We start from the raw sequence: 43,145 nt of genomic DNA on the forward strand, positions 1-43,145 counted from the left end.
CGTGAATGCCTAAAACCCCGAACAGTCAATGAATTCGGGAATTTTAGCTCGATCGCTCACTGTGGTGGAGATAAAATGGGTCTATTGATTGATACTGAAGGCTTTCAGCTATTTTGAGAAGGTTCTCATGAATAATCCAGGCTAGGGTGAGCATCGCCCACGCACTTTAAGTCAGTGCCATTCGTCGTAAGTCAGTCGTCAACCGTCTGTCCATTCTGCACTGTCCGCAGAGATGTTAACCCCTTCATCCAGGGTGATGCCTTCGAGATGCGCCCCCTCAAAATTGGTATCCGTGAGATTGGCTCGACGCAGGTTAGCCCCCTGTAAGTTCGCTCCGAGTAGATCCGCCCCTTGCAAGTTTACCCGTTGCAGGTTGGCTAATTTGAGATTCGCCCCTTGGAGGTTGGCCCCTTGTAAATCCGAGCCGCGTACGGCCGCTCGTTCGAGAATTGCCCCCCGCAAACTCACCCGTTGCAAATTGACGCCGAGCAAAATCGCCCCGAGCAGGTTCGTCCCCTGGAGGTTGGCCCCCCGCAAGTTGGCTCCCCGGAGAATTGCCCCCCGCAAATCGGCCCCCCGCAGATTCGACCCCCGCAGGATCGATCCGCGAAAATTCGTACCGAGCAAAATCGCTTCTCGCAAATCCGCCCCCCTCAAGTCCGTGCGGCGCAAGTTACCCTGTTGCAAATTCGCACCGTGGAGATCGACACTGCGCAGGTTGACATCTTGCAGGTTTGCTTCGAGTAAATTGACCTGTTGCAGGTTGGCGCGCTGTAGGTTAGCCCCTTGTAAGTTGGCGCCGAGCAGATTGGCCCGTTGCAAGTTAGCATCGCGCAAATCAGCCCGTTGGAGATTAGCGCCGCGCAGATCGACTTCTTGTAAATTCGCCCCGATCAGGTTGGCACCGAAGAAATTGGCTCGGTACAAATTTTCTCGGGGTAAGGCGCAGTTTTGTAAATCCAGAAAACTGAGACATTCTAATAGAATATGGCTATGCCACCCAGTTCTGTGGCTTTTGAGTCTCGACATCCAGGCGCAGAATACCTCTGGGGAAGGCCACTGAATGAGGGAAACCGTTTGCGTGAAGCGAGCGCATAGATTCAACAGGGCCAGTAATGCCTCTTCTGCGTTGCGCGCCAGGCGGCTTTCTTCGGAGTAGGAGGGTCTGGGATCGAGCAGTTCCATGGGCATTCCCCGATCGAGCATAAATTCGATCGTCGCCCCCAGAGTTTGCTGCCATTGGCCGACGCGATCGAAAATTTGCAACTGAATTTCGTTTTCCAGAAAGGCAAAGATATTGCGATCGATGGGGGCGGCCCCGCAAACGCTCGCCCAGTATTTGAGGGCAACTCGAGAGTCCCACCCTTCATCTGGATCGCTGCGGCAACGTTCTAGATTACTGCGAACGCGCTGGACTTCGCGGACGATGCGTCTGGCAACGAGGTATTCTCCAAAGCTGTCGTGGGTAAATTCTAAAGTGGTGTCGTCGGAGAATTCGATGGCATTGTCCTCGTGATTCTGTTTGAAGTAAAATGCTCCGAAAAATCGCTTCAAGCCCGCTTCCGAGTCCGATCGCACCCGCCGCACCAGTCGTTCTAAACCGCGTTTTTGACAATCGCGTTCGAGTTCGCTCCAGGAAATTTGACCGTTTCGATGCCAAATGGCTAGGGCAATTTCTTCGAGCAGGCGGATAAAATCCGCTCGGGAGAAATCGGAGGCAGACCCACGATCGCTCGTCCAATCCCGTTCGTACACCACGTCGAGTAAATCTGCGTAAATGAGATTGAGGTTGAGTTGCTCGCCAAACTCCACTTTGCCTCGGGTAAAACTGAGGGCGACCAAATAATTGAGCAGGGGATTGGCGGTAATGGCGACTAAATTTCCTCGGTTGAGGACTTCGGGAATCTCATCTTCGCTGCGACCTAGGGCCTTGCTATAGCGCTCCCACCACATCTGGCGCAAATCGAGATCGAGTAAACGATCCGGATCGATGTAGATGTGACTGGGTTGGGATTTTTGGGAGGTTGGAACGAAATAGGGGAGAAGATGCAGGATTTGCGCGTCCCTGGGAAACTGACCGCGACTGCCGACGATCGAGAAATCTTGACCGCTGAGTAAAATTTGGAGGCGGGTTCCTCGATAATTCAACCATTCCAGTTTTTGCTCGATTTCTTGCAGGAACTTTTTTTTCGTTTCGAGATCCGAGCGTCCGGAGATTTTCAGTTCGTCAAATCCATCAAAAATAATCAACGTACGCGATTCTCCCCGGTCTGGATCGAGGGGATTTTCCGCCAGAAAGGGATCGTCTCGCACGAAGGCACCGATGGCTTCGATTAAGTCGATTTCCAGGTTCAATTGATGGAGCGGCACTAATAAAACGGGAAACTTGACTTTTCGAGCCTGTTTGGCGGCAAAAATTTGACAGAACGAGGATTTTCCGCTGCCGGGTTGACCGGCGATCGCCCGCAAGGCATCTCGGGGATCGGCTTGATTTAACCAAGCTTCTAACTCTAAATCGAGATCGATGACTCTACGTTCGACGGGGGTTTGGCGACTCCAATCTCCATGGAGTTCGACCTCGGGTTGGTGGGCTTCTTTAATTTCGTAATACGCCCTTAAGGGCACGTACACTTGTTTCAAACCGAGTTCCGACAAAAACATCGGCGCGTAAACTCGTTCTTGCAGCCAACCGCTATAGCGCAACCATCCCCGCTCCCGTTCGATCGCCTTCGCAAACGGCGTATCGAGTTCCTCTTTGAGACAGGTATAATCGCGAGAACGGGCTTGCCATTCTTGAGTTAATGCCCCTAAAAAATGGTTGGGAAAGCGACTCACGATCGCTCGAGACAAACTCTCGTCCACCCCAAAAATTTGCAGCCACTGACAAAAAGGTTCTCGAACTTTTTCTAAGATTGATAGTTCTTTAGGACGGTTAAAAAAGTCAGAATTTAGTCTAAAAACTAGCGTTTCTAAGGAGATATCTAATGTCTGATAAAACGATTCGATCTCATTCGAATCGACGTCTCGTTCGAGGAGTTCTTTCCGCTCTCGAACCATGGCAAAAAGCGTTTTAATTAACGAGCGATAAATGAGCAACCATGAAATTTGACTGATGTCCGATTGCCAAATAACGGCGATCGACTCATCGACGAGCTGAGATTCGGGAGTCTCTCCACCTTCGAGCTTTCCTTCGATTGCCGCCTGACTTAACGCCTGAAAAATGAGTTTAAAGCTAGATTTTAAAGGTCGATTCCAATCGGCTATTGGCTTGGTTACTGCTCGTTGTCTGGAGTTTCTAATCATCGATCGCGGTTGACAATAATTGTTTGGTTTATCGGAAGTTTTATCTCAGTTTTATTTCTGAGATTTTTAGGTGGGAAATTTCAGACTCGAACCCAAGCCTGACAATCGTGCTGAAACCCGATATTTCCTGAGTCTGGGTATGTTTTTCGAGTCAATTGGAAATGATTCTGGGGACTTGGAGAAGTCTAGATTATAATTTGACACAAAGATTCGATCGTGCCAACTGGGGTGCGATCGCCCTTGAAATTTTCCCCTGATGTTGTATCTCAAAAGCGAGTGCCCAATTCGCAATATTGTGGAGAGAACGCGAACGAACTCGGTGCAAAATATACCCTCAAATTTGCCCGCAAATGTACCCTCACCATCCTAATGGCAGCCCCGAACATTTCGATCGGGAAACCCTTGAGAAGACACGAGGGATTGGAAGGGTTCAAACTCGCCGATCTCCAGCCGCTTGGGAGAGTCCTTCCAGGGCAAATGCTTCTAACTCGGCATCGTTGACTTCCCGCGCGATGGTCAAACTGCGCTCGAAAAGTTCGGTAGCTTGAGGTAGATCTCCCAAACCTAGGTAAGCATAACCTAAGAAGGCCAAGACTTCCCCAACCCCTCGTCTATCCCCCGTTTCTTGAAATAAACGTAACGCCTGTGGCAGCGACTCTTCAATCGCCAATCGTTCCTGCTGCGCTTGAAGCTGTTCGATACCGACGCGCAGGAGGGTTTGCGCCTCCTCAAGACGGCGAGTTCTGGCATTTTGGGCTTGAGAGAGTCCGTTCGTCGCCGTGGCAGCCATTGGCTCGTCTTGGAGTTCCTCCGCAATCGCCAAACTGGCCTCAAACGATGCGATCGCCCCCATCAAATCTCCCAATACGAAGGAGGCAAATCCCACGCTCGCCAAGGCATGACCCTCCCCAGAGCGATCGCCGATTTCTCGGGCTAGCTCTAGACTCTGGCGGCTGTAGTCCAGGGCGCGATCGACATTGCCCAGAATATTATGAACGGCTCCGAGGCTGTTGAGATCGGAGACCTCCCATTCTCGATTGCCTTCGGCGCGGGAAATATCGAGCGCCCTTTGGTGATACTCCAGGGCTTGGGGATAATCGTTGAGAAACTCGTAAGCCATGGCGAGGTGGGTGAGCGCCCGTCCCTCTCCCGCGCGATCTCCCCCTTCTACAAACAAGTTGAGGGCTTCTTGAAAGGATGCGATCGCTCCTTGCGCTTGGGCATTTTGGAGTTGCACCATCCCCCGCTCTAGCAGCTGTACCCCTGCATCCTCATTTTCTACCTCCCTCGGGACGATCTGGGCAGATACCAAGGGAACCGAAAATAACATCCCCAATCCCAGCAAAATCGGCGTCACGAGTAATGGCACCGCACCTCGAAATAAAGACTTCCAATGCATGAAATACATACTCGACACTTACTACCGTCATTTATTGTATCGAGTTGAGTTCCCGGCTTTTTTGGGGTGGGAGCGGTTTCGGAGACTTCGGGGGCTTGGGAGCAGGGGAGGTAGAGGAGGCAGGTGGGACAAGGGAGAGGAGAATCATTCAATTCACCATTCCCCGTTCCCCATTCCCTATTCCGATCGAATTCTAACCTTGCAAAAACCGTACCAACTCCTGTAACTTCTCCCAAGCCGCGCCGCTGGCGAGGATTTCCTTTGCCCGTTCGACCCCTTGACGATGTTCTCCCAGGGCGATCGCACCGGCAACCTGAAGTGCGAGGGAGGCGTTGAGTGCCACGGCATCTTGCTGAGCTGCCGTTCCCTTCCCCTGCAAAACGTTCGTCAAAATCTCGACGTTGCGATCGACTTCTCCCCCCCGCAGTGCCTCCGTTGGCGCGCTGGATAACCCGCAATCTTCGGGGTTTAATACGGTTTGCATCACCTTACCCTCCCCCAGAACGGCTAAATCCGTTAAATCCGCTAATCCTCCCTCATCGAGCTTTTCTCGTCCGTGGAGAACGATCGCCTTTTCGATTCCCAACTCTCCCAAAGCACGAGCAATGGTTTCGAGCAGCGCCGGATCGTACACCCCCATCACCTGACATTTCGGGTGCAGGGGGTTGACGAGGGGGCCGAGCAAATTGAAGATGGTGCGCACTTTGAGGGTGCGTCGCAGGGGAACCACAGCTTTCATCGCCGGATGCCAGCCGGGGGCAAACGCAAAGGTAATTCCCACTTCGCCCAGGGCCGCCGTTACCCGCTCTGCAGGAGCTTGCAGATTGACTCCTAAGGCTTCCAAGACATCGGCAGACCCGACTTTACTCGATGCCGATCGATTTCCATGTTTGGCGACGGGAACGCCAGCAGCGGCGGCAACAAACGCAACGGTCGTGGAAATATTAAAGGTGGATGCGCCATCGCCCCCCGTGCCGCAGGTGTCGAGAACGGGATAGGAAAAGCGATCGGTTGCTGGGGCGGAGATTTCCACGGATTGTTCCTGGAGGACGCGCGCCATCCCCACTAACTCATCGGTGGATACGCCTTTCATTTGCTGCGCTGCCAGAATCGCCCCAGAGAGAACGGGGGGAATCGATTCGTCGAGCCAACCTTGCATCAGTTGACTGGCTTGGGTTTGGGAGAGGGATTCCCCGTCGAGCAGTTGTTGCAGTAGACTCGACCAATTGGTTTGGGGGGCAGCCGGTGAGGAACTCATAGTTCAATCGATGAGAGCAAATCTTTAGATTCCGAGGGATGGGGGAAATCTTATCACGATGGATGAGGCTTGGGGAAAAATGGACAACGAACAATGGGTCAGTTGCGATGTTCTTCCTCATCTCCCCATCTTTCCCTCGCCGCGTCCGGAGCGTCTTCCCCATACCCCACACCCCATCCCTAACGAATGCCCATAAAAGAAAACCCCCTTCCCCAGGAGCTGGGGAAGGGTGGTGCTCCTTGCAAGCAACTAGGTAGCCCGCAGCTTGCGCTGCGACCTTCCTTAAATTTATCGAACTTTTAGGGAGATCGAAAGAGACATCTCTGAATTTTTTCGGATTTTCGCGAGGTCGATCGTCTCGTATGCCTTGAAAAATCACCAATACAACCGTGTTAATACGTATAATTTTTTTTTGTTATTTTTCTTAATTACGTATCATTACGGATACATGAAGAAGGGATTGGAACCCGTTCGATTCTCTCGATGTCTTGTGATGCCCCGTTTCAAAAACCAGAACCCGGTTGCTGGAGAAATTCTTGTTCCTCTGGGGTACTTTCCCGTCCGAGAATGGCGTTGCGATGGGGAAAGCGTCCGAATCGTTCGATAACTCTGAGATGGCGATCGGCGTAGTCAATGGTAGAGGCGCTATCGGGGTCATCTGCGAGGGTCTCGAATAAGGCGACCGATCGATGCTGGTGTTCTAAATGTTCGCTATGCTCGAAGGGAAGATAGAGAAACCAGCGCTGCACCGGGAGCAGTTGTTCGTCGAATCGATCGCCAACGGCGCGTTCGGCAGCTTGTAGAGCCATGGCATCGGTGGCGAAGGCGCGAGGCGTTCCACGAAAGATATTGCGCGGAAATTGGTCGAGAAGCAAAATCAGAGCCAAGCAAGAGTTGGGATCTTCTTGCCAGTGCGCCAATACTCCCTCAGCGGCTAAGTTGCAATCGGCATTGAAGCGATCGCGCACCATGGCATCGAAGCGGGCTTTTTTGCGAAACCAAATTTTCCGGGGTTTTCCCCAGTCAGCATCTCCTGGCGTACCGAACCAGAATTCTAAGATGGCAGCCGCTTGAGAGTCGATCGCTTTATCGGAATTTGTGCCTATCATCCTCAACCCTTATCGCGTTTTCAGACGATTTACCGATCGATTTATCAAAAAAAATAAAATCTTAATTAATCTTAAAAAACTCTTAAAAAGTTTTAATTTCACTTTTGCTCCTGAGATTTTACCGACCTTCAAATCGAGTAAGCGGGGCGTCACAAATAAAACCCGATTCAATTACGGGGATTTTTCAGTAAATTTCCAGTCGATCGCGTTTGAGTCTCAAGCAAAAAAAATAGGGATCGCGAGAAAATAAATGATTATTGATGAATATGAGAAAAAATAAGCTTTTTTAGCATCTAAAAACTAACGATAGTTTGCTTGATTTTTAGTTTCAACGATATGATATAGCCACCGAACGTCGGAGTGTAATGAAGACAGAAAAAAAATCTCATCTTAGTTTTTTTCAACTCTTAAATATGAGTGCGGGGTTCTTCGGCATTCAGTTTGGTTGGGGACTGCAATTGGCGAATACGAGTGCGATTTTCGAGCATTTGGGAGCCAGAGCCGATGAAATTCCGATTCTGTGGTTAGCGGCACCGTTGACGGGATTGCTCGTGCAACCCATCATCGGCTATGCGAGCGATCGCACGTGGTGCAAATTGGGTCGGCGACGGCCTTATTTTTTGGTCGGGGCGATCGTGAGTTCGATCGCTCTGATTGCCATGCCCCACTCCTCAACCCTGTGGATGGCAACGGGGTGTCTGTGGATTTTAGATGCCTCCAACAATTTGAGCATGCAGCCGTTTCGCGCCTTGGTGGGAGATTTACTCCCCCCGGAACAGCGAACCCAAGGCTTTGCCCTGCAAGGTTTATTTACCGGTGCGGGAGCAGTTTTGGCTTCGATGTTTCCCTGGCTGCTCGGTCATGTTCTGCGAGTGACCGATGCCACTGCTCGTCCCATTCCCCTGCGCGTGGAAATGGCATTCTATATCGGTGCGGCTATTTTTCTGAGTACGATTATCTGGACGGTATTTACCACCGAAGAAGTGCCCCCAGAACCGACCCAAAAACGGGAACCCCAACCCAGTGCCCAGGAAGGGTGGCGCGCCATCGGTCGCGATATTCTCGAAATGCCAGAAACGATGAAACAGCTTGGCTGGGTGCAGTTTTTCTCCTGGTTGGGAATGTTCTGCGTCTTTCTCTATTTCCCCCCAGCGGTGGCGCACCATATTTTCGGTGCAACCGATCGCCACTCGTTACTCTATGCGGAAGGGATTGAATGGGCAGGGTTGTGCATGGCAACCTATAACGGAGTCTGCGTTATCTTTTCCTTCATCCTGCCCCAACTTGCGAACCTCATCGGCCGCAAGTTCACCCATTCCTTTTGCTTGTTGTGCGGGGCGATGGGCCTGATGTCTTTGTGGTTTGTGAGCGATCGCTATACGCTGTTTATCTCCATGATGGGGGTGGGCATTGCTTGGGCGAGTATGCACGCGCTGCCCTTCGCCATGGTGGTCGATTCCCTGCCCCAAAATCGCCTGGGCAGTTATATGGGAATTTTCAATGCTTTCATCGTCTTGCCCCAAATTACCATCTCGGTGGGATTTGGATGGGTGATGAGTCATGTCCTGGATAACAATCGCTTGCTGGCGGTGGTTCTCGGTGGGGTGGCGATGCTCGTGAGTGCGATGCTCGTCCTGCTGGTGGAAGATGAGGAAGACACCGCAGTCGACCTCCCGGAAGCAGCTGGAACCTTTGGCGGTGGGTAACAAGTTGTAAGTAATAAGTAATAAGTTTGTCGGGTGGGCAGTTTTTCGCGCGGGGATTTCACTTTGAGACTCGCCATCGAACTGCCCACCAATCCGACTGGGTTGTATCGGAAGCGCAAACTGCCATACAGTCAAAATCACTTCATGTCTGCAATCTCCATCTCCGGAAAACCGCCAATCGCCCAAATTACAAGCAAAGATTATTTTTTAAGTTTTTTAAGATTAAAAATTTTTATCAATAGAGGAAATTTACCCCCAAACATGGAGCGATCGAAACCTCGAATTTTCTAGCTCTCCAGGATGTGGTAAAATCAAGGAAACAAGGGCTTATTGTGTCTATTTTTCTCTTCGTCGGCATTTTAAAACCCGAAAAGTACTGAAACTACGTCAAATCTAAAGTTCGATTGCTGAAAACTGACCGCGAAAAAATTCTCTTCGCGACCTAATCTTGTGTGCCAATTTAAGCTGGGTGGCACAAGCAAGCAACTAAAAGTATGTTTTTGTGCGTAAGTCCAACCGACTGGAGATTCTATAGACATTTATAGATGCAAGAACATTAATCCATAGAATATGGAAATATAACACTCCACCTCGCTCTAAAAAAGTTATGGCAGTTGCCACCACACAGAGGACCGTCTCATCTCACAAGAGCATCTACTCTATCCCCAGCTCTCCCAGCTCACACCCACACTCGCCCGTCATTCCGGAACGACACCCGGCACGAAGGACTCGAAGAACTGATTCACATTGTCATTCCCGTCAATTGGCGCAGCTTGTTCCACCCCCAACAGATACAAACGCCGATCGAGAATATAAGCTCGAAACGTCCTCACCACATTTGGCTGACTCAGGCGAATCTCCCGACCGGGGCCGCTGCGATCGCTTAACGGGCGATCGTCCGTCAACTCGGCTTCAAATCCAGCAACCAACGCATCTCGCACCTGAACCAAAAGCTCCGATTCCCTGACATTGACCGAATCGGGATAGTCGCCGTATGCAACCAAAAACCACTCCCCCTCTCCTTCTAAGGTGACCCCCACCAATTCTAGACTCGCCGCCGGGGTGACGAGAATCTCCGGATTGGGAGTTACCATCGGTTGTCCGGGCATCGCCACGGCAAATCGTCCGTCCGCAGAGGTGACTTGCAACCATTCCGAGGTAGAATCATCGATGGTCAGCAAATCCGAATCGCGATCTCGATTCTCGTTGAGGCGTTGAATTTCTCGATCGAATTGTTCTTCTCCATCTTCAAAAAAACTGGGGTCGCCCGGACGATACTGTGCAGCTGTATCCGGGATATTACGGAGAAGAATAGACAAAAACGCTATGCCGACTACAGCCGATCGAATGAGAAGAAACAACATAAAGTTTCGGTAAACTTCCAAATTTAAGTATTTTGACGGTTTCATTTTACCTACTCGGGGCTTCATCATTAATTTTACGTAACGTATGATTTTAAAGGGAACGTTTCTCTACCGCGAAAACCAGACAAAGCGCAAAACCTAACCGCTCGTTCCCAAAATATAAAGTCGTTGTTTTTCTATCTATCGCTAAAATCGGGTGCTAAAAACGGGTGTGGAGAGAGAGTTGCATGCCACGTTAGGTTGCGGTTCGAACCGTCTGGGTTGTCATCCGCTTGTTCTATAGTACTCAGCCCACCTTGAAGTATTTCGTACAGTCATAAGTTTATGGTCGATCTAGTTTTATTTTGGCATCGACGAGATTTACGCATCTCGGACAATGTCGGTTTAGCTGCTGCTGAGGAACTCGGCTCGAGGGTCGTCGGTGTATTTTGCCTCGACCCAGATATCTTGCAACGGGACGATATTGCTCCTGTTCGCATTCAGTACATGCTGGCGTGTTTGCAGCATTTGCGAGAAGCCTACGCCCGTGCCAACAGCCAACTGCTAATTTTGCACGATCGATCTTCTCAAGCCATTCCCGAATTAGCCGCCACCCTGAAAGCCGAGATCGTCGTTTGGAACCGGGATATCGAACCCTACGCCAAAAGTCGAGATCGCAGCGTGGCTGAAGCCCTAAAACAAAATGGTATTGCCGTTCAAACCTATTGGGATCGGCTGCTTCACGCCCCCGGCGAAATTCTCACCGGTTCCCAAAAACCCTACACGGTGTACACCCCATTTTGGAAAAACTGGAGTCGCCAGGAAAAAGCCGATCCGGTACCCACCTTGGAAACCACCCAGGGACTCACGGAAACCGAACTCGAAGCGGCCGAGAAAGTGGGGGCCGGTCACCTACCCACTCCTAAAGAGTTGGGGTTTGTCTGGGATGCCCCCTTACCCCAAGAACCGGGAGAGACCGCTGCGACGGAAGCACTAAACCAGTTTATCGACGGTCCCATTTTCGACTACCAGGAACAGCGTAACTTCCCAGCCGTGGATGGTACCTCCCAATTGAGTGCGGCATTTAAATTCGGCACCATCAGCATGCGTACCGTCTGGGCGAAAACCCTCGAAGCTCTCGAACGCTGTGGCAGCGACGAAGCCCGCGATAGCGTTATCGCGTGGCAACAGGAGTTAGCCTGGCGGGAGTTTTACGAGCACGTGATGTACTTTTTCCCCGAACTGGCAGAAGGTCCTTACCGAGTGCGATGGCAGAATTTCCCTTGGCAGGACGATCGCCATCTCTTTCAAGCTTGGTGTGAGGGACGTACGGGATACCCGATCGTCGATGCGGCCATGCGCCAACTCCACGAAATGGGGTGGATGCACAATCGATGCCGGATGATCGTTGCGAGTTTCTTAACCAAAGACCTGATTATTAACTGGCAGTGGGGAGAAAAATTCTTCATGCAACATCTGATCGATGGAGATCTATCGGCTAATAACGGTGGTTGGCAATGGAGTACTTCGAGCGGCATGGACCCGAAACCCTTGCGGATTTTCAACCCAGCCTCTCAAGCCCAGAAATACGATCCCGATGCAGAGTACATTCGGCGTTGGCTACCGGAATTGCGTTCCGTGGATACGAAGTACTTGGTGACGGGGAAAATTCCCCCAAGTCAACTCGATGGTTTAGATTATCCCGCCCCGATCGTCGACCACAAAAAACAACAAGCTCACTTTAAAGCACTCTACCAACAAACGAAAGTCACCCAAATGAAAGCCAGTTGAGAGTTGGGGGTTTTGGGAGCAGGCGTTGCTTGGGGAGAGGGAACGCTCAATTGTCCGACTCGTCCCCTTATCCTCCCCCGATCGGGTTACCGAGTTTCCATTTACTCTACCGGAAGGCCGAATTCCAAATTGCCCCCATCTCGGTAAGGCTCGAATTCCACCTTCAGTCTCACGTCATCGTCGCCGATGAGGGTCTCGAAGACGGAATCGTGGTAGAGAATATAGGAATTTGTCTGCCGCGGAAATCGGCCTCTAAATTCTCTGTATTCGGGTTGGGGGGGAGTCGTCGAAAACGGGTTGGGAATTTGAGGGACGATACTGCTAACTTCTCCCGTCGTACCGCGCGGAACGTCGCTGACGGTGTCCACATCTTCGAGGGTGCGATTTTGCCCTCCCCGGTTGTCTTGACCCCAAACTGTCGGACAGCTCGAAATCCAAGTCCCGATCGCGATGGCGATCGCCAATTTTTGATTCATCCTGAAATTCCTCCACCGAGATTCGTACCGAATTTGGATTAACCCTTACTTCAATCCTAAGTGAATCCACTAGAGTTCGAGCGACACTTTACATATCTTGTTGGGACGTTCGAGGAATTCGGGTTTTGGAGGCAGAGGAGGCTAAATTCTTCCTTCTTCCCAACACCCCATTCCCCATTCCCCACCCTAAGAATGAAACGGAATGACCAGTAATGGAACTAGGGCAACCAATAAACCCATCAAGTTCCACAAACTGGCGGGTTTGGAGGCGGATGTTTCCATGAGGAGAGCATCGATTCGTTCTTCGAGGCGGGTTTGGGGGGTCGGACGACTGAAGGCAGCACAGAAGCTTTCCGACTGTTCCAGGGGCGATCGCACCACGAACAGCAAGGATTCTGCCAGTAAGAGGGGATCCACCCGACGGGCGGCCCATCGATCGGCCCGTTTTTCTCGCAGCAACAGCAACTCTTGCCACCAGGCTTCTGTATTGGGCAACCAAAAGGTACAGCGGCGAATCCAGCCCAACCAGAAGAACCAGAAGGTATCGCGGTAGTGTCGGTGGGCGAGTTCGTGGGCGAGAACGGCTTCGAGGTGTTCGTTGTCGAGGGTGTCTAGGAGTCCCCGACTGACCACTAACTCCGGCTGCCACAGGCCAATTTGAGCGCTGAAGGCAATCGCATCGTCTAGGAGGCGACCGGTTTGACCGGCAAAAGTCTGTTGGGGATAGGTGCGAATTCGCCGAATCGATCGCATCGCCTCTCGGACCAGAGTTGCCCACAACAGCACCGTGACTCCCAGAAATCCCACCGCGATCAGGTAACTGAGCCAACCGTCGTACCAACTCACCATGTTACCCCGAGTGCCCATACAGGCGATCGCCACTGCTGTCGCCACCAGCAACAGGGGAGAAAACAGAAAATATATCAAAGCCCGCTGCCACCGTTGACTATCGTCGAGAGTATCGTCGGGGACAAACCCTCTCATTGCCCAAGCCAATCCCGAAACCACTACAATCATTGCCAGGTGCATTATCCGTCCTCCCTGGCTTGGCGCGCGGCTTGCAGGCGCTGGGCGATCGCCTCGAGTTTGTCGAGGCTGGCGCGATCGAGACTATCGGCAAAGGCTGCCACCACATCGGGGTTGCCCACGGCCAGAAATTTCTGCAATCGATCGTGGGCTTCAATGGCTTGCCCTTCTTCCCGAGTGACCAACGCCCGCCAGAGAAATGCTCGTTTTTGCTTGTCGCACGTCAACCAACCTTTCTGGGCGAGGCGATTGAGGATGGTGGTGACGGAGGCGTAGGCGAGTTCTCGATCGGGATCGGCAAGGATGCGATCGTGAACTTCTTTAACCGTTGCCGATCCGAGGGTCTGAACGATTTCTAGAATTTCTGCTTCGAGGGGTCCGAGGGAGAGTTGCTTGGGACGGTAATCTGGCAGGGCAGCCATAGATTCGGAATAAGAGTTGGCTAGATTGCTATGGTGTATTCTACCGGATTGAGAACTCGGTGTAATTTTTGTTAATGATTTCTCTCAATTGTTCGCACTTTTCACAAGACACTCGAAACCGGTTACCGTCTAATGGACATTACCCATTAGACTTCTAGAGGAAAAGGAGGAAGGGGGGGGAAATAAAAAATGCATGAATTCGGAATAAAAATTGATTGAAGTTTTTTTACCATATGTAGGTTAGACGACAAAACGCATCATCCCACAGTCTAATTATCGGTCTGACGATTTTGAAATATCGTTAGAGTGAGGTAAAAGCCGATTCAAAACCGATCGAACATCACCAACAATGCGAGAGAAAACCGATAATCATCAGACCCAATATTTACTGATTTAATAGGCTGGCATCTCCAAATGATGAGTGAGTTCAAAGGACAAACATCTAAGACGTGGAAAAAGCCGCACGTCACCTCAATAGGAAATGTCCATCGAGGGTCGAATTAGTCCTGAGTGGAATCCCGATATTGAACGGTTATTTAACTGCGTGGCGATCGGATCTAAATAATTACAAGCATTCCGACAGTTCGATCCGATCGCTCTTTGGCAATCTAAAGAAAATCGTCAGCGATCGATCGGGTCTTGCGTACAACCCTCACAATCAATCATGACGGGTCTGGCACGACATCAGATCTGAATCGTATATTAGAACCGTAAAAGCGCCCCAACCGCGGTACATGCTTTCCGTTCAAAAAGCATTAAATTTTATAAAAATTAAAGTTTGACGCTTTGTCTTTTGACATTCCTCTTTCCATTACCGACCATAGCGATTGGATACGCATTGTCCAAACTGAGGAGAACCATTTTGAAGAAGCTCGTTTCCGTAATTATACTGGCTTTCGCTGCCATTTCTCTGACATTTTCTAGTCCCGCACTTGCTGCTGATGCTGCTGCGGGTAAAGGCGTTTTTGCTGCCAACTGCGCGGCTTGCCACATGGGTGGGAAAAATGTCGTCAATCCCATGAAAACCTTGGCGAAGTCGGATTTAGAAAAATACGGCATGAACTCCATGGAGAAAATTGTTTACCAAGTCACGAACGGTAAAGCAGCCATGCCTTCATTCCGGGGTCGTTTGAAGCCCGACCAAATTGAAAATGTTGCGGCTTACGTGCTCGAACAATCTGAGAAAGGTTGGTAATCGCATCTAATCTCGATCGATACCCGCTCGAATTTTATATCGCTCTGGAAATGTTGAGGACTCAGCAAAGGTGTTGTTCCCTTAACCTGGCCGGAGCGATATTGTTTTGAGGATGGGGTGTGGGATGTGGGGCAAAAGGAAATAGACTTTTGGAGAAAAAGTGTCGCCAGGGATTGTTGCCGTTCGGGGCATCCTGAGTTAATGCTATAGAAACAGTGCTACCGATCGCCCCTCGATGAGTCATTGTCTCAATCCCCAGTGCAAAAAGCCGCAAAATCCCAAAGATTCCCGGTTTTGTCAGAGTTGTGGTTCGCCGTTGCGCTTAGGCGATCGCTATCGAGCCCTCAAACCGATCGCCATTGGCGGATTCGGGCGCACGTTCCTCGCCGTGGATGAGTACAAACCCTCGCAATCCCTGTGCGTCATCAAACAGTTTTTCCCCGCCTCCGCCCATGCCGCCCTGCCCAAAGCGGCGGAGTTATTTCGTCGGGAAGCCGCCCGCCTCGACGAACTGGGGAAACATGCCCAAATTCCCGAACTACTGGCTCATTTCGAACAAAACCAACGCCTCTATTTGGTGCAACAATGGATCGACGGTCGAGATTTGGAAGAAGAACTCGACGGCGATGGCCCTTTGAATGAAGCGCAGATTCGCGCCCTTCTCCTGCAATTACTGCCGGTGTTGCAATTCGTTCACGATCGCCAAGTCATTCACCGAGATATCAAACCCGATAATATCATTCGCCGTCGCTCGTCTGGCTCGGAAGCGGAACTGGTGTTGGTGGATTTTGGGGCGAGTAAAGTGATGACGGGCAACCCCAACGAACCCCTGGGAACCACCATCGGGTCTGCGGGGTATACCGCACCGGAACAGTTGCAAGGACGGGCGGTTCCCGCCAGCGATCTCTACAGTTTGGGGGTGACGTGCATCCGCCTGCTGACGGGAATGACTCCCTTTGAACTGTTCGAGGCAGCCGAAAGTCGCTGGCGGTGGCGAGACTACCTTGCCCAACCGATCGGCGAACCCCTGGGGCAACTGCTCGATCGCTTATTGCAGGCGAGTTTGAGCCAACGCTACCCCAGTGCGGGGGATGCCCTGCAAGCGGTGCGGAACCTACCCCCCCTCTCGCCGCCCAACGTCACCCCACCCCAGGCGAACCCGTCCCTATTCAATCGGTTGCTGGGGGGCATTCCCCAAGCCCTCGTCGGTCAAATTGCCCAGGAATTCGGCAATGCCAAAGGGGCGCTTTCTATGTACGATCGGGCGATCGCCATTAACCCGAACAATCACAAAGCTTGGTATAAAAAAGGCAATTTGTACCTCAAACTCGAGCGCCATGCCGATGCCCTTTACTGCTATCGAAAAACCGTGGAAATTCAACCGAATTTTGCCCCAGGTTGGGGCGAAATCGGCCGTTTATCTTACAAATCGCAACAATATCGCCAAGCCGTTGAAAGTTACCTCAAATGTTTGCAATTTCAACCGAATCAACCTGGGGTTTGGTTGTGTTTGGGGGTCGCCGTGGGGCAGTTGGGGGAAGACCTAGAAGCCCGACAGTGTTTGGAGAAAGCCCGACAGTTACTCCCCAATAACGTCGAAGCGAGATCGAGACTGTTGTGGGAGGCTTGGGAAACGTTGTTAAAGTAACCGCGCCACGTCTCACTTTACGATTTCTGAGGGCGCGATCGGGATCTAAATTCTCCGTTTCCCCCGAACCCTTTCCCTTCTGCGGGCTTTATCCGGTTTTGGAGCGTGAAGTTGCACCGAAGCGTTAATCCCAATTGCCATTCCCGAATCGATAATAAGTCAGAAAATCTATAGAAGGAACAAAATTTAAGTAGCCGCCTTTGAAAGGACGGCTTATTATATACACATCGAGCTTGCGGATAGAACTTATGAGCTACTGTTTGAACCCTGAGTGCCTCACCCCTCAAAATCCCAACCCAGTCGAAATTTGTCAGAGTTGCGGATCGCCATTACGGCTCAAAGATCGCTATCGAATCCTGCAAAAGCTCGGTGGTCGAAGCGATCGACAAACCTTTTTAGCCATCGATGAAGATCGACCGGCTCAGCCTCAGTGTATTATCGAGCAATATAACTCTAAGGCCGCCCCTTCCCCTCAGATCGTCGATCGCTTCGACGAGTTGGGACGACATCCACAAGTACCCGCCCTCTGGGCATCCTTCGATCGCGACGACTATCGCTACATCGTGCGCGAATATATCGAAGGTACCGATTTAGAACGGGAATTAGAACTCGAAGGTTGGTTTGCAGAAGCACAAATTCGGGACTTGCTCGCTCAAATTTTACCGGTGTTGCAACAGGTGAGCGATCGGGGTTTGGTGCATCGGGATATCCGACCGGAAAATCTACTGCGCCGCGAAGACGGTTCTATTGCCTTGGTGGGGTTGGCCTCGGCGCAACTGAGCAAATACAAATATCCCACCGTGACTGGGGAGATGTCCGGTTCTCCCGAATATGCCGCCCCCGAACAAATCCGAGGTCAAGCCGTTGCCAGCAGCGACTTGTATAGTTTGGGAGTTGTCTGCGTTCACCTGCTCACCGATCTCGATCCCTTCAGCTTGTTCGATGCCCGTACCGATCGCTGGATTTGGCGATCGCATCTGAAGCGTTCGTCGGGCCACAACTCCGTCAGCCGCCACTTGGGACGAATTCTCGATCGGATGCTCGCCTATTCTCCCAAAGACCGCTATCGGACGGCCGACGAGGTACTCAAAGACTTGAACTCCGCCCTGACGCCGGTGTTCCCCGTTCCCCAGCCGAAAAAATGGCAGTTTGCAGCCTTGGGTTGCACGACCCTCGCGGTGGGGATGAGCGCCCTGCATTCCCTTCAGGGTCCGACGATTCCCCGGACGGCATTTCAAAGCACATCCCCCAACCCCACCTTAATTCCCCAACCCCGGAAACTACCCCAGAAACCCACGCCCCAACTGCCTTCGGGGATTGCCACCCAAACCCTGTCCTCCGGCTGGGGTTCGATTTGGTCTGTGGCGGTGAGTCCCAACGGCCGCACCGTCATCAGTGGCGGTTCCGACGGCACCATCCAAGTCCACAATCTCGATCGCGACTGTCTCAAATCCATGCCCTGCCAGCCCGATCGCATTTTGCTCGGTCATTCGAAAGCGGTATGGGAACTGGCGGTGAGTCCCAACGGTCGCTTCCTCGCCAGTGCCAGCGAAGACCGGACGGTGAAAATTTGGAACCTGGAAACCGGCAAGCTCGTCGATACCCTCTACGGTCATACGAACGACGTGTATGCCGTGGCGTTTAGTGCCAACGGTCGTACCCTTGCCAGTGGAGGGGAAGATGGGACGGTGCGGCTGTGGACGGTGCGAACCACCGGACACGCCCATCTGCGGCGCACTTTGCGCGACCATACCGATAAGGTGAATGCCGTTGCCTTCAGCGTTGACGGTCATACCCTCGCCAGTGGGAGTACGGACGGAACGGTGATGGTGTGGGATTCCCGCACCGGACAGGTCGAATCGACACTGCATCCCAATACCCCGGTGTGGTCCCTCGATATCAGCCCCGACGGTCGGACGTTACTCAGTGGGGGCAAAGATGGCACGATCCAACTTTGGAATTTGAGGAAGGGACGGCGCGAACGCAGCATCAGCGCCCATCCCAAGTTAGTGCGGTCTCTGGCTTTTAGCCCCTCCGGTCGCAGTTTTGCGAGTAGCGATTTGGACGGGACGATTCGGCTGTGGAAGTCGGATTCCGGTCGGGCGATGGCGAAACTCAAACCCCACTCGGGGATGGCGGATTTAGCCTACAGCCGTCAGGGATTGCTCGTGAGTGGCAGTTCGGATACGAAGATCGAGTTGTGGAGTCCTTGCGCCCGTCACTGGCAGTGGAAGCAGTAGATGGAAAGGGCGATCGTTTTTAATTTCAGAGGGCGATCCCCCCTAACCCCCCTTCATAAGGGGGGAATTGGAATAGTCCGCACAGAACAAATCAAAAGACAAACGAAACGACAAAGCCTTCCTTTTTAACCAGGGGGAATTGGAATAGTCCGCACAGAACAAATCAAGAGACAAACGAAATGAAAAAGCCCCCCTTAGTAAGGGGGGTTGGGGGGATCGAATGACTCAACTAAACACCAGTAACTTTCATCTTCCCTACAACCCCAAACTGGTGACAAAAACCAAAGAATTACATCAAAACCCGACCCCAGCCACTCATCTGACAACGGACACATTGGTTCCGCCTACAAGAAATTAAAGAGACAAACGAAATGAAAAAGCCCCCCTTAGTAAGGGGGGTTGGGGGGATCGAATGACTCAACTAAACACCAGTAACTTTCATCTTCCCTACAGCCCTAAACTGGTAGCAAGGGCTAAAGAATTACGTCAAAACCCCACCCCAGCCGAGAAGAAACTCTGGCGAGGATACCTGAGAAAACTTCCCTTACGAATCTTACGGCAGCGTCCGATCGATCGCTTTATTGTGGATTGTTATTGTGCGGCATTGAAACTGGTTATCGAAATTGATGGTGAGAGCCATTTTACCGATGAAGGGCAAGCCTATGACTTAGAGAGAACGGGAATTTTGGCAGGTTATGGTTTGAAAGTGATACGGTTTACGAATGATGCGGTGATGAAGGATTTTGAGGGCGTTTGTTGCAAGATTGCTGAGGAGATCCCCCTAAATCCCCCTTATTAAGGGGGACTTGTAGAGTCGCGTCCTTTTCTTTTGGGAGACTTCTCAAGTTCCCCCCTTAATAAGGGGGGATCGAGATCGATTCAGCCCGAACTCCGATCTAAAAATATGCAACTCGATCCGTGGCTGAAATTCAAGAAAAACTAAGTCATACTGAGATATTCCTGCCAAATCATCACCGATCGCCCTCTTTTCGGAATGTCTTTCTCTTTAAATGCCCTCAAAGTTGTTGCCCCTCCCCTCGCTAAACTCTTATTGGAATCGTTTGACGTAAAGTCGAAACTCAAAAATGCCATTGTCGGACAAGAAATCGACGCGGCAATTGGTGAATTGTTGGGTTCTTCAGAAGACGAGAAAGTATTGTTGGAGAAGGTCGAACCCATTGCCCAGCAGCTTCAAACGGCAATGCAAGTGCTGTTCGATCGCGAGGCAAAGAATATAGACGCAGAAAGTCAATATGCGATCGTCTCGGGGGTGGCGGAAACCTTGATTAAGGCAAGGCTAACGTTAGATTCCTTGGCACAGATGAGTTTGGATGCCGAACAACTCAAACAACATCTTCTCGATGTCAATCCGCAGGTGACTCGCCATTTCTCCCCCCACGAAACAACGCTCTATCGACAAACTATTACGGTAGTGAGTCAAATCGCGATCGAAACCGCACCGCAACTCGAAGGCTTTGCCCTGAGTACGGCAGCCGAAACTTTACAGCGATTGGAAGCGATTGCCAACCAGGTGCAAGCGTTGCGAGAGCAGTCCATTCAAGCCGCCGATGAATTTGCACGGCGCTATCGCCACATCGTCAAAGACGAATTCGATCGCCTCGAAGTCTTTGGATTGCCCAAGCGGGATCGGCTGACGAGTCGTCAGAGTTTGAGTATGGCCTATATTACCCTCTCGGTGAGCGGCACGGGTGAAGGGGATGACGACGATCGAAAATTCCCGCTCACGTTAATGGGTGAGGAACGATCGCTCTCGAAATTGGGGCGACAATCTCGCAGTATCGACGAGGCACTGCGCGATCGCCGACGATTCGTGATTCGAGGTGGGGCGGGGGCGGGCAAAAGTACGCTGCTGCAATGGCTGGCAGTACGGGCGGCTAGCCAGAATTTCCCGGAAGAATTACACCATTGGAATTGCAAAATCCCCTTCTTCATTCGATTGCGAGGTTTGGTGGAGAAGGGCTTTCCCACACCGGAACAGTTTCCCAAACCGATCGCCCGTAACTTTGCCGCGACGATGCCTCCGGATTGGGTGCATGGATATCTCGATCGCGGACAAGCCCTGGTATTGATTGATGGGGTGGATGAGCTGCCCAGAGGAGAACGGCAAGACTTTTTCGAGGCGTTGAAGGATTTAGTTCGCGATTTTAGTCAGGCTACCTACATCGTTACGTCGCGCCCGTCGGGATTGAAGGATGCGGGGGGAGAAGCGTGGGCGGAATGGGAAGATTGGGTGCAAGGAGAGGGGTTTGTGAATCTGACTCTCGAACCCATGAGTGCGGCGAATGTAGATGAGTTTGTGACTCGATGGCACTCGGCTTTGCCTGGGGACGAACTCTCTTGCAACCCGCCCAAAGATCCAACGCAAACGGCAGAGAACTTGCAGCGACAGTTGCGCCAGCGATCGGAACTGCGGCGACTGGCATCTACGCCCTTGCTCTGTGCGATGATTTGCGCGTTGCACTGGGAGCGCCTGGAAACCCTACCAAGTGCCAGGTTAGAGCTGTATCGAGAATGTATCGATATGTTGTTGAATCGGCGAGATGCCGGCCGGAAAATTCCCCTGGATACCACCTATCCCACTGGACTCAACGAATCGCAAAAGATCGAACTGCTTCAGAGTCTGGCATTGAAGCTGATGCGTTTGAACCGTTCGGATTTAGAAGCCGATCGAGTTGACAGTCATTTTGAGGGGGAGTTAAAAAAGACCAGTCTGCCCGCCGAGATAACGGGCAAGCAGATTCGCGATCTGTTTGTCGATCGCGCGGCACTCCTGCGGCAACCCGTGGTGGGGCAGATCGATTTTGCCCATCGCACGTTTCAAGAATATTTAGCAGCAAAAGCGGCACTGGATGACGATAGCCTGGAGGAGCTATTGGCAAAAGCAACGGACGACCAATGGCGAGAATCGATTATCGTCGCGGCCGGTTTGGCACGTCTTCCGGAGCGAGTCCAACTCCTCAATTTTCTCATCGAGAAAGGTAACAGCGAGCCGGAAACGAAAAACTACCTCCATTTCCTGGCGGTGGCGTGTTTGGAAACGGCAACAACCGTCGAACCCGCCACGCGCGATCGGGTTTTAGCCTGTGCGAAAGAACTGCTACCGCCCAAAGATGAGGAGAAAGTGGCGATCGTTGTCAAAGCGGGGAATGAAGTGGTTCCCTTACTCCAGTACGAATCCCACTATGGTGCGGACGAAGCCTGTCAATGTATTGAAGCCTTGGTGCAGATTGGCACGAATGCAGCGATGCAACTCCTAGTGGATTACGCAAAAGCTGTGTTTGAGTCACAAAGAGATCGAAACTTAATTTGTCAGGCTATTGGAAGGGGATGGGATGTTTTCGAGCGGAATATTTATGTCCCAAAGGTTTTATCTCATCTAAAAACACTAACTTTAGGAAGCTCTCAACTCTCTGATTTATCACCTCTGAGTACACTAGCTCAGCTCCAGCAATTAATTGTTTTTCACAGCACAGTCACGGATTTGTCACCTTTGAGCGGACTAACTCAGCTCCAGAAATTGGATTTATGGAACACTCGAATCTCAGATATATCCCCTTTGAGCGGACTGACTCAACTCCAAACATTGAATTTATGGAATGCTCGAATCTCAGATATATCTCCCTTGAGTGGACTGACTCAACTCCAAACATTGAATTTGTCGAGAACCCCACTCGCAGATTTGTCACCTGTGAGGGAACTGATTCAGCTCCAAACATTGAATTTGTCAGGAACCCAAGTGACGGACTTTTCCCTTCTGAGGGAACTGACTCAGCTCCAAAGATTGGATTTGTCGGAAACCAAGCTCGCAGATTTGTCACCTGTAAGGGAACTGATTCAGCTCCAAACATTGAATTTGTCAGGAACCCAAGTGACGGACTTTTCCCTTCTGAGGGGACTAACTCAGCTCCAAACATTGAATTTGTCAGGAACTCAAGTGACAGATTTGTCACCTGTGAGGGAACTGACTCAGCTCCAAAGATTGGATTTGTCGGAAACCAAGCTCGCAGATTTGTCACCTGTGAGGGAACTGACTCAGCTCCAAAAATTGTATTTGTCGGGAACCCAAGTCGCGGATGTCTCTCCTTTAAAGCACTTGCCCGACCTGACAATTTATACAGCCGATGATAACAACATAAAACAGTGGCAGGAGATGGGTCTGAAAGTTGAGGATGAAATCCCCTTTTAATGTAGCCATATCAATTATTACGTCAAACGATCGACAACCTATTTAGCTTGCTGCGCGTATCGATCGAATACATCATCGATCGCCTCAAAACCCACTTATTCGTGACATAATGCTGCTGCCTGTTCCGACGTAATCCGCCCCGACTTCAACAGCGTATCTGCCACCTCAAAAATCGATAACACCGAATGGGCGCGATATCCATTTTCTTCGAGGTAATTCCTCACCGCTTCCCCCCGATCGAGCAATACCACGATATCCTCCACCACCAATCCCGCCGATTCGAGTTTTGCCGCCCCTTCCATAGCGCTATTGCCAGTGATTAAAATATCATCCACCACCACCACCGTTTCCCCAGCAGCAAAATCCCCTTCGATCGCCCGTCGAGTTCCGTGAGCTTTCACTTCCTTGCGGGGGAAAATCATCGGGCGTTCCAACTGAAGCGATAAACCCGTCGCCGTCGGCAGAGAACCGTAGGGAATTCCAGCAATGCGATCGAATTTCAACCCTTGCAGAATCTCCCCGTAGGCATGGAGAACCCGATCGAACACTTGGGGGTTGGAAATAATTTTGCGCAAGTCGATGTAATGGGCAAAAGTCGCCCCCGAGGCTTGCACGTAATCGCCAAACAAAATGCAACCAATATCGAACAGTTGCAAAATTAAATCTTGATGGGGGTGTTTCTCCAAGATGCAAACATCGGGCATCCACAACTGGCAACTGGCATTTTCTTGACTGACGCGATCGCGAATTCGATCGAGATTCTGATTGAGGGTATCCACCTCTGCTGCCAGATTCTCCCGCCCGAGAAAATCCTGGGGTACGGGAACCAACAATCCCTCTCCGCTGGCATTCAAACCCGCCATCAGAATCTTCTCCACATCCTTTCCCCCCCAAAGACTGCGGGTGAGAATTGTCCGTTCCGGGGCGATCGATCGCACCTTCCCCAGCACTTCCGCCGAAGTCGTTCCCACCTCCAATCCCAGTTGTTCCGGCATTCCCCAGGCTTTCGCCTCTTCCACCAGTTGCAAGTAAAAGGGCGATTCGGGGTTGGGATATTCCTGCAACGCCTCCGCCGGATTCGACGTGCGACACAGGACAAACGCCGCCTTCTCCGGGTACATCAAAAACGGCGCAACCAAATCCTGTCCGGCATAGGGATTGAGGGTAATGCCATCCACCCCCCACCCTTCAAACACCGTTTTCGCCAAAACGCTGCTGGTATTGAGATCGCCGTGTTTGGCATCGAGAATCACCGGCATCGAATCGGGAATCATCGCCAGTACTTGGGAGAGCAGTTCCAAACCGGCAGTACCCAGGGCTTGGTAGAATCCCAGGGTGGGCTTGTAAGCGCAAACCCGATCGCCCGTGGCATCGATAACCCCCGCCAACCAATCTTTGAGATTCGCCACCAGTTCCTCTGTCGCCAGTTCGCCGTTGGTTCGATCGCCTCGGGGCATCATTTCCGGGTTGGGATCGAGGGCGACGACGAGTACACTGCGATTGCGGGCGATCGCCGCATTTAATTTCTCGTAAAAATTCACGATTGACGCCATGGGTAACTGAGTTCTCCAAAACCTGACAACGCCGGGGAAAGGGGGAATTTGTTTGTTCGCGACACCACGTAGCTTGGCTCAAAGTTGCACGTGGGGCGATCGAATTTTATAGCGGTTCTCAAATCAGTTAAATCTCAAGTCCCCCTTCATAAGGGGGATTTAGGGGGATCTTCCGTACCTCATCTATTCGAGAAACACTATAGAGTTGAGATTGTCGATTTTCAATGGGTTGAAATTTGAGTTTTCAAGGATTCGGGCGATCGTTTCCCAAGACTGTCTAACGCCGATTTTCTCATTTGTGACTTGAATTTCCAAGGGTGAAGAAGAACAAACTTCTGCGATCGCATCTGCATCTGCCACGAACGCGACATATAGCGCTACGCGGACTGGTTTATTTACACGAATCGAAAAAATCGGTTTTTTCCATTCCCCATTCCCTATTCCCCGTTCCCCATGACTAAAAATTTGTAATGATACCGGCCGGGACTGCTATACACTGCGATCGAAAAAGTCCCATGAGGGTCCATTTTCCATCGATCGCTCCGTTGGAGGGACCAAATTCTGGGAGAATGGGGTGAGTTAAAATCCATCCTTCGAGTGCGATCGACGGCGATCGCTTCAATTTTCAAACTCTACCCAATTCTTATCGAACCATACAAATATTCAAATCACTGATGTTTAATAGCGAAAACCTGGCAAAATACATAGAAGAAACCAACGGAATCTCAAAACCTTGGTTGCTGATTCAACTCCGTTTAAAAAAGCTCGAAGAGCGCCGGGAGACACTGTCTCATAAAGAATATATCGAGCAACTTGCCGATATCCATGCAGACTTAATGAATCTTGGTAAGTGGTGGGTGGGGATAGAAAATGATGTTTTTTAGACGTTTCTTAAACGTTTTTTGATTCAAAAGTTATGGCGAAACCGAAAAAGTCTACCTCAGATACCCCCCACCCAGACTCAGACAAAATAGAAACGACGAAATCCCCATCGGCAAAAGGAAAAACCGCGAAGACCGATGGGGACAAGAGCGAACCTGCAACCACTCGTTCGACTAAAGCCAAAACCGCAGCGAAGGCCACCGCCACAACGGTCAAAGACACGGAAAAAGACGAAACCCCCCCCATCGACCTCGAGGATTCCCAATATTATTTCAACCGAGAACTAAGCTGGCTCGAATTTAACCGCAGAGTCCTCAACGAAGCCCTCGACCCGCGAACGCCTTTGTTGGAACGGTTGAAATTTCACGGCATTTTCAGCAGTAACCTCGATGAGTTTTTTATGGTGCGCGTCGCCGGACTGCAAAGTCAGGTGGATGCCAAAGTCAGCAAACTCACCCCCGACGGTCGTACCCCCCAACAACAACTCGACGATATTCGCGATCGCCTCATCCCCATCGTCACCGAACAGCACCATCACTTCGAGACGGAATTGCGTCCTCTGCTGGCCGATCGTGGCATTTACTTGCTCGATTATATCGATTTAGATAGCGAGCAGCGGACCCACTTGCGTCGTTTCTTCGAGGAGCAAATTTTTCCCGTCCTCACTCCCCTCGCCGTCGATCCGGGTCACCCCTTTCCCTACATCTCCAACCTCAGCCTCAACCTGGCCGTGGTGGTCAAAGACCCGGAAACGAAGAAAGAATATTTTGCGCGGCTGAAAGTCCCCAAGGTTTTACCCCGGTTCGTTCGCCTTCCCGACTCCCTGTGGAACTCCAACTCCGATACACCGACGATTTGGATGGGAGTTCCCCTCGAACAGGTGGTCGCTCATAATTTGGATGGGTTGTTTCCGGGGATGAATATTCTCGAGTACCATCCATTCCGCATTACCCGCCACGCCAACTTAGAAGTGGAAGAAGACGAAGCGGACGACTTGATGTTGGCGATCGAGGAAGAATTGCGCAAGCGGAGATCGGGGGGTTCGGTGGTGCGCGTTGAAGTCCAGTCCACCCTCCCCGATGGCATTCGGGAAATGCTGATCCGGGAAATGGAACTCAAACCCAGCGATGTCTACGAAGTGGAAGGATTGCTGGGGTTGGGGGATGTGATGTCGTTTATGTCCCTGCCGCTGCCGAAACTCAAAGATGTTCCTTGGTCTTGGGTGGTGCCGCCTCGCTTGCGTCGATTGAATCTCGAATCTTCCTCGGGAAAAGAAACAAAAGGGGATTTCTTTGCCGAAATTCGCGATCGGGGGGATTTACTCGTCCACCATCCCTATCAATCCTTTACGGCAAGCGTCCAGCATTTCATCACCCAAGCGGCTCGCGATCCCGATGTCTTGGCCATTAAAATGACCCTGTACCGTACGTCGGGAGATTCGCCGGCGATCGCGGCCCTGGTCACCGCAGCGGAAAATGGCAAACAAGTGGCGGTTTTGGTGGAACTCAAAGCCCGATTCGATGAAGAAAATAATATCATCTGGGCGCGAACGTTGGAACAGTCGGGAGTCCACGTCGTGTACGGTTTAGTGGGCCTGAAAACTCACACGAAAATTGCCATGGTGGTGCGACGAGAGGACGATCGCATCCGCCGCTACGTCCACATCGGTACGGGAAATTACAATCCCAAAACCGCCAAACTCTATACGGATTTGGGACTATTCAGTTGCGATGACGATTTAGGGGCGGATCTGACGGATTTGTTTAATTATTTAACGGGGTATTCCCGGCAAAAGTCCTATCGCAAGTTACTCATCGCCCCGGTGAATATGCGCGAGCGAATGCTGTCTTTGATTCGTCAAGAAATCCAGCACGTCGAAGAGGGAAAAGACGGACGCATTGTGGCGAAAATGAACTCTTTAGTCGATCGTGAAATTATCGCCACCCTCTACGAAGCATCCCAAGCTGGGGTGAAAATCGACCTCATCGTTCGCGGGATTTGTTGTTTGCGACCGGGAGTAAAGGGAGTCAGCGAAAATATTCGCGTCATTAGTATTGTCGGTCGCTTTTTGGAACATTCCCGCATTTTTTACTTCCAAAATGGGGGAGACGAAAAAGTTTATATCGGCAGTGCCGATTGGATGCCGCGCAACCTCAATCGTCGCGTAGAAGCGATTACCCCCATCGAACGCCCGGAACTGGCAAAAGACTTACAAGAAATTCTCGGCGTCATGCTTTCGGATAATCGCCAAGCTTGGGAGTTACAACCCGATGGCACCTACATTCAACGCCGCCCCCCGGAAGAAAGTTTAACGCTATCGTCCCAGAAAGTTTTGATGGAAATGGTGATGCAATAGAGTTGTTGGGAAAAAGGGGAATGGGGTGTAGGGTGTGGGGTGTGGGGTATTTGAGAAAGTTATACACCGTAAGCATTTTTGATGGGCGCATTTTGCGTGCATCGCGAGCGGTGTTGGTTTGAGTCCCGTTCAACTTTTCAAGATGCATTTTTAAAGCGCATTTCAGGTTTATAGCGTTACGATCGTACAGATGAAATTCAGTCATCACATGGGGTTGAACGCCAAATGTCAACACAGCCTAGAAAAACGTCAGTTTTGCGACCGCGACGTCGACGGGATGCCGACTCTGGGTGAGATTCGGGCGGTTGGCAAGCCTCTTGATGAGCGAAGCGATCGCACTGGCGACATCTGGTTGCTGGGGAGCAAAGTACTTCATCCCGATTCCCCATTCCCCATTCCCCATTCCCCGCCCTCACCGGAAATAGTCTTATCCAAAACTGACGTTAGAAAAATAGTCGCAGCTCAAGTTTCATTTCAAACGCTTTACCATCCGAGCGAGAACGAATCGCTCGATTCCCGATAAATCCCGACGCACCCGCACCCGATCGTAGTTTCCGTTCTGCTGCAATAAATCCGTCACCGCCTCAGCTTGTCCCGCCATCATCTCGATCGCCCAAAAGCCCCCCGGCTGTAGGTAGTCGGGAGCGGTTTCCACCAAGTGACGGATGCAATCGAGACCATCTGCACCGCCATCGAGAGCCAGATGGGGTTCGTGCCGGTTCACTTCCGGTTGCAAAGCGGCGATGCAATCGCTGGGAATATAGGGGGGGTTGGAGACCATACCGGAAATAGCTCCTTTAAAGCCCTCTAGAGGTGCAAACCAGTCTCCGGCGTAAAATTGAATGCGATCGAGCAATTTCAACTGACCGGCGTTATATCGGGCAATTTCCAGGGCTGAGGTAGAGCGATCGACGGCGTGAATCGTGGCATCGGGGAGAGTTTGGGCTAACCCCAGGGCGATCGCCCCGCTTCCAGTTCCCAAATCCACCCAATGCCCTCGCCCTAAGCCATCGGTTTCAGCCGCTTGACGGGCGAGTTCGATCGTTTCTTCGGTTTCGGGTCTCGGAATCAGCACCGCTGGAGACACCGCCAGCTCGAAATTGCGCCAGGGGGCAACCCCGACGAGGTATTGCAAGGGGACTCGCTGGTGAATTCGCTGCTGCCAGCGTTGTTGGAGTTGGGCGAAGGGAATGGAAATTTCGATGCGATCGCGATCTCGAAACGATCCCAGTTTCAAAGCGAGTCGATCGAGTTGGGACAGCGCCTGCAAGAAGCAATCCACCTCCCCCGGCTCGATTTGGGCGGCGATCGCCTCTTGTTGCGCTTCCATGCGCCACTGCCACAAAATTGACCCGGAAACGGACGATTTGGGATTGGGGGAGTTGGGTTCGTTCATATCGATCGTCAGGGCTTTGGAGGCAGGGGAGTGGCACATCCGGTTAATATGTTTTGATTCTCTTGCGATTCTCAATCGGTTATGAGACCTTTATTGAGTCGGACTGAGGCTTTTCGATATCTACCATGCCATATCCTATACAATGACGAAATGACTCGGGCTTGCTGCCCGAGCGTTGGTCGATCGGGCGTAAGAATTGTCCTAAGTTTATGCCCAGTCTGGGTTATGGTAGTTTCAGGGATGGGAAAGCGATGTTGGTTGGGTTAATCGGTGGAAATTGGTCGAACGGCAAGGGAAGAATCGACGAGCTAGATGTGAGACTTGAAACCCCACACCTCAAACCCAATACCCGATACCCCACCCTTCCCAAAAATCGTTCGAGCCCGATCTGAGGTTAAGTTAAATTTCCCTTCTCCACAACCAACACTCCCATTCCTGAATATCGTTGAGAATAAATTACAGATCTATTGATGTTCGATCGCTCGTTTCTCTCATCCAGGCCAGTCGAGTATTAAGATGTCATCCGCTATGAGTGCCCCTACAGAATCCGCCCCCCTGCGAGTTTTAATTGTTGAAGACGATCCGATGATGCAGCTTGGCTTAGAACAAGCCCTGTCCTCCCAGCCGCATATTACCGTTATCGGACAAGCTGAAGATGGGTATCTTGCGGTAGAAGCCGCCATCGAACTCAAGCCGGATTTAATCGTGATGGATATCGGACTACCGGGACAGGATGGAATTGCGGCCACCGGGCAGATTAAGGAAGCCCTACCAGACGTGCGGGTGGTAATGATGACCTCCTATACGGCGCAAACGGAAGTGGTGGCGGCGCTGTCTAGCGGTGCGGATGCCTACTGCGTGAAGGGGGCAAACGTCGAGCGCTTGCTCACGGCGATCGATTCGGCGCGAGAAGGCGGGGCATATCTCGATCCCCAAGTGGCACAACACGTCATCCAACACCTCAAACCCCCCGTTCCCACCCAGCAGTTCGGGGAACTCTCGCCTCGCGAACTCGACGTGCTCAAACTGGTGGTGGAAGGCTACAGTAACGGGCAAATTGGCGAGGCACTGTTTTTAAGCCCGAATACCGTTAAAACCCACGTGCGCGGGATTATGAACAAACTCGCCGTCAACGATCGCGTACAGGCTGCGGTGACGGCTTTGCGATCGGGTTTGGTCTAGTTCGTACTTGCGTCGGGCTAATGTCTGGCGGCCCTTAACATCGCCGTAACGCGCTCGGCGGTGGGAAACACGCCATCCCCTTGAATTTCGTAGAAAGGCGGATGTATTTCTATTTTTAGGATTTTATCGAGATTGACAACAACGCTGCGATCGTACAAATGAAAGCATAAGTATTGGCGCTCCGAGGTCTGTTGAAGTTGTTGGTAAAATTCTTCTCCCGTTCTCTGAATGGTAAAAGATTCAACTTCACCATTGAGATAATGCAGGCTGACTTCCGTTCCACTTTCTACATTGTCCATTGGATGAGTTCCTGATTGGTAGAAGTTTCAAAAAATACATTTCAATTGGCATGAAACTTATCATATAAATCAACTCATTCCCCACTTTCATAAAAATATTTTAAGAACCGCAATATCACTTCCTCTGTTTTTGTTTCAATCGTAAAAAATGCTGTTCCATCGCCCCAACATCCGGAGCAATTCCCCCGTAACGCCAGCGAACGTACGCCTCAACGATCGCCTCAATTGCCGTAGCAATCGGTGCGGGATAATGTTGGCGGGTCGTGCGGGCATATTCGAGGGGGGTTTGTGCCGGATGTTTGGGAAATCCTCGTTCGGCAGACCAACCGAGCAGTTGCTGGTAAAGGCGTTCCATTGCCGGTAGCTTACCCAGCCAGCGCCGTCGCCGCCACTGTCGCCACCCCTGCCAACTCAACCAACCTAAAAAGCCAAACCCGATTAAAGAAATCAGTCCGGTAAAAATGCCCACCCAGCCTTGGAAAAAGCGTCCCAGCAGCCAGCCGAAAAGACCGAACATTGCCCCGAAAATTCCTTCAAACCATGTCGTCACCCGCACCGGTAGCAGTCCGGCGACCCATTTCCAAAACTGACGCAGGACGCTGAAGGTTTCGTAGTCGTTGACGGACGGGGGAATCAACTCGTTACCGGGAATCGGATCGAACGCAAACCAGCCGTACTGGGGAAAATATACCTCCGTCATGGCATAGGCATCGGTATTCCAAACTTCGTACAATCCCGTGAACGGGTTAAACTGACCGGGGGCAAACCCAGCCACCAACCGGGCGGGAATCCCGACCGATCGCAGCATCACCGTCAAAGCCGTGGAAAAATGATCGGGGTAGCCCGTCGGTCGACAGGCGGTAGAATCGGCACGATCGCATTGGGAGAGAAACCCTTCAACTAAATCTTCCGTTTGATTCAACCACAACACTTGTAACGGATCGACAGCCAGTTGATAGTTTTGCTTCAGATATTGCGCCAGATAGATGGATTTCGCGTAGGGATTGGTGAGGGGTGTACTCGAACGAGCAAAGATTTCTTCCGTGCGCTGTCGAATCTTTCCCTGAATCTGGGGCGGAATTTGCAAGTAGTATTCCCGAATGGGATCGGCATACTCCGTCGCCGCTTTCTCCAGGGCCGTACGATCTCGATAGGGAACCTGGGAAATGACGCTGTAGGTCAATCCATCGGAGAGTTGGACCGGCGATCGCAAACTGCCTTCCGGGTCTACAGCAACCTGCCGCGTGGGAAAATATAGTTCTCTGGGTCGATCGAGAGCCGGAATTAAGCTGGGCAAGTCGGCTGCGAGGGTATAGGTTTGTATCACCTCTTGAGTTCCGCTGGGGGGATAGAATCCCGGCAGGGTAAATCGAAACGTCCAGTTCGATCGATTAAACTTTTGGACGCTTTCCAGGCGCGAAATCTCCCACCCTTGTCCGGTATAGCGATCGAATCCAATAACGCGCCAAAACCCTTTCGCTTGCGATCGCACCCGCATCACCAATTTGGGGGTGAGTTGTCCCCGTTGGGTTTGGTCGATCTGATTGCTAAAGCCGTAATACAATTGGTCGTCGACTTCCCCAGAACCGTTGCCGTCCTCTCCGATTCCCGTGCCGTTCCCCCCTTCGCCAAACTCTCCTTCAAGGGGGTTGATAATATTGCGGCCGTCAAACTCCCCTTGAAATTCAATGGTGGAACTCACGGGAAGCGCTCGAATTTGGTATCCCGGAACTCGAGGCATGAGAGCAAATAGCAACAACCCCAGTACCGCCACCACGGGAATCAGGTAAAGGGTCGATTTCAACCCCACCATTCGATCGAGGTTACGTTTGGCTTTCGGTTGGGTGGGAGTCAGACCCAATCGAGAGCGATAGTCGAGGACGAACGTCGGCAGTGCCAAGGCGAGAAACAGCAGCAGCAACGGACCGAACGTCAGGGTTTGGCTTAAGGTTCCCGCCACCCCCAGCAGAATCAGTCCGATGACCATCGAGTAGCCCAAATCCTTGCGTCGGGGCAAATCGAAGGTGTGCAGCACTTGAATTTGAATCAGCAACTCGGCGAGTACCAATCGCGTATCGTTAAGAGAACCGATGAGGTTACCCAAAAAACTCCCCAGGGCCAGCAACATGGCGATTGCCAGAGCAAATTTTGTCACCACATTGCGATCGCGGCGGCGATACCAACTCCAAGTTGCCCCGACGGCACTCAGGGGAACCGCCCACAAGCTCATTTGCTCCCCCGACGCGACATCGGTGGCGATGATGCCGGTCGTGACTAAAGACTGAACCAGTACTCGTAGGACGATCGAATCTTCCGGAACGGGGGAGGGTAATGCTTCGATTCGCTGCCACATCCGACCGATGAAGGGAATATTTTGCCATAGCTGCCCTGACTCTGACATGATTGCACCCGGGTTTTGAGCGTCCTAGAATTTCGATCTCCTCCATTCAAACACAGAAACTTTTGCCGTCGCGATTCCGAACGCGGACAAGCTCGATTTTGAAGTCTTGGCGCAAAAGTTGGAAATTACGGGGGCATTCAAGTGGCTGTACACACACAGTTCGTGGTGACAAAAGTACCGCTGCCGAAGTATTGGGGAATCGTATCCGGAACGGGACCGCCGGGGGTGGGTTGTTGGGCCGGAACTGCCACTTGGAATTTGGCGTTGAACGATCCGCCTTTGAGCAGAACGGGTTTGCCGCTCGATGTCGTCTTCTTGGCTATCTGGTTGTCTGCAAGAGACTCAATGGAAAGAATCCCCATACCGGGAATACTATATTGAGGAGTCATGTAGGGGCAACCGGGAACGATAACCGTTTTCTCGTCCCCATCCACGCAAATAATCTTACTGTTAATTGTGTTTTTGCCCGAACCGATTAAGTGACCGGGACGTACGGTGACGATCGCGGGTCCGAAGGTGGGGTTGAACATGGCGAGATCGCCGGTGATGAGAATGAAGTCTGCCATGACTGAGGCATTGGGGTTCGAGTTTCGCGCGGATACAACTAAAATTTAACCCAATAATTTATCGTCCTTTATCTACATAAGTGCTTATACATTCTTGCATTCTACAAATCGATCGCTACCGTTCGTCACCACCCCAAAAGGCGATCGCGATCGGATAATGGAGTCAGTTCGCGGCTTTCGCCTCAACCCCTGCTATCAATGCAATTCGATATCGTCACCCTATTCCCCGACTTTTTCACCAGTGCCCTAAGTGCGAGTTTGCTTGGGAAAGCCCTCGAGAAAGGTATCGCTACCGTCAATCTCATCAATCCCCGCGATTTCACCCAAGATAAGCATCGGCGCGTGGATGACGAACCCTACGGCGGTGGCGTGGGGATGGTGATGAAACCGGAACCGATTTTTGCAGCCGTCGAATCCCTGCCGGTTCTCCCCCGGCGCGAGGTGATTTTGCTGACGCCTCAAGGACAGCCGATGAACCAACCCCTCTTTAAAGAACTCGCAACAAACTACGACCAACTCGTTCTCCTCTGCGGTCATTACGAGGGCATTGACGAGCGGGTGATGCATTTGGTGACGCGGGAGGTTTCCCTGGGAGACTTCGTGCTGACGGGGGGAGAAATCCCCGCTCTGGCCCTAATTGATGGGGTGGTGCGATTGCAACCGGGAACGGTGGGGAAAGCGGAATCCCTCAGTGCCGAAAGTTTTGAAGATGGCTTACTCGACTACCCCCACTACACCCGTCCGGCAGTCTTTCGGGAGTATGCCGTTCCCGACGTGCTGCGATCGGGAAATCACGGTGAAATTGCTCGCTGGCGACACCAGCAACAACTCGATCGAACTCGCGATCGTCGCCCGGATTTATTGGAAGAAGAGTGAAAAAATTAAAAATGCACGCATTTTTAATTTTTAATTCCAAAACCTATCCCAAAAACGCTTCAACTCCCTCTACGAGCCGATCGATTTCCTCGTCGGTGGTGAAATAATGGGCGCAGGCGCGGACGCAATCGGGATTGCGAATCGTGCGGACGAAAACCCCTTTCGATTCAAGGAATGTCACGAGGCGGTTGTGGTTTCCATTCGCAACCGTGAAAGAGACTAACCCCGCTTCGGGAGGTTGCGCCTTCAAACAGGTCACTTGGGGAATTTGGCGCAGTTTTTCCCACAAACGACCGCTATTACGGCAAAGTCGATCGTAGCGTTCTTCGGCGGTTCCCCATTGCCAATGAAAGTCGATCGCCCTTTGCAAACCCGCATACAACGGATAGGCGGAGGTGGCAATTTCAAACTGCTTTCCCCCGGATGCGTAACCCGTCGGCATTCCCTTTTTATCGAGGGTTACCCCCCGCCAGCCGATAAACGTGGGACGCACGTCGGATCGGGCTTCGGGACGGATATACAACCCCCCCGCACCTTCGGGACCGCACCACCATTTGTGACCGGTAAAGGCATAAAAGTCAACCCCAGTTTCTGCAAGATTCAGGGGCAACACGCCGACAGATTGGGCGGCATCCACGAGAACTTGCACCGGCGGCCCGTCCGTTTTATACTGGCGGCAAACCCGCACGATATCCGCCAACGGCAGCACCTGCCCCGTATTCCAGAGAATGTGACTGAGTACCACCAGTCGGGTGTTGGGTTGGAGCGATCGCTCGATAACCGCCACCGGATTGCCATCGTTGAGGGTTTCCATCACAGGGGCGATCGAAACTTCAATCCCAAATCGCCGCTGCAGTTCCCCCACCGCCGCAATAATCCCCTGATGCTCGCAATCGGTGATTAGCAGATGCTGTCCCGGCTGCCAATCGATGCCCCACAGGGGGATATTACAGCCGACGGTGACATCTTCGGTCAGGGTAATCGTATCTGCGGCGACCCCCAAATTTTTCGCAATTGCCGCCCGCGTCTGCTGCATTTGCACTTCCACCCATTCGCCGGACTTTCCCGAGAACGGGCCCATTTCCTGAATGCGATCGTAAGCATCAAAAATGGCATCGCGCACCCCTCGCGGCATCGGTCCCTGTCCGCCGTAGTTGAAATACGCCTTATCCACAAGTGCGGGAAATTGTTGCCGATACTGTTGTTTGGACATGGTTTATGTTTTGGCTTTGGGGGCTTCGGGGGCTTCGGGGGCTTCGGAAGAGTCAACAGTGGATACACATAGTGGGAGCATCTTGCTCCCGAAGCTCCCCCATCTCTCGAAGCTCCCCCATCTCCCGAAGCTCCCCCATCTCCCGAAGCTCTCCCATCTCCGCGTCCCCGCATCCTCTTCCTAAGCCCCAACCGCCTCCTTCGCGGCATACATCACCTCGATCGAAATTTCCGAGAGATTCCGTTCGCGGGCGAATTTTTCCGTGTTGCGCTTCACCTTACCCCGCACGAAGCCGGGAACTTTGTTCAACTCTGCCCTGGCGTCCTTCGTCCAATTCAAATCGGAATCGGCGGACATTCCTTTGTGAATCACTTCCTTGGTATCGTGACCGCCAAAAATTTCGAGCAAATGGTCTTCCATCCCTAGGGTAAAGGAATTGTAGACCAAATCCGCCACTTGGTTCGTGCCTTCATAACCCAAAAACGGCTTGTAACCGATGGGGAAATTTTGGATGTGGATGGGGGCGGCAATCACGCCGCAGGGAATGCTCAATCGCTTGCCCACGTGGCGTTCCATCTGGGTACCGAAAATAGCCGACGGTTCGATGCGGGCGATCGCATCGGCAATTTCGCCGTTGTCTTCGCTGATGAGGATTTCGTCGCAATACTCGCTCACCTCTTTGCGGAACCAGTCGGCATCGTACTTGCAGTAGGTTCCCGCCATGACAACGTGAATTCCCATCTCCCGCGCTAGAATTTTCGTCATCGCAGCAGCGTGGGTGTTGTCGCCGAATACGACGGCTTTTTTCCCCGTCAGGTTTTGGCAGTCGATGGAACGGGAGAACCACGCCGCCTGGGAGACGAAGCGGGTTTGGGTGTCGATGAATTCTTCGTAATCGACGTTTGCCCCTTGCACGTTGATGACTTGTTGAATTTTGCGGATGCAGCGAGCGGTTTCGACGACCCCCATGGGCGTAATATCGATGTAGGGCATCCCGAATTCCCGCTCTAAATACTGAGCCGCCATCACGCCGATTTCCCGGTAGGGAACCAGGTTAAACCAGGCGCGGGGAAGGTTTTTCAAGTTGTGGACGGATGCGTCTTCGGGGATGACTTCGTTGACTTCAACGCCCAAATCCGCCATCAGCCGCTTGAGTTCGATGCTGTCGTGCTGGTTGTGGAAGCCGAGGGTAGAAATACCGATGATGTTGACAGAGGGCTTTTCGGTTTTGCCTTCGGGCAGTTCCCCTTTCTTGCGGGCTTTTTGGATGTAGTACTGAACGATTTGTTCGAGGGTGCGATCGGCTGCTTGCAGCTCGTTGACGCGATAATGGTTCACGTCGGCCAGCATCACGTCGCCCTGGGAATCCATTTGAGCGCGATCGACGAAATTCTGCAAATCTTCTTGCAAAATACTCGACGTACAGGTGGGGGTGAGGACGATCAGATCGGGATTTTCTTCTTTGTCCTTGCGGGTGATGTTGTTGACGACTTTTTCTTGGGAACCCCGCGCCAGGACGTTGCGATCGACCACGCTAGCAGTCACGGGCGTGTAGTTTCGTTCCCGTTCGAGCATCGATCGCATAACGTTAAAATAATCGTCGCCCAGCGGCGCGTGCATGATGGCGTGAACGTTTTTGAAAGAGCTGGCTACCCGCAGCGTGCCAATATGAGCCGGACCGGCATACATCCAATACGCTAATTTCATCGGGAATTTTTCCTCGTTCTATGCTAAAAGGACCGTGGAGAAAGATTGTGAAAAGAGACTTTTGAAATCGTTTTCGATCGACGTACCTATCGTTTGCGCGAATGAAGTGGTCCTCGGCGTTTCCTTAACTCAGAGCGATCGGAAACGACTCAAGCGCCCACCATAAAGGACTATATCGGTTCGATCGACGTTTTTTCGATTCTCGATGTATTGCTTAACATAATCGGAATATTGCTTAACATAATCAGCGTCACATGACCATCGGCACTCCACTCTGGACCATCAGCCGAAATTTGAAATGTGCGAGTTCGAGGTCTTGCCCTTGTTTTGGGCTGTCGGGTGGAGGCTGAGTTGGATTTGGGAGAGAATTGAAGATGTGAAGGCGATCTTCAGTGTTAGATAGGCTGACTTTGCTTCAGTTGCGAAGCGTTCTCGTGCAAGTGCGCAATCGCAACCCTCAAACCCCAAATGACCTTCGCTCAATTCAACTTAGGAGTATTCATGAGCAAAGCCAGTTCTCGTGTTTGCCTAAAATCTATTGCTCTTGTGTTTCTCGGACTGACGGCTTCTCCCGTTCGATCGCAGATTACTCCCGATGCCACCTTACCCAATCATTCGATCGTTCTTCCCAATGGCAGCCTCTTCACCATCGAAGGAGGAACCCAAGCCGGAACCAACCTCTTTCACAGTTTTGAGGAATTCTCGATTCCCACGGGAAGCGAAGCATTTTTTAATAACGCCCAAAGCATCGACAACATCATCACCCGGGTCACTGGAGGCAATCTTTCCAATATTGACGGGTTGATTCGCGCCAACGGAACGGCGAACCTGTTTCTGATTAACCCCAACGGCATCGTATTGGGAGCGAACGCACAGTTAGATATTGGCGGGTCGTTTCTCGGCAGTACCGCCGAGAGGGTACTGTTTGCAGATGGGAGTTTTTACAGTGCCACAGACACCTCTGGGAGCGGAACGGGGGCATCACCCTTACTTTCAGTCAACGTTCCCCTGGGTTTGCAGATGGGGTCGAGTTCCGCTGCCATTGAGGTCAACGGGAACGGACATAACTTCAGCGTCGACACCTTTGCCCCCTTAGAGCGCAACGATACGCCATCGGGATTTCAGACTTCCGGTAATACCCTCGCACTCGTCGGAGGCGACATCACTCTCAATGGGGGAATCTTGACGGCTGAAAGCGGACGCCTCGAACTTGGGGCAGTGAGTGGGAATGCCCAGATTGTTGGCGTAGAGGCAACAGACACTCAATTGACCCTCGATTATACCCAAGTCGAGCAATTCGGAGATATTCAACTGAACACCGGTGCGGTTGCCGATGCCAGTGGCACCGGGAGTGGTTCGATTCAGATCCGGGGAGGGAGTTTATTACTCGATCGGGGGTCGGCTTTGATTCTCGAAAACTCCGGAGGGCAACCCGCCGGATCGATCGATATCCAAACCACGGAATCCGTAGAATTGATTAACGATGACCCCAATTTGACGACTGGCAGTTTTATCTTCAGCGATGCCCTAAATTCCGGAAGTGGGGGAGATATTTCGATTGCGACCCCACAACTGACAATGCAGGGAAACAATGCTGTCATCCGAGCCTTGACCCTTGGGGAAGCTGAGGGGGGAAATATCGACATCGATGCAGGAGAGATCGCGATCTCCTCTGGACCGAGGCGTACTTCAAGTGTTGCCCTTCGAACTTTGGGGACGGGCAATAGCGGCAATTTGAGTGTCGAAGCCCGGACGATAGTCCTCGATGGCGGAGCTTTTGTCAATAACGTCAATGGGGGTTCCGGTTCCGCTGGAAATATTACAATTGAGGCGACAGAATCGATCGAGTTGCGGGGAACGATCCGAAATTCCCTCATCGGTTCCTCGGCGGTGAGTGCGATGGGGAATGCCGGCGAGATCCTCATCGAGACCCCCAGGCTAAGCGTGCGAGACGTTAGCATTATTAGTTCTTCCACCTTTGGGGCCGGGAGTGCCCGAAGCATTACGGTGAATGCCTCTGAATTCATTCAGGTTGAGGGAAGTGGATTCAACGGCACGGCGAACCGCTTCGATCCCACTCAAATTCGATCGGCGGGGATTCTCCTGCCGGCTTCGGTTCGAGAGCGTCGCGGATTACCCGATACCGTCACGGGAAATGCAGGTAATGTCATCCTCAATACCCCCCGCTTGCAAGTATCTGACGGGGCAACGGTTACCGTCCGACACGAGAGCGTCGGAGATGCGGGAAACTTACAGGTCAATAGTGACGAGATTTTACTCGATCGTGAAGGCACTCTCACCGCTTCCACCATTTCTGGGGAAGGGGGAAATATCGAATTGCAAGGGCTAGACGCTTTGCAACTGCGCGATGGTGCGGCCATTGACGCTGAGTCTTTTGGCATCGGCAACGGTGGCAACATTACCATCAACTCCAACACCATTGCCCTGCTCGAAAACAGTCAAATCAATGCCAGTGCCCTCGAAGGGGCAGGGGGAAATATTAATATTTCCACACTCGGACTGTTCGTTTCTGGCGACAGCAGCATTACCGCCAGCTCCCAATTTGGGGTTGATGGCATCGTCAGTGTCGATAACCCGATTATCGATCCGGCATCGGGACTGGTCGCCATCACTACAGACCCCCTCAACTCCAATACTCAACTTCAAGATAGCTGCGACATTGCCACCCGCAGCCGGTTCGCCATCACGGGCAACGGCGGACTCCCACCGGACCCCACTGAGTCTTTTCAAAGCCCAACGCTATGGAGAGATACCCGCTTGGGTGAAATTGACACCACCGAGATCGATCTCTCCAATGTCGAATTGACACCTCACTCCGGTGAAACGGTTTCCATGGATGCTCCACCCGATCCCCTTATCGAAGCTACCGGATGGACGCGCCGCGAGGATGGTACCGTGGAGTTAGTCGCCCGATCGGGATCGACCCACAGCCCTTGGCATCCATCTCCCGATTGCCAGACCCTGACGCAAAGTAATTAGACTCAACCGCTCTGCGGCGGCAAACTTTTCTACCCTTCGCGCGATCGCCTCTGTGACTCCCAATTCAACCGGTTTTCCCATCCCTCTATCCCTAGGGCTAACTTCGTTATTTTTGACAACCCCCAGTGTCGCTCAAATTATCCCGGATGCGACGCTACCCAATCATTCGATCGTTCTTCCCAATGGCAGCATCGTCACCATCGAAGGGGGAACCCAAGCCGGAACCAACCTCTTTCACAGTTTCGAGGAATTCTCCATTCCCATGGGAGGAGAAGCATTTTTTAATAACGCCCAAAGCATCGACAACATCATCACCCGCATCACCGGAAGCAATCTCTCGGATATCGACGGATTGATTCGTGCCAACGGAACGGCGAACCTATTTTTGATGAACCCCAACGGCATCGTATTGGGAGCGAACGCACGGTTAGAGATTGGTGGGTCGTTTCTTGGGAGTACTGCGGAGAGTTTGCTGTTTGAAGATGGCAGTTTTTATAGTGCCACGGAACCTAACACACCGCCGTTATTAACGGTGAACGTTCCCATGGGTTTGCAGATGGGGTCAAATTCCGGTGCGATTCAGGTTAACGGGAACGGACATAACTTCAGCGTTAATCCCTTTGCCCCCTTAGAGCGCAACGATACCTCATCGGGATTTCAGGTGGCTGCCGGTCATACCCTCGCACTCGTCGGAGGCAACGTGACCCTCAATGGTGGCATTCTGACCGCCCAGAGCGGACGCATCGAACTTGGGGCGGTGGGTGGGAATGCCCAAATTGTTGGCGTGGAGGCAACAGACACTCAATTGACCCTCGATTATGCCCAAGTGCAGCAATTCGGGGATATTCAACTGAAAACCGATGCGGTTGCCGATGCCAGTGGCGCCGGGAATGGTTCGATTCAGGTCCGCGCCCGGAATTTATTACTCGATCGGGGGTCGGCTTTGATTCTCGAAAACTCAGGAGAGCAACCCGCCGGATCGATCGATATCCAAACCACGGAATCCGTAGAATTGATGAACGACGACGCCAATTTGTCCGTTGGCAGTTTTATCTTCAGCGATGCCTTAGATTCCGGAAGTGGGGGAGATATTTCGATTGTGACCCCACAACTGACAATGCGGGGAACCAATCATCTGATCCGAGCCTTGACTGTTGGGGAAGCAGATGGGGGCAATATCGAGATCGATGCAGCGAATGTCGCGCTTTTCTCGAGTACAAGCGATACTCCAATTATCGATCTTCGGACTTTGGGGGCGGGCAATAGCGGCAATCTGACCGTCAAAACCCGTACCGCAATCCTGGAAGAGGGGTCTTTTTTTAGTGGGAGTGAGGGTTCCGGTTCCTCTGGTGGGATTACGATTGAAGCGACAGAATCAGTCGAGTTGGGGGGAATAGTCAGCAATTCGTTCGTCGGTTCGTTGGCAGTCAGTGCGATGAGTAATTCCGGTGAGATTACCATCAATACCCCCAGGCTCACGGTGGGAAACGGTAGCATTATTAGTTCTTCAACTGTTGGGGCAGCTCGGGCTGGAAACGTTACGGTGAATGCGTCTGAATTCATTCGGGTTGAGGGAGGTGGATTCAATGGCGCAGCAGACCGCTTCGAACCCAGTCAAATTGGATCGGCAGGAATATTACTTCCCGAAGCAGTCAGACTGGCTCGGGGACTGCCAGATACCGTCTCGGGAAATGCAGGCAACATCGTTCTCAACACCCCACGCTTGCAAGTGTCCGATGGGGCAACGGTTACCGTCCGACACGAGAGCGTCGCAGATGCGGGTAACTTACAGGTTAATGCGGACGAGATTTTACTCGATGGCGAAGGGACTCTCACCGCTTCGACGACTTCTGGGGAAGGGGGAAATATCCAGTTGCAAGGACTCAACGCTTTGCAACTACGCGATGGTGCTCTCATTAATGTTGAGTCCTTCGGCATCGGCAACGGCGGCAATATTGCGATTGACTCCGACACCATCGCCCTGCTCGACAACAGTCAAATTAATGCCAGTGCCATTGAAGGAACCGGAGGCAACATCCAAATTACCACGCTCGGACTCTTCGTTGCTCCCAATAGCCGCATTACTGCCAGCTCTCAATTTGGGGTCGATGGCATCGTGATCGTCGATAACCCGATTGTCGATCCGACATCGGGACTGGTGACCCTCAATACCGATCCCCTCAACTCCAACACTCAACTTCAAGATAGCTGCGACATTGCCACCCGCAGCCGGTTCGCCATCACGGGCAATGGCGGACTCCCACCAGACCCCACCCAACCCTTCCTCGGACAAACGGTATGGCGGGATACCCGCTTGGGTGAAATTGATACCACCCAATTAGAATTACCTCCCCATTCCGATCGAACCCCCCCAACGGATTCTCCAGCGAACCCCTTTGTTGAAGCCACCGATTGGATCGTCAATCCTCAAGGTGATGTCGAACTGGTTGCCGCAGTTCCGGGTACGGGAGACTTTGGATTCGCTCGTGCCGAGTGCGAGGATTTGGTGGATAATCGATAATGGTCGATCGATGTATGGGAAAAATAAAACCCTACACCCCACACCCCATACCCCACACCCCACACCCCAC

The 43,145-nt window shown here is 51.9% G+C and carries 30 protein-coding genes; 14 read left to right on the top strand and 16 right to left on the bottom strand.

What is annotated here, in order from left to right; genetic code table 11:
* Positions 1–198: 198 nt before the first annotated feature.
* The 4 genes from AC2215_RS24185 to AC2215_RS24200 all read right to left on the bottom strand — a co-directional run bounded on the left by AC2215_RS24185 (position 199) and on the right by AC2215_RS24200 (position 7,069).
* The gene (locus AC2215_RS24185; protein WP_486812584.1) at positions 199–3,303 is read right to left on the bottom strand and encodes a pentapeptide repeat-containing protein; all 3,105 of its coding nucleotides are present in this window, start codon (positions 3,301–3,303) and stop codon (positions 199–201) included.
* A gap of 430 nt (positions 3,304–3,733) precedes the next feature.
* Complete coding sequence (locus AC2215_RS24190) at positions 3,734–4,702, bottom strand: tetratricopeptide repeat protein (protein WP_486812585.1); 969 nt, start codon at positions 4,700–4,702, stop codon at positions 3,734–3,736.
* Between the two features lie 193 nt (positions 4,703–4,895).
* Positions 4,896–5,960 (bottom strand): anthranilate phosphoribosyltransferase, encoded by a 1,065-nt coding sequence (trpD, locus tag AC2215_RS24195; protein WP_486812586.1) that lies wholly within the window; start codon positions 5,958–5,960, stop codon positions 4,896–4,898.
* 503 nt (positions 5,961–6,463) lie between these two features.
* Positions 6,464–7,069, bottom strand: a complete 606-nt coding sequence (locus AC2215_RS24200) for a DUF924 family protein (RefSeq protein WP_486812587.1) — start codon at positions 7,067–7,069, stop codon at positions 6,464–6,466.
* Positions 7,070–7,434: 365 nt separating this feature from the next.
* On the opposite strand from AC2215_RS24200, the gene AC2215_RS24205 reads away from it, so the two are divergent.
* A complete protein-coding gene (locus tag AC2215_RS24205) occupies positions 7,435–8,775 on the top strand; it encodes an MFS transporter (protein WP_486812588.1) in 1,341 nt (446 codons plus the stop codon).
* 698 nt (positions 8,776–9,473) lie between these two features.
* Here the strand turns inward: AC2215_RS24205 and AC2215_RS24210 are convergent.
* Positions 9,474–10,184, bottom strand: a complete 711-nt coding sequence (locus AC2215_RS24210) for a hypothetical protein (RefSeq protein ID WP_486812589.1) — start codon at positions 10,182–10,184, stop codon at positions 9,474–9,476.
* A gap of 279 nt (positions 10,185–10,463) precedes the next feature.
* On the opposite strand from AC2215_RS24210, the gene AC2215_RS24215 reads away from it, so the two are divergent.
* Complete coding sequence (locus AC2215_RS24215) at positions 10,464–11,909, top strand: FAD-binding domain-containing protein (protein ID WP_486812590.1); 1,446 nt, start codon at positions 10,464–10,466, stop codon at positions 11,907–11,909.
* 101 nt (positions 11,910–12,010) lie between these two features.
* Here the strand turns inward: AC2215_RS24215 and AC2215_RS24220 are convergent, their stop codons facing one another.
* The 3 genes from AC2215_RS24220 to AC2215_RS24230 all read right to left on the bottom strand — a co-directional run bounded on the left by AC2215_RS24220 (position 12,011) and on the right by AC2215_RS24230 (position 13,833).
* Positions 12,011–12,385, bottom strand: coding sequence for a hypothetical protein (locus AC2215_RS24220; RefSeq protein WP_486812591.1), 375 nt, complete (start codon positions 12,383–12,385; stop codon positions 12,011–12,013).
* 186 nt (positions 12,386–12,571) lie between these two features.
* Positions 12,572–13,414 carry a M56 family metallopeptidase gene (locus tag AC2215_RS24225; RefSeq protein ID WP_486812592.1) on the bottom strand — a complete coding sequence of 281 codons (843 nt, stop codon included), beginning with the start codon at positions 13,412–13,414 and terminating at the stop codon, positions 12,572–12,574.
* Entirely contained in the window at positions 13,414–13,833 is a 420-nt protein-coding gene (locus AC2215_RS24230; protein WP_486812593.1) for a BlaI/MecI/CopY family transcriptional regulator, read from the bottom strand. The genes AC2215_RS24225 and AC2215_RS24230 overlap by 1 nt, the downstream gene beginning before the upstream one ends.
* An 862-nt stretch (positions 13,834–14,695) precedes the next feature.
* On the opposite strand from AC2215_RS24230, the gene petJ reads away from it, so the two are divergent.
* The 6 genes from petJ (at position 14,696) to AC2215_RS24260 (ending at position 23,123) form a co-directional block, all read left to right on the top strand.
* Positions 14,696–15,028: a cytochrome c6 PetJ gene (gene petJ / locus AC2215_RS24235; protein WP_486812594.1), complete on the top strand. Its 333-nt coding sequence runs from the start codon at positions 14,696–14,698 to the stop codon at positions 15,026–15,028.
* 235 nt (positions 15,029–15,263) lie between these two features.
* Positions 15,264–16,676 carry a protein kinase domain-containing protein gene (locus AC2215_RS24240; protein ID WP_486812595.1) on the top strand — a complete coding sequence of 471 codons (1,413 nt, stop codon included), beginning with the start codon at positions 15,264–15,266 and terminating at the stop codon, positions 16,674–16,676.
* 248 nt (positions 16,677–16,924) lie between these two features.
* Positions 16,925–18,916, top strand: coding sequence for a protein kinase domain-containing protein (locus tag AC2215_RS24245; RefSeq protein WP_486812596.1), 1,992 nt, complete (start codon positions 16,925–16,927; stop codon positions 18,914–18,916).
* A gap of 220 nt (positions 18,917–19,136) precedes the next feature.
* On the top strand, positions 19,137–19,274 hold the full coding sequence (locus AC2215_RS24250) for a hypothetical protein (protein WP_486812597.1): 138 nt from the start codon (positions 19,137–19,139) through the stop codon (positions 19,272–19,274).
* A 54-nt stretch (positions 19,275–19,328) separates the two neighbouring features.
* A complete protein-coding gene (locus AC2215_RS24255; RefSeq protein WP_486812598.1) occupies positions 19,329–19,715 on the top strand; it encodes an endonuclease domain-containing protein in 387 nt (128 codons plus the stop codon).
* Between the two features lie 195 nt (positions 19,716–19,910).
* Entirely contained in the window at positions 19,911–23,123 is a 3,213-nt protein-coding gene (locus tag AC2215_RS24260; protein WP_486812599.1) for a leucine-rich repeat domain-containing protein, read from the top strand.
* A gap of 95 nt (positions 23,124–23,218) precedes the next feature.
* Here AC2215_RS24260 and AC2215_RS24265 read toward each other — a convergent pair whose 3' ends face one another.
* A complete protein-coding gene (locus AC2215_RS24265; RefSeq protein WP_486812600.1) occupies positions 23,219–24,676 on the bottom strand; it encodes a bifunctional orotidine-5'-phosphate decarboxylase/orotate phosphoribosyltransferase in 1,458 nt (485 codons plus the stop codon).
* A 674-nt stretch (positions 24,677–25,350) separates the two neighbouring features.
* On the opposite strand from AC2215_RS24265, the gene AC2215_RS24270 reads away from it, so the two are divergent.
* Both AC2215_RS24270 and ppk1 read left to right on the top strand, forming a co-directional pair.
* Positions 25,351–25,560: a hypothetical protein gene (locus AC2215_RS24270; protein WP_486812601.1), complete on the top strand. Its 210-nt coding sequence runs from the start codon at positions 25,351–25,353 to the stop codon at positions 25,558–25,560.
* 32 nt (positions 25,561–25,592) lie between these two features.
* A complete protein-coding gene (gene ppk1 / locus AC2215_RS24275) occupies positions 25,593–27,914 on the top strand; it encodes a polyphosphate kinase 1 (RefSeq protein WP_486812602.1) in 2,322 nt (773 codons plus the stop codon).
* A gap of 238 nt (positions 27,915–28,152) precedes the next feature.
* Here the strand turns inward: ppk1 and AC2215_RS24280 are convergent, their stop codons facing one another.
* A complete protein-coding gene (locus tag AC2215_RS24280; protein WP_486812603.1) occupies positions 28,153–28,290 on the bottom strand; it encodes a hypothetical protein in 138 nt (45 codons plus the stop codon).
* 93 nt (positions 28,291–28,383) lie between these two features.
* Positions 28,384–29,310: a peptide chain release factor N(5)-glutamine methyltransferase gene (prmC, locus tag AC2215_RS24285; protein ID WP_486812612.1), complete on the bottom strand. Its 927-nt coding sequence runs from the start codon at positions 29,308–29,310 to the stop codon at positions 28,384–28,386.
* A gap of 555 nt (positions 29,311–29,865) precedes the next feature.
* On the opposite strand from prmC, the gene AC2215_RS24290 reads away from it, so the two are divergent.
* Positions 29,866–30,492, top strand: coding sequence for a response regulator (locus AC2215_RS24290; protein ID WP_486812613.1), 627 nt, complete (start codon positions 29,866–29,868; stop codon positions 30,490–30,492).
* A gap of 17 nt (positions 30,493–30,509) precedes the next feature.
* Here AC2215_RS24290 and AC2215_RS24295 read toward each other — a convergent pair whose 3' ends face one another.
* The 3 genes from AC2215_RS24295 to AC2215_RS24305 all read right to left on the bottom strand — a co-directional run bounded on the left by AC2215_RS24295 (position 30,510) and on the right by AC2215_RS24305 (position 33,758).
* A complete protein-coding gene (locus AC2215_RS24295; protein ID WP_486812604.1) occupies positions 30,510–30,791 on the bottom strand; it encodes a hypothetical protein in 282 nt (93 codons plus the stop codon).
* A gap of 115 nt (positions 30,792–30,906) precedes the next feature.
* Positions 30,907–33,192, bottom strand: coding sequence for a transglutaminase TgpA family protein (locus AC2215_RS24300; protein ID WP_486812605.1), 2,286 nt, complete (start codon positions 33,190–33,192; stop codon positions 30,907–30,909).
* A 137-nt stretch (positions 33,193–33,329) separates the two neighbouring features.
* Positions 33,330–33,758 carry a hypothetical protein gene (locus tag AC2215_RS24305; protein ID WP_486812606.1) on the bottom strand — a complete coding sequence of 143 codons (429 nt, stop codon included), beginning with the start codon at positions 33,756–33,758 and terminating at the stop codon, positions 33,330–33,332.
* A 198-nt stretch (positions 33,759–33,956) separates the two neighbouring features.
* On the opposite strand from AC2215_RS24305, the gene trmD reads away from it, so the two are divergent.
* The gene (gene trmD, locus AC2215_RS24310; protein ID WP_486812607.1) at positions 33,957–34,634 is read left to right on the top strand and encodes a tRNA (guanosine(37)-N1)-methyltransferase TrmD; all 678 of its coding nucleotides are present in this window, start codon (positions 33,957–33,959) and stop codon (positions 34,632–34,634) included.
* Between the two features lie 43 nt (positions 34,635–34,677).
* Here the strand turns inward: trmD and AC2215_RS24315 are convergent, their stop codons facing one another.
* Positions 34,678–35,847 carry an aminotransferase class V-fold PLP-dependent enzyme gene (locus AC2215_RS24315; protein ID WP_486812608.1) on the bottom strand — a complete coding sequence of 390 codons (1,170 nt, stop codon included), beginning with the start codon at positions 35,845–35,847 and terminating at the stop codon, positions 34,678–34,680.
* A 180-nt stretch (positions 35,848–36,027) separates the two neighbouring features.
* Entirely contained in the window at positions 36,028–37,554 is a 1,527-nt protein-coding gene (bchB, locus tag AC2215_RS24320; RefSeq protein ID WP_486812609.1) for a ferredoxin:protochlorophyllide reductase (ATP-dependent) subunit B, read from the bottom strand.
* A gap of 501 nt (positions 37,555–38,055) precedes the next feature.
* Here bchB and AC2215_RS24325 point away from each other — a divergent pair.
* Positions 38,056–40,554, top strand: a complete 2,499-nt coding sequence (locus tag AC2215_RS24325; protein ID WP_486812610.1) for a two-partner secretion domain-containing protein — start codon at positions 38,056–38,058, stop codon at positions 40,552–40,554.
* A gap of 52 nt (positions 40,555–40,606) precedes the next feature.
* Positions 40,607–43,075: a two-partner secretion domain-containing protein gene (locus AC2215_RS24330; RefSeq protein WP_486812611.1), complete on the top strand. Its 2,469-nt coding sequence runs from the start codon at positions 40,607–40,609 to the stop codon at positions 43,073–43,075.
* The last annotated feature ends 70 nt before the right edge of the window (positions 43,076–43,145 follow it).

The organism is Zarconia sp., from assembly GCF_057467645.1.

Bases quoted from the DNA above. Each gene is read 5' to 3' on its own strand.
- AC2215_RS24215 (WP_486812590.1), top strand. From the start codon at position 10,464: ATGGTCGATCTAGTTTTATTTTGGCATCGACGAGATTTACGCATCTCG.
- AC2215_RS24315 (WP_486812608.1), bottom strand. From the start codon at position 35,847: ATGTCCAAACAACAGTATCGGCAACAATTTCCCGCACTTGTGGATAAG.
- AC2215_RS24205 (WP_486812588.1), top strand. From the start codon at position 7,435: ATGAAGACAGAAAAAAAATCTCATCTTAGTTTTTTTCAACTCTTAAAT.
- AC2215_RS24295 (WP_486812604.1), bottom strand. From the start codon at position 30,791: ATGGACAATGTAGAAAGTGGAACGGAAGTCAGCCTGCATTATCTCAAT.
- prmC (WP_486812612.1), bottom strand. From the start codon at position 29,310: ATGAACGAACCCAACTCCCCCAATCCCAAATCGTCCGTTTCCGGGTCA.
- trmD (WP_486812607.1), top strand. From the start codon at position 33,957: ATGCAATTCGATATCGTCACCCTATTCCCCGACTTTTTCACCAGTGCC.
- AC2215_RS24185 (WP_486812584.1), bottom strand. From the start codon at position 3,303: ATGATTAGAAACTCCAGACAACGAGCAGTAACCAAGCCAATAGCCGAT.
- AC2215_RS24220 (WP_486812591.1), bottom strand. From the start codon at position 12,385: ATGAATCAAAAATTGGCGATCGCCATCGCGATCGGGACTTGGATTTCG.
- AC2215_RS24255 (WP_486812598.1), top strand. From the start codon at position 19,329: ATGACTCAACTAAACACCAGTAACTTTCATCTTCCCTACAGCCCTAAA.
- AC2215_RS24300 (WP_486812605.1), bottom strand. From the start codon at position 33,192: ATGTCAGAGTCAGGGCAGCTATGGCAAAATATTCCCTTCATCGGTCGG.
- AC2215_RS24260 (WP_486812599.1), top strand. From the start codon at position 19,911: ATGTCTTTCTCTTTAAATGCCCTCAAAGTTGTTGCCCCTCCCCTCGCT.
- AC2215_RS24190 (WP_486812585.1), bottom strand. From the start codon at position 4,702: ATGCATTGGAAGTCTTTATTTCGAGGTGCGGTGCCATTACTCGTGACG.
- AC2215_RS24240 (WP_486812595.1), top strand. From the start codon at position 15,264: ATGAGTCATTGTCTCAATCCCCAGTGCAAAAAGCCGCAAAATCCCAAA.
- AC2215_RS24200 (WP_486812587.1), bottom strand. From the start codon at position 7,069: ATGATAGGCACAAATTCCGATAAAGCGATCGACTCTCAAGCGGCTGCC.
- AC2215_RS24265 (WP_486812600.1), bottom strand. From the start codon at position 24,676: ATGGCGTCAATCGTGAATTTTTACGAGAAATTAAATGCGGCGATCGCC.
- AC2215_RS24280 (WP_486812603.1), bottom strand. From the start codon at position 28,290: ATGAAGTACTTTGCTCCCCAGCAACCAGATGTCGCCAGTGCGATCGCT.
- AC2215_RS24225 (WP_486812592.1), bottom strand. From the start codon at position 13,414: ATGCACCTGGCAATGATTGTAGTGGTTTCGGGATTGGCTTGGGCAATG.
- ppk1 (WP_486812602.1), top strand. From the start codon at position 25,593: ATGGCGAAACCGAAAAAGTCTACCTCAGATACCCCCCACCCAGACTCA.
- AC2215_RS24245 (WP_486812596.1), top strand. From the start codon at position 16,925: ATGAGCTACTGTTTGAACCCTGAGTGCCTCACCCCTCAAAATCCCAAC.
- trpD (WP_486812586.1), bottom strand. From the start codon at position 5,960: ATGAGTTCCTCACCGGCTGCCCCCCAAACCAATTGGTCGAGTCTACTG.
- AC2215_RS24230 (WP_486812593.1), bottom strand. From the start codon at position 13,833: ATGGCTGCCCTGCCAGATTACCGTCCCAAGCAACTCTCCCTCGGACCC.
- AC2215_RS24210 (WP_486812589.1), bottom strand. From the start codon at position 10,184: ATGAAACCGTCAAAATACTTAAATTTGGAAGTTTACCGAAACTTTATG.
- AC2215_RS24305 (WP_486812606.1), bottom strand. From the start codon at position 33,758: ATGGCAGACTTCATTCTCATCACCGGCGATCTCGCCATGTTCAACCCC.
- AC2215_RS24250 (WP_486812597.1), top strand. From the start codon at position 19,137: ATGACTCAACTAAACACCAGTAACTTTCATCTTCCCTACAACCCCAAA.
- bchB (WP_486812609.1), bottom strand. From the start codon at position 37,554: ATGAAATTAGCGTATTGGATGTATGCCGGTCCGGCTCATATTGGCACG.
- AC2215_RS24270 (WP_486812601.1), top strand. From the start codon at position 25,351: ATGTTTAATAGCGAAAACCTGGCAAAATACATAGAAGAAACCAACGGA.
- AC2215_RS24325 (WP_486812610.1), top strand. From the start codon at position 38,056: ATGAGCAAAGCCAGTTCTCGTGTTTGCCTAAAATCTATTGCTCTTGTG.